The organism is Gordonia sp. N1V (assembly GCF_029269935.1).
Taxonomy (GTDB): domain Bacteria; phylum Actinomycetota; class Actinomycetes; order Mycobacteriales; family Mycobacteriaceae; genus Gordonia; species Gordonia polyisoprenivorans.
Map to the genome: position 1 here is coordinate 1 of NZ_JARJDD010000031.1, position 57,097 is coordinate 57,097.

Sequence of the window (57,097 nt, forward strand, 5' to 3'; positions counted from 1 at the left end):
CTCGGTTGGGTTCCAGCGTCGGTTCGGCTCGGTCTCGAGGCTCGGCGCCTGGGGCACCTCGCACCTCGACCACCGATGGGGAAGCACGTCGACCATCGATGGGGAAGGACCTCGACCATCGATGGGGAAGCGTCTCGACCACCGATCGGGACGCACCTCGACCATCGATACAGGGGCTCGGCCACCGATGGGGTGCGTCGTGATCCCCGGTGGGTAAGTGTCCCGGCAGTGGCAGCGCCGAGGTAGTATTCGCCCATACGTTCGATGCGCATACGCGCCGGATAGAAGGGCTCGACCGATGCGCATCGACAGCGGGACGAGACGGGAGGCATCGATACTCCACGCCGACCTGGATTCCTTCTATGCCTCCGTCGAGCAGCGTGACGATCCGGCGCTGCGGGGTCGACCGGTCATCGTCGGTGGCGGGGTGGTGTTGGCCGCCAGCTACGAGGCGAAGGCGCGCGGTGTCCGCACGCCGATGCCCGGCCGGGAGGCACGAGCACTGTGTCCCGATGCGATCGAGGTACGCCCGCGGTTCGAGGCGTACATGGAGGCCAGTCGAGCGGTCTTCGAGATCTTCCGCGACACAACGCCTCTCGTCGAGGGGATCTCCGTGGATGAGGCATTCCTCGATGTGGCCGGTCTCCGGCGTCTCGTCGGCGATCCGGTCGCCATCGCCGAGACCCTGCGGTCCCGCGTACGCACCGAGGTCGGCCTACCGATCACGGTCGGCCTCGCGCGGACGAAGTTCCTCGCCAAGGTGGCAAGCGCCGTCGGCAAGCCGGACGGGCTCCTCGAGGTCGCGCCCGGCACCGAACTGACATTTCTGCACCCGCTCCCGGTCCGCCGACTCTGGGGTGTCGGCCCCGTGACGGAGGCCAAACTGGCCGACGCCGGTGTCACGACGGTCGGCGACATGGCGCGTCTGGGCCAGAAGGCGTTGTGCCACATCGTCGGTCCCGGCGCCGGCCGCCACCTGTTCGCGCTGTCGCTCGCGCAAGACCCGCGGCGTGTCGAGACCGGCAAGCGGCGTAGCTCGATCGGCTCACAGCGGGCCCTCGGCCGCAGGCCCCGGCCCGAGGCCGAGATCGAGGCGACGATCATCGCGATCGTCGAACGGCTCGGCAAGCGACTGCGCGGCGCCGATCGTGTCTGCCGAACCGTGGTGCTGCGCTTGCGTTTCGACGACTTCACCCGCGCCACGCGCTCACGCACACTGCCCGAGGTCACCGACCGCACCCAGGTACTGATGGGTTGTGCCCGGGCGTTGTTCGACGACGCCCTGCCCCTAATCCGGGAACGCGGGTGCACGCTGATCGGGCTGTCGCTGGCCAACCTCGACGACTCCGACTCGCTGCAGATGACCCTGCCCTTCGACGACGATCATCAGCCAGAACTCGACGCCACGATGGACGAACTCCGTAACCGCTTCGGCCGGGACTCCGTCACCCGCGCGGTGCTCGTCGGACGCGACCATGGTGACGACGCCCCGATGCTGCCCGACTGAACCGGACGACACGGTGCGCAAAATGCGCAAAACACGACTTACGAGCACAACAGTGACTGTGATCCGCATTACCCACAGACTCCTCGTGTAGCCGACGACACCGCAGAGTCGTCGGGAAGCACGGCAGAAAGTTCAGGCAATGTTGGTAGCACTCGGGTTGGCGATGGTCGCCACCTTCATGTTCCTCATCATCACCAAACGCGCGACACCGGTTGTCGCACTGATCCTGGTTCCCGTCGCCTTCGGCCTCTTCGCCGGCGCGGGCCTCGGGATCAGCGACATGATCAAGGACGGCATCAAGGAGCTCGCCCCCACCGCGGCGATGCTGTTCTTCGCGATCATCTTCTTCGGCATCATGATCGACGTCGGCCTCTTCGACCCGATCATCCGCTTCATCGTCCGCATGGTGCGCAACGATCCGGCCCGGCTCGTCGTCGGTACCGCGGTCCTCGCGGCCGTGGTGTCCCTCGACGGTGACGGATCGACCACCTTCATCATAACCACCGCGGCACTCCTGCCGCTGTACCTGAAACTCGGTGTCTCCCCGGTGGTTCTGACCGTCGTCGCCGGCCTGGCCAACGGCACCATGAACATCCTCCCGTGGGGTGGGCCGACAGCCCGCGCGGCCAGTGCGCTCAAGATCGACACCAACGACGTCTTCCTCCCGATGGTGCCCGCACTCGCGATCGGCATGCTCGTCGTCCTCGCCTTCGCCTACCACCTCGGCGTGCTCGAGCGTCGCCGCATCGGCCGCATGGAGATCAAGGAGTCGATGCTGGCCCCGAGTGAGGAACTCGTCCTCGCCGGCGCAGGCGGTGGCAGTGGGACCGATACGCCCACCGGTCGTCGCCGTCTCTTCGGTCGCGGAAATGGCAGTGGTGCAACCGGTTCGGGCACCGGGTCAACCGGCGCCGGTGGCGACCGTTCCGGCCCCGCCTCGACCGGCGACCTGCCTGCCCAACCCCACGACGATGCAGCCCACGACGACTCCGACGCCACGGCCTCCTTCACCGGTGTCCTCGACCCGAACCGGAAGTCGCTGCGGCCCAAACTGTTCTGGATCAACGCCGCTCTCACGGTGGCGCTGCTGGCGATCCTCGGCATGGACGTCGTCGCCATCCCCGTGCTGTTCATGATCTTCGCCGGAATCGCTCTCGCGGTGAACTTCCCGCACATCAAGGACCAGCAGGAGGCCATCACCCGGCACAGCTCGAGCATCGTCTCGGTGGTCGCGATGGTGCTCGCCGCCGCGGTGTTGACCGGCGTGTTCAGCGGAACCGGCATGGTCGATGCGATCGCGCACTGGATGGCCGACGGCATCCCGACCTGGATGGGCCCGCACATGGCCGTGGTCATCGGCGTGCTGTCGATCCCGCTGACCTTCCTGATGTCCAACGACGCCTTCTACTTCGGGGTGCTGCCGGTGCTCTCGGAGACCGCCACCCGCTACGGCATCGACCCGTCCGAGATGGCGCGCGCATCGATCACCGGCCAGACCTTCCACATGCAGAGTCCGCTGGTTCCGGCGATCCTGCTGCTCGTCGCGCTCGCCGGCGTCGGACTGGCCGATCACCACAAGAAGGTGCTGTGGCGTGCGGCGGTGGTCTCGCTGGTGATGCTCCTCGCCGGCTGCCTGTTCGGCGCCATCCCCTTTTGAGGAGTCCCCGACCGGGTCGCCGCAAACAGGATGATCTCCCTGTGGGCCGATCCCTCCCACGCCTAGGCTGACCGCATGCGATTGCGAACGCAGGTACTGCTCCTGCAACTCGCCGTCATCGCGGTCAGCCTCGGCGTGGGTTTCGGCGTCGTGGTCTACGGATCCGACGACCGGGTCCGCGACGAGTACGCCCAACGGGCCCTGGCCATCGCCCAGACCATGGCCGACGATCCCGACGTCGTCGCCTCCGTCGCCGCACATCAGGGCACCGACCTCGACCGAGCCGAACTCGTGAACTCGTCCCTGCAACGCCAGGCGACCGCCGTGGCCCGCAGTACCGGTGCGCTCTTCGTGGTCATCGCCAATGCCGACGGAATCCGGTTGGCCCACCCCGACATCGACGAGGTCGGCGTGCACGTCTCCACCGATCCGTCCCGGGCGCTGGCCGGCCAGATCGACATCACCACCGACCGGGGAACACTCGGCGACTCGGTCCGCGCAAAGGTGCCCATCCTCCAACCCGGGCTCACCCGTCCGATCGGCCTGGTCAGTGTCGGCGTCTCGACGCAGAAACTCACCCGCGACACCCGCCGCGACATCCTCGCCACCGGGCTCATCGCGCTCGTGGCCCTCGCCGTCGGTGCGGTGGGGTCGGTGCTGCTGGCCCGCCGATGGCGGCGCCTGACCCTCGGACTGGAGCCCGACGACCTCGCTGAACTCGTGCGTGAGCAACGGGCCGTGCTGCACTCGCTCGATGACGGTGTCCTCGCCGTCGACAGCGCGAACGTGCTGCGGGTCGCCAACGAACGCGCCCGCCGACTGCTGGAGGTCTCCGCGCCGGTGGGCACACCCGTCGACGCGCTCGGCCTGACGCCCAGGGTGCGTGGTGTGGTCGAAACGCCGACGCCCGAGCCGGTCGCCGCCACCGTCGGGGATCGGATCGTGCTCGTGTCGTCCCATCGGGTCACCGCCGACGGACGTGACCTGGGCAGGGTGCTGTCGGTGGTGGATCGCACCGACGTCGAGGAACTCACCCGCGAGGTCGACGCCGTGCGCGCGATGAGCGTGGCCCTGCGCGCGCAACGCCACGAGACCGCGAACCGCATGCATGTGCTCGCGGGATTGCTGCGGCACGACAACGTCGACGAGGCGCGCGCCTACCTCGACGACCTCACCGGACCACACGCCCGCACCGTCGACGGCATAGAGAATGTCGACGAACCGCACCTGCAGGCATTCCTCGAGGCCAAGGCCAGCCACGCGCGCGAGCGGGGTGTGACGCTGCGCCTCGGACCCCAGACGTGGGTGGCGGGCGCGCTCACCGATGCGGTCACGGTCACCGCGGTCGTCGGCAACCTCGTCGACAATGCCATCGACGCCGCGGCCGGCAGCGCCGATGCCGAGGTGGAGGTGGAGCTGTTGACCGATCCGGGCCCCACTGCGGACGACGGTACGACGCATTCGACACTGTTGGTGACGGTGGCCGATTCGGGACCGGGTATCGCCTTCGACGACCCTGCGGAGATCTTCACCGAGGGCGTCACCACCAAGACCGACCCGGCCGTCCCCGGCGGCCGCGGGATGGGCATGTCGATCGTCCGGCAACTCGCGCGGCGAATCGGAGGTGACGTGACCATCGCCGAGCCGGGCGGAACCGGCCGCGGCGGTGCGGTATTCGTGGCCCGTCTACCGGGCGTGATCGAGGAGGGAGGTCAATCATGACTGGCGAGACACCAAGCACCGACGGCCACGGCGTGCTGATCGTCGACGACGACTTCCGGGTTGCCGCATTGCATTCTGCGATCGTCACGGCGGTCCACGGATTCCGTGTGGTCGCCCGCGCCGGGACCCTGGCGCAGGCGCGTACGGCGCTTGCCGAGCACCCCGACATCGAGCTGGTGTTGCTCGATGTCTACCTGCCCGACGGTTCCGGCATCGACCTGCTTGCCGAATTGCGTTGTGACTGTTTCATCGTCGGCGCCGAGACCGACGCGCGGGCGGTTCGCGCGGCCACCCGCGGGGGTGCGTTGGCCTATCTGATCAAACCCTTCGCCGACACGGAGCTGGCGCGTCGCCTCGCCGGTTACGCGCACTATCGGCGGGTGCTCGACGCGCCTCGGGTCGACCAGGCCCAGGTCGATGCGGCGTTGTCGGGGTTGCGGTTCGGGACGGTGCCCGCCGAGCGGGCCTCGGGCGCCTCGCCGACCGAGCAGCGGATCCTCGAATTGTTCGACGACACCGACGAGGGTCTGTTCGCCGACCAGGTCTCCGACGCCATCGGCATCTCGGCGGCCACCGCCCGCCGGCACCTCGCGGCGCTGGTGTCGGCGGGACGGTTGGTCATGTCATTGCAGTACGGCGGCACCGGACGTCCACGGCAGGAGTATCGCACGCCGCGCACCTGATCAGCTCGTTTGCAACCTCACACACGCGATGATGGCTTCGTGCGAAGGTTTCGGGAGTCGAGTGCGTTGTCGGCGTTTCAGATGTCGGACGCCCCGCTGGACACGGCGGGTGCGCTACGAGCACTCGCGGCGGGCGGCACCCTCCTGATACTCGGTGTGGTGCTCGGCGACTGGGCCAGGGTGGGGGTCGCCTATCTCGGCGCCGCGTGTTCGGTGGCGTTCGTCCTCGGCAACAGTTACCGCGTCCGGTTCACCGTGCTCGTGGCGGCGTCTGCGGGTGCCGCGGTGGGGATCGTCGTCGGTGGCTCGACGACCGGCCACGGTGCGCTGCCGATCATCGTCGTCGCGGTGGCGGCCGCAGCGGTGTCGGGGCTGATCGGCGTGCTCGGGCCCGGCGGACCCGCCTTCGGGTGCTCAGTATCGGGGTCGCCTACGGCCAGTTCGGTGGTTCGAGTCTGGCCCCGGTGCATCAGGCGGTCTGGTATCTGGTCGGCGCACTGGTGGTCGGCGTGGCCCACTTCGCCGAGTGGCCGTTCCGGGCCGGCATCCGACGACGACCTCCGCTCGCCACGACGACCGATACACAGTCGCGCTCGATTCGGGACGATGCGGTACGGGTAAGCAACAGGATGCGCACCCCGGCAGCGGTCCACAACAGTGCTCGGACGGCGCTGTGCCTCGGTGTCGCCACCGCGATCACGGTCGCCGTACACGCACCTGAGCACGGGTTCTGGTTGCCACTGACAGTGGCCGTCATCGTCCGGCCCGAGTACGGATCGGTGGTCGGGCGAACGGTGAACCGGGTGGCGGGCACGGTGATCGGTGCCGCGGTGGCCGCCGGCGTGGTCGCGATCTGGCCCAGCGGCATCGTGGTCGCGGTGGCGGCGTCGGTCGGGTTGGCCTTCGCCGTGCTCACCGGACCCAAGTTGTACGGGCTCCGAGTCGTCGGCATCACCCTCTCGGCACTGCTGTCCGCGTCGGTGGGTGCCCCGGATGCCCTCGGCCCGGAGATCCGGCTGCTCGACACCCTCGCCGGCGCGGCGATCGCCGTCGTCTTCGGTTACGTGATCTGGGCAGGCAGCAAGGACGAGGCGTGACACGACGCCGCAGCCCCGGCCACGAAGACTTGACCTTGACACAGTGACAAGGTGTTGAGTCGATGGGGAAAGGAGGTGGTGTGCCATGTCGCACACAGTCGAATGGCAAGCACTCGAACATCCCGACCCGTCGGTGCGTCTGCGTGCCGCATTGGCGGTGGGAACGGCCGGAGCCGATCTCGACGCCGAGGAGGTGACCGACCGTCTGATCGAGCGTTGCGCGATCGAGCCGGACTTCTTCGTCCGCGACATGCTGACGTGGGCGGTGTGCCGCCAGCCCGCCGACGTCACGGTTCCGCAGCTGCTCAAGGAGCTCGACTCCGACGTCGTGCAGGCGAGAAGCCAAGCACTGCACACCCTTTCGAAGATCGGGGATGGCAGGGCATGGCCGTTCGTGTCGACCATGCTGCATGAGGACGACGACGAGGTGGCGCGAACCGCGTGGCGCGCGGCCGTCGCGCTCGTTCCCGCCGACGCCGTCGACAGCCTCGCCGCGGATCTGGCCACCGAGTTCGGACGGCGCACCGACGAGGTGCGACGGAGTCTGAGCCGGGCTCTCATCGGGCTCGGCCAGCCCGGGCGCGACGTCGCGCAAGCGCGGCTGACGCATCCGGTCGCCGCGGTCGCCGACCACGCGGCGGCGACGATCCGGTTGTTCGACGATCCCGACTCGGGGTTCGCCGATGCTCATCGGTGAACTCGCCCGCCGTTCGGGGGTCTCCACCCGCATGCTGCGTCACTACGACCGGCTCGGGCTGGTGACCCCCACCGGGCGGACATCGGGCGGCTACCGCGAGTACTCCGACGCCGACCTGCGCCGGTTGTTCGAGGTGGAGAGTCTGCGCACGCTGGGCCTCACGCTGCCGGAGGTCGGCGCCGCGCTCGACGAGGCGGCCTACGAGCCGATGCAGGTGGTGGAGGACCTCATCGACCGGACCCGGGACCGAATCGCCGCCGAGCAGGAACTGCTGGCCCGACTGCAGCGCGTCGCCGCCACCGCGCCCACGCAGTGGGCCGACGTGCTCGACGCGGTCGCGATGCTGCGCGCGTTGCAGTCACCATCAGGCGCGCAACGCATCCGGGCCGCACTCAGTGGCGACGACACCCGTCCACCCGTCGCAGAGTTGGCGAAAGCGGCTCTGGCCGAGCGTGATCCGAATGTGTTCGGGGCACTACGGTGGTCGTTGGCGCGTGCCGGTGACGCCGCACTCGACCACCTCGCCGACGGCCTGGCCGCAGCCGATCCGCGGGTACGGCTGCGCGCCGTCGAGGCCGTCACCGCCATCGACTCCGAGCGGACCGCCACGATCCTTCTGCCCGCACTCGCCGATGCCGACGACGACGTGCGCGATCGTGCCGCGACGGCGCTGGCCGCGCGTGGTTCGGCGGAGTCGATCGACCCGCTGGTCTCGATGATCGTCGCCGGGCGGCGCGACGTCGAGGCCGCCGAGTACCTTGGTGCCCTCGCCGAGCGAGGAGGCTCGGGCCGCGTCCTGGCCCGGCTCCGTCCTCATCTCGACGCCGCCGATCCGGCCGTGCGATTGCGAATTGTCCAGGCACTCGCCGAGATTCCCGGCGTGGACGGGCAGCGTCTGCTGGAAGAGATGACCGCCGATGACGACCCCACCGTCGTGGCCACGGCCACCGCGGTGCTGCGCGCCAGGGAGGTGGACACAAGGGTTATCGGTCGGTGACCACCCGGTGACCGAATGGGTCGCGTCTCGGCGTTTTGTCGTTTCCGGCTGACGCGGATCGCTCCCGGCACGTATGAATGGAAGAGGAACTGCGGAAATCACCCAACGCCCGTGAGAGGCCCCACGATGTCCCACAGCACCGGAATTGCCCACCGTCCCCAGGACGAAAGCAGCTACGACGACGCCGACATCGACGCAGACCTGCGCTGGTGGGCTGCCGCCAACTACCTCAACATCGCGCAGATCTACTTGCAGGACAACGTTTTACTGACCGAACCGCTGACCGTCGACCACATCAAACCGCGGTTGCTCGGCCATTGGGGCACCAGCCCGGGATTGTCGGCGATTTACACGGTGCTCAACCGAATCATCAACGACACCGGGTCGGAATGGTTGTATATCACCGGACCCGGGCATGGCGGTCCGGCATTGGTGGCCAATACCTATCTCGAGGGCACCTATACCGAGATCTATCCGCACATTTCCCTCGACGCCGCCGGCGTACGCGCGCTGTGCAGGCAGTTCTCGACACCCGGTGGCATCCCCAGTCACGTCAGCGTGCAGACGCCGGGCAGCATCCACGAGGGCGGAGAGCTCGGTTACGCGCTCGTGCACGCCGCAGGCGCGGCCTACGACCATCCCGACCTGATCGTCGCCGCGGTGGTCGGTGACGGTGAGGCCGAAACGGGTCCGTTGTCGGGGTCGTGGAAGATACCTGCCTTCCTCAACCCGGCCCGCGACGGTGCGGTCCTGCCGATCCTGCATCTCAACGGGGCGAAGATCGCCGGGCCCACCGTCCTCGGTCGCAGCACCGACGCCGAGATCAGCGATTATCTCAGTGGGCAGGGTTGGCGTCCGGTGTTCGTGGAGGGCGACGACCCGCGGGAGGTGTTCCCCGCCTTGCACACGGCGCTGGTGGACTCCTATCGCACGATCCGGGAGATCCAGGCCGCCGCGCGCGGCGACGGCCCGCGCCCGGACACCGCATGGCCGGCGATCGTGTTGCGGACGCCGAAGGGCTGGACCGGCCCGAAGTTCGTGGACGGCAAGAAGATCGAGGGCACGCACTGGGCGCATCAGGTGCCGCTGTCGGGGGTCCGGGAGAACCCGGAACATCTGGCGATCCTCTCCGACTGGCTACGGTCCTACAAGCCCGAGGAGCTGTTCGACGAGGACGGCGGCGTCGTCGACTCCATCCGCGCGCTCGCGCCGAAGGGTGATCTGCGGATGGGCGCCACCCCGTACGCCAACGGGGGCCGGCTGCTCCGCCCCCTGCGTCTGCCGCCGATCTCGTCCTACGCCCTCGACATCGAGTCGCCGGGCGTGGTCCTGCACGAGACCACGCGCGTGCTCGGCGAGTTCATGCGCGAAATCTACCGGGAGAACGGGACTCCCGACGACGGCGGCAACTTCCGGTTGTTCTGCCCGGACGAGACGTCGAGCAACCGCCTCGGTGCCGTCTTCGAGGCCACCGACCGGTGCTGGCAGCTCCCGACCACCGAGTTCGACGACGGGCTCTCGGCGTCCGGGCGGGTGATGGAGGTTCTCAGCGAGCACCTGTGCCAGGGCTGGCTCGAGGGCTACACGTTGTCGGGGCGGCACGGATTGTTCGCGACCTACGAGGCGTTCGCCATGGTGAGCGCGTCGATGGTCGTGCAACACACCAAGTGGCTCCAACACGCCGCCGAACTCCCGTGGCGCGAGCCGGTCGCCTCGCTCAACATCCTGCTGACGTCCACGTGCTGGCGCAACGACCACAACGGCTTCTCCCATCAGGGTCCCGGGCTCATCGACCTGGTGTTGCCGCTGTCGCCGGGGGTCGTGCGGGTGTGGTTGCCGCCGGACTCCAACTCGCTGTTGTCGATCGCCGATCACTGCTTCCGCAGCCGCGATCACGTCAACGTTCTCGTCGTCGACAAACAGCCGCATCTGCAATACCTGACCCTCGATGAGGCCAACGAGCAGGCCGCCGCGGGCGCCTCGATCTGGGAGTGGGCCGGCACCGAGTCCGCCGACGACGGGTTCGACGACGCCGCACCGCCCGACGTGGTGCTCGCCGCCGCCGGGGACGTCCCGACCCAGGAGATCCTCGCGGCCGCACAACTGCTCCGCGAGTGGGTGCCCTACCTGCGCACACGGGTGGTCAACGTGATGGACCTGATGGTGCTGCTGCCGCAGAACGATCATCCGCACGGTTTGTCCGAGGAGAAGTTCATCGACCTGTTCACCCGCGACACCGACGTCGTCTTCGCCTTCCACGGCTACCCGCGCGCGGTACATCAGCTCGTGCACGGCCGCACTCATCCCGGGCGGTTCCACGTCCGCGGATTCTCCGAACAGGGCACCACGACAACACCGTTCGACATGGTGGTGCTCAACAAGATGAGTCGCTATCACCTGGTTCTGGAGGCGCTGCGCCGCTCGCGACGCGCCCCGGAGAAGGGCGGCGAACTCGCCGAGTACTGCCGCACGCAACTGGCCCGGCACGCCGACTACGTGCGCGAGCACTTCGAAGACCTCCCCGAGGTCCGGGACTGGACCTGGAGCTGATCCGGGGCGTGCCCTCTTCGGAAACGGCAACGGCACCCGGCGAACGTCTCGCCGGGTGCCGTTGCCCGTCATTGGATCCGAGCGTCAGTGGATCAGAAAGTCACTCGATCAGATCGTCACTGGATCAGAACTCGGTCCACAAGGTCAGCGGCTTGGGCAGTGTCTTGTTGTACGACACCCAGACTCGGCCGTTGGGGTGGCTCGCCGCCTCCCTCACCATCGCCTGGGCGCTGGTGTAGACGACGTAGCCCTTACCCGGGACGTAGAACGTCTTGTACCGGGAGTCGCGGTCCGGGTTGGCGTACCAGTACGGGCGCAGCTGCGGGGTGTCGAAGATCGACTCGACGCCGCTGGCCGCGATCTGCTTGGTTTCGGCGGGGGTGAAGCCCACCCACACACGTGTCGGTGTGTCCTGAACGTCAGCCGCACTCGCGTGCCCGCCCCCGATGAGTAGCAGCCCGGTCACGGCAGCCAGTGCCACCAGTAGGCCCACAAGTTTCTTGTGCACGTCAACAACCTCCCCTTGTCGCCAGTACTCACGGCGTGAGTACAACTGATTGAAAATTGAACATAGCAAACTCTACGCAATCTCGCAGAGTTGCGCGTCCGACGACCCGGCAACTTGTCGTGCGCGGGCCCGCTACAGTTGTCAGCCATGACGACGCACGTGGATGCCACCAGCCCGGATCTGATCACCGTGGACGTGCCGACGCACTGGTACAACCTGGCAGCCGAGCTCGACGAGCCGATCCCGCCGCACCTGCACCCGGGCACCAAGGAGCCGGTCGGTCCCGACGATCTCGCCGCGCTCTTCCCGGCAGGGCTGATCGCTCAAGAGGTGTCGACCGAGCCCTACATCGAGATCCCCGAGCCGGTCCGGGAGATCTACCGGATGTGGCGGCCGTCGCCGCTGATTCGCGCGCGACGGTTCGAGGAGTCGCTGAACACCGGTGCGCGGATCTACGTCAAGTACGAGGGCGTCAGCCCGGTCGGCAGTCATAAGACCAATTCGGCTGTCGCGCAGGCCTATTACAACTCCGTCGACGGAGTGCGCAAACTGACGACAGAAACCGGGGCGGGCCAGTGGGGTAGCGCGCTGGCCTTCGCCGGAGCGCAGTTCGGCATCGACGTCGAGGTGTGGCAGGTGCGCGCGTCCTACGATTCCAAGCCGTACCGCGGATATCTGATGCGGACCTACGGAGGGACGGTGCACCCGAGTCCGTCCGACCTCACCGAGGCCGGCCGCGCGATGCTCGCCAAGGACCCGAACACCACCGGGAGCCTGGGGATGGCGGTCAGCGAGGCCGTCGAGGTCGCCGCGACCCACGACGACACCCGGTATGCGCTCGGCAGCGTCCTCAATCACGTTGTGCTCCACCAGAGTGTCATCGGCCAGGAGGCCGTCGAGCAGCTCGCCGGCGTCGAGCCGGGTGGCGCCGACGTCGTCTTCGGTTGCGCCGGAGGCGGATCGAACCTCGCCGGTCTCTCGTTCCCGTTCCTGCGGGAGAAGCTGGCCGGACGGTCGAATCCGCGGATCGTTGCCGCCGAACCAGCCGCCTGCCCGTCGATCACGCAGGGTGAGTACCGGTACGACCACGGTGACGTCGCCGGACTGACCCCGCTGCTCAAGATGCACACGCTCGGAATGGATTTCGTGCCGGACCCGATCCACGCCGGTGGCCTGCGCTACCACGGCATGGCGCCCGCGCTGAGCCACACCGTCGAACTTGGACTCGTGCAGGGCATCGCGATCGCCCAGCGCAAGGCCTTCGAGGCCGGCGTCCAGTTCGCGCGGACGCAGGGCATCGTGCCCGCGCCGGAGTCGACGCATGCCATCGCCGCAGCCGCGGCCCACGTCGCCGACGATCCCACCGAGCAGGTCGTCGTCATCGGATTGTCGGGCCACGGTCAGCTCGATCTGCCCGCCTACGCGGAGTTCCTCGACGGCTCGATGGCCTGAGTGCCGTTCGACCGGTCACACGTGTGACACGCACCGCTGGAGTCGATCTCGCGGCCGCACCGGCATCGACCGCGGTCGCGGTGATCGACTGGTCGGCAGACGTCGCGCGGCTTGTTGAGCTGGTGACCCCCGCCGACGATGCGACGATCCGGGCCCTGGTGGCCGGGTCGGCGCGGGTGGGGATCGATTCGCCGTTCGGGTGGCCCGAGGAGTTCGTCGACTTCGTCGTCGCCCACCACCGCGGCGCGACGCCGACCGGCAGCGGGCTCGACGCCATCGACCGCCGACGTCCCTTGGCATTTCGGCGTACCGACCGGTTTCTCGTCGAGCACGGACTGGGGCGACCGTTGAGCGTGTCCGCCGATCAGATCGCCCATGTCGCGTTCCGCTGTGCCGGGCTACTGGCCGACCTCGACGTCGTCGACCGTGTGGCCGGCTGGGCGGTGGAGGCGTATCCCGCAGGCGCTCTGCGGCATTGGGGCCTGCGCTCCCGCGGCTACAAGCGGGCGGCTAACCGGGAGTCGCTGGCCGATCTCGTGTCGGCGCTGCAGGACGCGGCCGGGTGGCTCGATCTCGGCGATCACCGCGCGCTCATGTGCCGTGACGACAACGCCTTCGATGCCGTCGTCACCGCACTCATCGCCCGTGCGGCGCAGCTGGGGCGCACTCGTATGCCGGACGACGCCGACCGATCGGTGGCGCTGCGGGAGGGCTGGATTCACGTCCCCGACTGCTCGCTGGATGCTCTTCGCTCGTCGGGGTGAGCTGGAACCAGCCACGGGGCAAGCAGTCTCGAGGCTCGCCGCACGCGGCTCGCACCTCGACCATCGGGAAAACGGGCCCGTGACCGACGGAACGGGTGGTCGTCTTCCCGGTGGTCGAGGTGCGTAGGAGCGATAGCGACGGAGCCTCGAGACCCCTTGCGCCGAAAAGTATCCGGGCCACGGCACACCCTCACCCCAGCGGCAATCGCATGATGATCCGCGGAAAGCCGTTGAGCACCGACGTCGTGTCGGAAGCCTTGACGAAACCGGCGGTCTCGAACATGGCGCGGGTGCCGACGTAGGCCATCGTGAGGTCGACGCGTGCGCCGCGGTTGTCCACGGGGTACGCCTCGACCGCGGGTGCGCCCCGATCCCGTGCGAACTCGACGGCACCGGCGATGAGGGGGTGCACAAGCCCGGTCTTGCGGTAACCCGGCCGGATTCGGACACACCACAGTGACCAGACGTCGAGGTCGTCGACGTGGGGGATCCTGCGGTTCGTCGCGAAGGTGGTCTCCGCGCGTGGGGCGATCGCAGCCCAGCCGACCACCTCGTCGTCGAGGTAGGCAAGAACACCCGGCGGGGGATCGGCAGCACAGAGTTTCCGGACGTAGTGTCCACGCTCCTGCTTCGCCAGGGTGCGGTTCAGGGCGTTGGGGATTCGATAGCTCAGGCACCAGCAGACGTTGGCGTCGGGACGCTTCGGCCCGACCATGGTGGCGACGTCGTCGAAATGCGTCGCAGGGCGTACCTGCACGGTCATGACAACCAGCCTCACCCACTCGGCGTGCAGGTGCAACGGCCTGCATACAAGCGCTTGTATATTTCTGAATCTGAATCTAGCATCAGAAAAGTCGAGCCGAACTCGCGCGCCCAATCCCCTCACCCCGAAAGAGGCCTCACATGGCGATGATGACCAGGGACTCCTACGTCGCGTCCCTCGACGACGGTCGCCGGATCTTCGCCGAGGGAGAGCAGGTCAAGGACCTTTCCCGGCACCCGCAATTCGCCACCGCCATCGAACTCGTGGGCCAGGGTTACGCCGACTACTACCGGCCGGGCGATGATGCGAGCGGTCCGTACTTCGACATCCCGCGCAGCCCTGCCCAACTCAAGGAATTGCTGTCGGACCTGCTGCACTGGGACATGGTCACCGTCACCACCAGCCAGGGCTTACTCGCGCTGCTGACCGCGGCCGCCCGCATGCGCGCCGATCACCCCGAGGCGTCCGCACGTATCGAGGACTATTTCGACTACTGCCGGCGCAACGACCTGCGCTGCGTGCAGGCCATCACCGACGCCAAGGGCGACCGTCGGCTGCCGCCGGGGGCGCAGGAGGATCCCGACGTCTACACGCGGATCGTCGAGCGCCGCCCCGACGGGGTCGTCATCCGTGGCGCCAAACTGCACATCTCGTCGGCGGCGGTCTGTCACGAACTCGTCGTCATGCCCACCAAGAACATGAAACCGGGCGAGGAGGATTACGCGATCGCGTGCGCGGTGCCGGTCAACGCGCCGGGCGTGCGCATCGTCAACACCAGCTACGCACCCCGTGAGCGCGAAGGCGACTTCCCGGTCAGCGCGAAACACAATATGCCCGAGGGCTTCATCATCTTCGACGACGTCTTCGTCCCCGCCGAGCGGGTCTTCCTCGACGGCCAGGTCGGCCATTCGGCGACCTTCGCCCACGCGCTCGGACTGTGGGAGCGTCTCGGCGGAACCGCCCACATGTCGGAGTTCGCCGATCAACTCGTCGGGCTGGCGCAGCTGATCGCCGAGGCCAACGGCACCGAACGCATCAACCACATTCGCGAGAAGATCGCCGAAATGGTCATCTACGCCACCATGGTCCGGTCCGGCCTCGAGGCGGCGATCGCCAACGCCGAGGAGAGCCCGGAGGGCTGGTACTTCCCGAGCGAGCTCTACACCAATGCCGCGAAGCATTACGCCGCAGCCGATTACAGCCTGATGGTGCGACATCTCCATGACATCGGCGGCGGCTCGATCCTCACCGCACCGTCGACCGCCGACCTCGACAACGACGAGGTGGGCCCGCTGATCAAGAAGTACATGCGCACCAAGGACGGCATCGACGGCGATTACCGCACCAGACTGTTCCACGCCATCCGCGACTTCACCGCCGACGCCTACGGTGGCTGGCAGCTGGTGACGATGCTGCAGTCCGGCGGCGGGCTGTACGCGCAACGTCTGGTGGCACGCAAACACTACGACATGGACAAGGCCAAGCGCGCGGCTCTGGAGCTCGCGGGATTGGCATGACGCTCACCGGGATTCCCACAGGGCTCGACGCCTTCGCCCGATATCTGCGACGTCGTCTTGCAGACCTGACCGGTGAGTTCTGCTCTGCCGCAGAAGATCCCGTCACCGATGATTTCGGAGGCGACCGGATCGCGGCGGTAGAAGAGCTTCGTGCGGGTCACGAGGAGGTGGTCGCGCGGATGCGCCGACTGCAGGGGGCGCTGTTCGACGCAGGTGTCGCATGGCCCGGCGGGCCGGTCGACCTCGGCGGCCTCGGGCTGTCCGCGGCACACGACGAGGTCTTGGAGAACGTCCTCGATGAGCTCGGATTCCCTTCCAGGGAAGCGCTTTTCGTCGGATTGAACATCGTCGCGCCGGCCCTGCTCCGACACGCGCCCGCGCACTTGCGCGACTCCGTGCTGCCCGCGCTGTTCCGGGGCGATCTGATCGGCTGCCAGCTGTTCAGCGAGCCCGGCGCCGGATCGGACCTCGCGTCGGTGACCACCCGTGGGGTGCGTGACGGTGACGACTGGGTGATCACCGGTCAGAAGGTGTGGACCTCGATGGGCCATCTCGCCGACGTCGGCGAGGCCCTGGTGCGCACCGATCCCGAGGCGCCCAAACATGCCGGCCTCACCATGTTCCTGCTCGACATGCACGCCCCAGGGATCACGGTGCGCCCGATCCGGCAGATGACCGGTGGAGCGGCGTTCAACGAGGTCTTTCTGGATGGGGTCCGGGTCTCCGACAGCCGCCGGATCGGGGGGATCGGTGAGGGCTGGGCGGTGGCCTCGACGAGCCTGGGTAGCGAGCGGTCGACGATGAGCGGACCCGGTGGACCGTTGACGCCGGTCGTGATGACGCGGCTCGTCGAGTTGGTGCGCCGCCTCGACGCCGAGGCGGATCCGGTCCATCGGCCGCAGATCGCGCGTACCGTGACCGCCGTGACCGCCATGCGTGCCGCGGCCGGGCTGAGCCCCGGATCGTGGAGCCACCGGATGGCGCCGGTCAGCGGATCGGTGCTCAAGTTGCTGATGGTCCGCGCCGCCGACGAGATCGCCCGCCTGGCAACCGAAGTGCTCGGGGAGCGGGCATTCGTCGACAACGCTGGCCCCGACACCTTCGCGTGGTCGGAATTCATCCTCGGCGTCCCCGCCCTGCACCTGGCCGGCGGCACCGACGAGATCCAGCTCTCCGTGATCGCCCAACGCGGACTCGGGTTGCCCCGCCGATAGTTTCCGGCACGACCGTGCCGCACCACCCACGAAGGAGTGTCGAGATGGAGTCGTTCATCACCCACCGCAAGGGCCGGACGCCTCGTCAGGTTCACCGCGACGTCGAGGACCTCAAGGACGACGAGCTCGGCCGCTACGGGTTCACCGGGCGAACCGCACACCTGTACCGCCGCAACGACCCGACGCAGTACCGTGCCGTCGGAGATCTCGCCGGGGTCGACCGCGCGACAACGGATCTGACGCCGACCGATCAGATCGATCCGGCCGGTGAGCCGCTGCTCATGTTCTACAACGCCGATTGTCGGATCTCGTTGTCGCGTCGAGACACCGTGGCGCCCTTCTACACCCGCAACGTCGATGGCGACGAGTTGATCTTCGTCCACGACGGCACCGGTCATTTCGAGACCGAATTCGGGCGACTGGCCTACCGCCCGGGCGACTGGGTCTACCTCCCGAAGGGCACCACCTTCCGGCAGATCCCCGACGATCGCTGCCACTTCCTGATCATCGAGGCCACCGAGGAGTACCGGGTCCCCGACGCCGGCGTGCTGGGACGTTTCTTCCCGTTCGACCCGTCGTTGGTGGTCGTGCCCGAGGCGGAGGTATTCCCCGACGACGGGCGCGAAGAGTACGAGGTGCGCTTCCGGCAGCGTGAGGGCGCCACGTCGCTCTTCTACCCGTTCAACCCGCTCGACGTCGAAGGCTGGCGCGGAGACAACTTCGCATTCACCTTCAACATCGAGGACTACGACGTGATCACCTCCGAGACGGTGCATCTGCCACCGACGGTGCATCTGTTCATGCAGGCCACCGGCGTGTACGTGATGAACTTCCTGCCCCGACCCGTCGAAGGCCGCCCGGGCACCGAACGGTTGCCCTGGTATCACCGCAACACCGACTTCGACGAGATCGCCTTTTATCACGGCGGCAGCGTCTTCGGCATCGACATGCCGCCTGGTCTGATTTCGCATGCGCCACAAGGAATCCACCACGGCATCCCCGAGCGTGCGCGCGAACGAGCCCGGCGCCGATTCGAGGTCGACCAACGCGTCGAATGGCAGGTCATCGCGATCGACACACGTCTTCGGCTCATCGCCACCCCGGTGATGACGGCCGCAGCTGCCGCCGAGGTCGCCGCGGAGGCACAGGTATGAGCCCCACGGATTCGACGGCGCGCAGATTCGACTACGACCGCATCCCCTATCTCGTCGTCTTCGACGACACCTCGGCCTACCGGGACACCTACGGCGGTGTCACCGAGAGCGTGGTACTCGAGAGTTATCTGTTGCAGCCCAAGGGAATCAGCTCGGACACCGTTATCGTGTTCATGCACCCCATCGGCGGTGGAGCCTATCTACCGATGACCAATGCGCTCGCTCGCGCCGGCCACCACGTCATCTACTGCAACAGCCGCTACCGGGGTGTCGACAGCGCGTTGATCATGGAGAAGGTCGTCCAGGATCTCGGCGCGTGCGTCGCCGATGCCCGCGATCGGCTCGGGTACCGCAATGTCGTTCTCGCCGGGTGGAGTGGCGGCGGAGCGTTGTCGCTGTACTACCAGCAGCAGGCGCAACATGCGACGGTCACCGCGACCCCCGCCGGCGAGCCGCCCGATCTGACGCAACTCGACCTGCCTGCGGCGGACGGGATGATGTTGCTCGCCGCGCACGTCAGCAGGCACGGCACGCTCACCGAATGGACGGACCCGTCGATCCTCGATGAGACCGATCCCGACAAGCGTGATCCCGAACTCGATCTCTACAACCCGAACAACCCGAATCAGCCGCCGTACACCGACGACTTCGTCACCCGATACCGTGCGGCCCAGATCGACCGGAACCGGCGCATCACGGCGTGGGTGCGTGAGCAGCTCGACGATCTGCGGGCCAAGGGAGAACCGTTGATGGAGCGGGGATTCGTCGTGCATGGCACGATGGCCGACCCCCGGTGGCTCGACCTCACCCAGGACCCCAACGATCGTGAACCGGGTTGCTACCTCGGCGACCCGAGGATCGTCAACATGGGTCCGGTGGGCCTGGCCCGCTTCACCACTTTGCGGAGTTGGTTGTCGCAGTGGAGTTTCGACGACGCCAATGGCGATGGGCCGCGGTGTGCCGCCGATTTGGCCGTGCCCACGCTGGTACTCGGCAACAGCGCCGACAACGCGTGCACGCCAAGCCACACTCAACGTCTCTACGACGCCGTCGGCCACCCGGACAAGCAGATGCACACCATTGTCGGTGCCACCCACTACTATTCGGGTCGTGCCCAGCTGCCGTACCTGAAGAAGGCGGTCGACACCATCACCGAGTGGCTGGGCGAGCGGTCATGGACGAGTCTCTGAACAGCTCCCGTCCGGCCGGCACCACACCCGACATCTCGCCGGACGAGGTGCGTGCCGCCCTGCGCGACTACTTCGCGACCCGACCCGGTCTCGACGAGGTCCGCCGCACCAGGGATGGCCGGCAGCCGAGTGGATTCGACGAGAGCGGCTGGCGGACGCTCGCCACGGACGTCGGGCTGTGCAGCTTGGGTATGCCGCTGCGGTGGGGTGGTCTGGGGTTGGGTCTGGATTGCTTGGTGGCCGCCGTCGAGGAGTGTGGAGCCGCCCTGTATCCCGGGCCGGTGCGGGCCGCCGTGCTCGCGACTTGGGCGCTGGGTGAGGGGGGCCTGGGTGAGAGCGCTCTGGGTGAGGGCGCTCTGGGTGAGGGCGCGCTCGGTGAGGGCGCGCTCGGTGGCCTCAATGATGCCGTCGACCTCACCGGAACAATCGAGGGTCTGCTCGCTGGTATGGTCGTCCCCGGGTCGACTCTCGACACCGAAGTCACAGAGCCACAATCTCTTCCGCTCTGGCGTGCCGGCGCGGCGACCGGTGTGCTCTCGGCAGTGTCGCACGGTGTTGTTGCCGGGCTCGCGGTCGCCGAGGTGCGCACCGACGACGGCGTTGCCGCCGCGCTGGTGATACTCGACGACTCCGCCGACCGGAGATCCCGAACCACCGTCGACTTCGCACTGCCGCGCGCCGATGTGACCGTCACAGGTGCGCCGGCCCTGCTCATCACCGAGCCGGGCGATGATGCTGCGCTGCAACGATTCCGCGATGCGTCGACGCTGCTGCGGGCCGCCGAGAAGGTCGGCGGGGCTCAAGGATGTGTGTCGTTGATGGTCGAATACGCCGGAGTGCGAGAGCAATTCGGCCACCCGATCGGCAGCTATCAGGCCATTGCGCACCGGTGCGCGCAGACCGCGGTCGACGTGGTCGGTGCCCGCGGACTGGTGACCGCGGGCGCCGCGGCGCTGGACCGTGCGACGTTTGCCGACCCCGATACCGCGGTGCACCTCGCATCACTGGCGCATGCCGCGGCCGGTGAGACCTATCTGGCGGCGTCGAGCTCACTCATCCAGGTCAGCGGAGGTATCGGATTCACCTGGGAACACGACGCGCACCTCCACTTTCGGCACGCTCGAACCCTCGCGGTGGCGGGCGGAACCCCGGCGGAGTACTACGACCGTGCGGTGTTGGACGGATGCCTGGACCTCGTGACCTCAGGAGTGGGAGGCAAAGAAGCCGTGAATCCAGTCGAGATGGCGAGCGGCTAAGCCGGGTGCTCCCAGACGGGCGTTGCGCCCGTGGAGAAGTGGCGAGTCATCGGGCAGGTGGAGCACGTCGGCGGTGGTGATCGAGGCGTACTGCACCCGCCGGGTGCGGTCTCGACGGAGGTCCTCGTAGTCGGCGCGCGCGGCGTCGAGATCGGTGCCCGCGGCGAGTTGGTCGGCGAGGACGATGGCATCCTCGATGGACTGGTTGGCGCCCTGACCGTGGTGCGGGACGAGGGCGTGCGCGGCGTCGCCGAGTAGCGTGATGCGGCCGTGGTTCCATCGCGCGAGCGGCGGGCGGTGGAACAACGCCCAGCGATCCCCGACAGGGGCCGCCTCGACCATCTCCGTCACCGCCGGATGCCAGCCCGAGAAGTGCTTCATCCGTTCGGAATCAGTGGCCGGCGCAGTCCAGGCAGGGTAGGGCCACGGTGCCGGGCCCCGTTCGACGAGCAGGAAATTGTGTGCGCCGGATCCGATCGGGTAGTGCAGCAGGTGTCCACCCGGCCCCATCCAGAACTGAATGGCCTCCGGGTCGGGTAGCGACCGTAGGTGCGACGGGTCGACGATGCCGCGAAAGCCGGAGCAGCCCGAGTAAAGGGCGTCGTCGTAGCCGAGCACGAGTCGTCGAACGGTGGAGTGGGCGCCGTCGGCACCGATGACGAGATCGGCTGCGGCGGTAGAGCCGTCGTCGAAGGTCAGAACCGCCTCGGTACCGCTGTCGTCGATGTCGGTGAGCGTGCGGGCGAGATGCAGGGTGTCGGGACCCACTGCCTCCGACAGGATGGCCTGGAGATCGGCCCGGTGCACGCCGGCGTAGGGCGCGCCGTAACGGCGGCGGTACTCCTCGCCGCCGTAGTGCCGGCCGATGACCTCGCCGGAGCGGCCGTCGCGGAAGATCAGTTCGGGAATCTCGGCCCACACCTTCGCGAATCGGTCACCGAGTTCGAGCCGACCCTCATAGAAGCGCGTCGCGTTCGCCGACAGCGCGACGGCTGCACCGACCTCCCGCAATTCCTCGGTGCGTTCGTAGATCTCGCTGGCGATGCCATGGCGACGAAGCGCGAGTGACAGCGTCAGGCCGCCGATTCCTGCGCCGATGATCGCGATGCGTGGGCTGTGCACGTCTGAATCCTCCGCCTCGGCTACCGCCGAGCAGAGGACACCTTCGGTTGCAGTGGCACCGTCGCCGCCTCGACAAAGCTCGCGGCGAGTGTGGCGGGCGACGACAGTTGTGCTTCGTGGCTACCGGGGGTCCGCAGCATCGGTGAGCCCTCGGGGAGGCGCCCGGCGAAGCGTTCCCAGCCGTATTCGCCTGGGGGCAGCGCCAAGTCGTCCTCAGCGAGCAGATACACCGAGGGAAGTGCCAGCCGCGCCCAGTCATCGAGGTCGAGCGAGTCATTCATGGTGTGGAACGGCTGGCGTTCGAGGAGCGGGTGGATCACCCGCTGAACCTCGGCGCCGACGTCCTGCATGAACGCTCCTGCGAATACCTCGAAGGGAAACATCACCGAGTTGTCCCGCGACGACTGGGCCGAGGCTCGGAACATGTCGCCGTAGGCGGGCGGGCACAGATCGATCAGTGATTCGCCCGTGAGCGGAACGAACGCGCTCCAGTAGACGAGTCGCTCGATCCGATCGGCGATCGCCGCGGCAGCGCCGGACAACGGGAACCCGCCCCAGCTGTGCCCCACGAGGACGATGTCGTGCAAGTCCCGAGTCTCGACGTAATCAACGAGCGCTGCAACGGAATCCGACAATCGAACGTCCGCGCGGGCGTCCTCGGCGCCGAGTCCCGGCAACGTCGGCGTGTAGACGGTGTGGCCCTGTTCGCGCAGGATCTCGGCGACCGGTCGCCAGGACCATCCGCCGTGGCAAGCACCGTGGACGAGAACGAATGTGGACATGTGCGACCTCTCAGCTGTGATCCACCCCATACCTCTGCCACGCTAGGTCTGCCATCCATGTAAGACAAGGACGGAATATCGCAGTATTCATACGATGTGGCGATCAATGCCGAAATGGTCGCGGTGACAACCGATCTGGTGTGACACTCGGTCGATCCCACACGCGGTTGATCACACACTCAATGCCGACCTCTTGACCTTCCCGGTCGCCGTGCGGGGCAGTTCGTCGAGGAACACCACCGACTTGGGTACCTGAAAACGCCCGAGACGCTCGGTGCACCAGGCGATCACGTCGGCTTCGCTGATCGGTTCCGTGGCGACCACCGCCGCGCACACCCGTTGGCCCCAATGCGGGTCGGGTGCGCCGAACACCGCACATTCCTCGACACCCGGCATCGCAGAGAGGACCTCCTCGACGACCGGCGGGTGGACGTTTTCCCCACCGGTGCAGATCATGTCGTCCGAACGGCCCTGCACATACAGGTAGCCGTCGTCGTCGAGAAAGCCGATGTCACGGGTGTTGAACCAGCCGTCGACGAGCACCCGCGCAGTGGCATCGGGATTGTCGAGATAGCCACGGGTCACACAGGGCGAGCGAAACCACAGTTCGCCGGACGCGCCGGCCGCGAGTACCGACCCGTCCGGATCGCGGACCTCGACATCGATACCGGCACCCGGTTTTCCGGCTGAGGACAGTCGCTCGGGGTGATCGCCCAGGTGATCCTCGACCTCCAGAAAGGCCACGCCGCCACCGGTTTCGGAGAGGCCGTAGACCTGTGCGAACTCGCAGCCGAGGAGTCCGATGGCGTCACCGAGCAGTTGCTGGGTGATCGACGAGGCGCCGTAGCCGACGTGTTGCAGCGACGGAAGCGCACGGGGGTGCTCGCGGAGTTCGCCGAGAAGCGAGTGGATCAGGGTGGGCACCATCAGCGTATGGGTGATGCCTTGCTCCTCAATGGCATCGGCGATGCCGGCCGGAGAGGTGTCGGCGATGTAGACCAGCCGCATCCCGATGTACATGCCGTAGTTGGCCCAGGTTGCCCCGGCAGCATGGAAGTTCGGTGGGATCACCAGCGCTCGGGAGTTCTCGTCGAAGCGATGGACGGCCGCATAGGGCAGCGTCGCCTCGATCGCGCCGCGGGTCAACGGCACCGCCTTCGGATGTCCGGTCGATCCCGAGGTGAAGTAGATCAGCGCCTCGTCGTCGGCGTCGGTATCCATCGCCGCACGGTCGACCCCGGCGCCACCCGCCGACACAACTGGTGGCCACGATACGTCGTCGGAGGCCACCCCGGTCCGGCTCGGAACATCCAGGGCGGCAGCAAGTTCCGAATAGTGCGCCTCGTAGACCAGATGGGCGGGACGCACCGCCCGCGTCATCGCGGCGAGATCCGATGTCGGCAGACGGAGATTGAGCCCGACGATGGACGCGCCACGGCGCCACGCGGCCAGCACGGTGATCGGATACGCGGCGACATTCGGTCCCAACCACGCCACCCGATCACCGCGCCCGACGCCCTGTGCCGACAGCGACGCGGCCAGCCGATCGGCGGCCGCATCGAGATCGCTCCACGTGAGGTGGCGATACGGGTCGACGACGGCGATGTCGTCGGCGTGCTCGCGGGCGCGCCGACGGACCGCGGCATCGATGCTGTCGTGGATGATGGCCTGTGCGGTCATGGCGGAACCTCCGAACATGTTGATTCTGAAACTGAGTCTAGATTTAGAAACAGTTCTGCGTTCGGTTACGGTCAGATCGGCCGGTCCCGTAATCTCCAATCCGGATTCACGCGCGGCGTGACCACCGGCATGAACGGACACAGAGAGAGCGGCGATGGCGACCAAGCGCAAGGGTGAGCGCACCGAGGGGGCGCTGCTCGACGCCGCCCGCGAGGTGTTTGCCGAGCAGGGCTATTTCAACGCCAAGATCGCCGACATCACGCGCGCGGCGGGCCGTTCGCCGGGATCGTTCTACAACTACTACGAGAACAAGGCGCAGTTACTCGACGCCCTCCTCGACCAGTTCACCGGTGAGGTGATGGAGCAGTCGATGGCCGCGATGTCCGACGACCCGTACCAGAGTGTGCGCGGTGCGGTCACCGCGTACTGGACGACGTCGCGCCAGCATCTGCCGGAGATGATCGGGCTGACGCAGATGGCGATGACCGACGAGAGGTACGCGCAACGGGCGCGCGAGATGCGCGCGGTCGGGATGCGCGGGGTCATGACGCATCTCAAGCGTGCCCGCAAGACCGGCCACCTGGCCGGGATCGACCTGCCGACGATGGCGTCGGCGATCATCTCGATGCTCGAATCCTTTTGCTGGACATGGCTGGCGGGCAAGGGCGATATCGGTGTCGAGGCGCCCGACGACGAGACGGCGATCGCCACCATGACCGCGCTGTGGTACGGCGCGATGTACGGCCCGACGGACTGACGTCACGCCGGATCGCGTGCGTCAGGCCAGATGCCGTGCCGCGTGCGGCACCGCATCGCGTGGGGTCTTGCCCTGGAATCCGTCACCGATTGCGCGCAGCTTCCACTCCCCGTTCTCACGGGAGATGACCGCCATCGTCACCCCGGTGAACGCCATCCCGCCGGCAAGCGTGAACCGGGCCAACTCGGCGCCCGTGGTCTCATCGACGAGGCGGCAGTAGGCGTTGTCGACCTCCTGGAAGGTCTGCCCCTGATACGAGGTGACGGTGAAGACGAGATTGTCGATGGCCGGGTGAATCGCGGTCAGATCGACGTTGATCACCTCGTCGTCGCCCTCGCCCTGACCGGTCAGATTGTCGCCGGAGTGCACGATCGAGTTGTCGTCGCTGCGCAGGCTGCCGTAATAGACGACGTCGGCGACCTGCCCGCGGCTGAACATGAGCACCGAGGCGTCGAGGTCGATGTCGCGTTGACGTCCGCCGAAGAACCCACCGCGCTTGATCGGGTCCCATCCGAGGCCCATCCGGATGCGGGTGAGTGCGACGCCACCGTCCTTGCGCAGCGACACCTTCTGGCCCTTGGACAGATCCACGCGCCGATTCTTGGTCAGGCTGACCTCGCCGGGCGCGCTGGGCGGCGCCGGTGCCGGGGGAGTCGGCGGCGGCGGAGGTGGCGGGGCGAATCCCTGCGGTGCGGGACCCTGCGGAGTGAATCCCGGTGGTGGCGGGGCATATCCGGATGTCGGCGCGGTTGGCGGTGGGGGTGGGGTCACCGGGGCGGCCGGCGTCGGGGCCGGCGCATCGTCGACCGAGACGCCGTGATCACGCACGAGGTCGGCGAATCCGCCCGCGTAACCCTGACCGACCGCGCGGACCTTCCAGCCGCCGCCGCGCCGATACAACTCGAGCGCCACCACCACCGATTCGGAGGAGAGCCCGTCGATCGTGTACGTGAACAGCTCGATGCCGCGGGCGTCGGTCACGTGGGCGACCGGAGCCCCGAGTCGGCCGAAGCTCGACGACGCGTCGTCGAGGGTGATCACCGCGCGTACGGCGTGGATGTCGGCGGGCACCGCGTCGGTCCGGACCCGCAGCACGGGTCGGTTCGTCGGATTCTGCAGGTCCACGCCCGGTCCGGTGGGCTGGTTGTAGAACACGAAGTCGGCGTCGGTGCGAACCCTCATCGTGTCGGTCACCAGCAGGGCCGACAGATCGGCGGGATCTCCCACGTCGACGGAGACGAAGGCCTCGCTTCCCGGCAGTGGTGCGTTCTGGCCCTTGGTCAGTACGGTCATGCCCCCATCCTGGCATCCGCGCCGACACGGGCGAGGAACCATTCGACGATCTGCTCCCCGCCCAGGGCACCGGGATCGGCAGTGATCGTCAGATCGGGGCGCATCCAGCCGATCTGGTCGAGTTCGCCGTGGCACGGTCGGACGGCCGCGTCGGCGTAGGTGAGCAGGTCGATGTCGAGGCGGCCGTCGCCGGCGGCGTAAACCTCGTTCCCGGCGGCCAGCGTGCCGTCGTCGACGAGCCGCTCACGGACGTGGGCGAGTGCCGCGGACTTGGTGACCTCGCGCGGCAGCGCATAGATCTTGCGGCCTTGCTGCGAGACCGTCCACTCGCGGGCCGCGCACCAGGCGCGCCAGTCGTCGAGGAAGGCCGTGGGCTGAGCATCGAGGTCGACGACGATGTAGCAGAAAAGATCGTCGGCGGTGCGCAGCGAGCGCACCCAACCGTCGTCGATGCGGGCCGCCAGCCCGGCGGTCACCTCGGCCAGCGGCGCCGACGTGGCGGCGACGCGCCGCTCGATCCGGGTCCGCCACGCCGCGTCGTCGGCGCCGTCGCACAGCACACGGCCGCCGCTGGAGACGACCGCATGGCGAAACGAACTGCCGGGCAACGTGATCCGCCCGAACTGCGCCGGGGTTCGGGTCGTCACCGGGATCACCGGCACCAACTCGGTGAGCTGTGCCAGCAGGCTGTGCGCCCGGCGGGTCATGTACGAGAGCGGCGCGTCTTGATAGATCTCCACGCACACCGGATCGACGTCGGCAAACTGGCTCTCGCCCATCGCCGTTCGGGAGTAGATCAGGGTGCGATCGAGATCGGTGGCCACCAGGCCGGTGGCGCACTGTCCCGGGGAAGCAGGGCCGCTCACGCATCCTCCTTGACGAGCCCGACGCAGGAGTAGGCCAGATCGGAGCGCACCTCGACGGGAACGCCACGTTCGGCGGCGAGCACCCGGATGTGGTGGTGTTCGGGCAGATTTGGTTCGCGGACGAGAACCATCCAGGGCACGCGCCGCAAGAGCACGCGGGTGGTCTCGCCGACTCCGGGTTTGACGAAGTTCACCGACGACACCCCGTACTCGTCGCGTAGGCGCTCCATCGACGCCCAGCCGGACCACCGCGGCTCTCGGGCACTGTCGAGGATGCGCTCGATACTCCTCCGGACATCGGGCTCCACATCTGCGAAACGCTCGGACACGGTATCCAGGAACAGGTTCGACACGTCGCACTCCCGGAGGTGTTGGTAGAACTTGGCGCCGTGGAACTCCCCGGGACCGATGTGGTCGGCGTTGAGCACCGTGCGCGACACCAATCCCGACACCGTCGAGTTCAGGCACGCCGAGGCGATGAGAAAATCGTCGCGGGTGCCGTAGGTGCGGGTGCACGACCCGGGATCGGCGAGGACGGCGAGTTCGTCGGCCAGCCGCGCGCCGCCGGCCCGGACGTAGGCGTCGAGGGCGTCGGTGAGCTCGCGCGCGATCGCGCCCTTACCGGTCCACCCGTCGACGAAGACCACCGACTCGGGTCGGTGCCGTGCGGTGATGTGGTCGAGGGCGACGGTGTCGATGCCCCGATCCCGCACGATGGAGATCGTGTAGTGCGGTGTGTCGAGGCCATGCGCGAAACGTATCCACCGCCGCATCAGGATGCCGACGGGGGTGCCCGCACGCGCCAGCGACACCAGCGTGGGCTGCCGATCACGTTCGGCGACAACCAGTTCGCTCACCACTGCGGTGGCGTGCGCGAGCCGGGCAGCGGACTCCCGCAGAGCGGTGTGGAACAGCTCCTGATACTGCGCGCCCGGCTGGTACTCGATCGGCAGGGACTCGGCGTAATGGGCGGCGCCGGACTGGATGCGACGCTCACGTTCGGCCAGCTCACCTTCGAGCGCCACGTGCGAGAGGTCCTTCAGCAGCCAGGTGACCTCGTCGGGGGCGTACGACCCGAACGCGGGCCCGCGCAGCGGCGGTGGTGCTGGTGTGGTCATCGGAGCCCCTTGCCGGTCGGGAGGATCGCCAGGCACACGTCGTGACCCGCGGCGGTCACCACGTCGAGCAGCCCGCCCGGCGCGCGCAGCAGGTCGGTGTCGGCGGGCGCGTCGATGACCATCACCACCGTTGCCCCCGGCACCAGGTTGTAGACGAAACGGGGTGTCCCCGGGTCGGATTCCGGTGCGGTGAAAGTGAACCCGCGACGCAGCGGGTAACCGTCGACGTCGCGGACGTGTGCCGGTGAGCGGGTGGTCGTCTGATATCGCGTCGGGATACCGCGCCGGTCGAGTTCCTCGGCGAGGCACAGCGGCAGGTACATGAGCTCTTCGTGACCGACGACCACCACCTCGAGCGCCGGATCGAGGTGGTCGGCCACTGCCGTGGTGGCGTCGGCGACCGCATGAGCGAAAGTCTCGGAATCGCTGTGCGCGAACCCATGTCGGCCACCATCGGGTACACCCGAGGGCCACGGCAGAGCGATCTCGGTGACGCGGCCACGTCGCTCGTCGACCGGGTTGAGCGGGTCGGCGACGCTGTCCCACACCGCGTCGACGATCCCCTCGGGCAGCTCGATGCTGCCGTCAGCGAGTGCGACGTGATCGATCCGGACACCGAGTTCGTCTGCGACGCGCGCGGATTCGGCACGGTGGGGATCGGTACGCATGTCCACCAGTGACGCCACTACATACCGGCCGCGCGGCGTGATCCGCTGCAGCGCGGTGATCGCGCGTAAGGCGGTCGAGCCCGTGGAGATCTCGTCGTCGACGAGTATCACGGGCGCCGCCGGGTCCAGTGACAACAGTTCGGGCGAACTCGGTTGCAGCAGATGAGTGGTGGCGTGCGAGTGGCCCTCCTCGAAGGTCCCCGACACCCGAACACCGGCGATGCGTCGCCGCGTGGAGTGCAGATACAGTCGCGCCGAACAGCGGTGAGCCACACAATGTCCGAGGCCGGTCGCGGTCTCGGCGAACCCGAGCACCGTGGCACGCGCCGCGAGGTCGGCACCGACAAGCTCGATCACGGCGTCGCCGAGGGCGTCGGCGGCACCACGAACCCGGGCGGGCGGGGTGGGGATGTGCTTGCCCAGCACCGTCGACACCAACAGGTGCGCCCGGCGACGGTTGCGCCGCAGCCCGAGGATCACCAGATCGTCGGTACCGGTCATCGACACCCCGAACTGCTCGGTCACCCAGTCCGCCGGCCGCGCGGCGGTACCCATGTGGCTCGGTGAACTCACGCGGCGTCCATCGCGGTGAGCAGGTCGACGAAGTTGACGCCCGGTGCGGTGACGCCGAATGCGGCGGCCCGGTCCATCACCCGCTCGGCCCACTTGCGGTGCGGTTTCATCTCATTCATCTTGTTGCGGTACGCAGACGCGGCCACCCCGCCGGTCGTGCCGGCCAGGATGTCGACGGCGTCGTGATACTCCTCGTGGGTCACCACGCTCAACGCGTGCACCGGTGCGACGTGTGCCGGGTGGATGACGGTCTTGCCGTGCATGCCGTTCGCGCGGTCGAGAGCGATCTCGCGGAGGAGGCCGTCGATGTCGCGGCTGACGAGCTGCTGGCGGAACCAGACCGCGTCGTGATCGCGGAACGGGGTCGTGCGCAGCTGCGGGGCGAAAAGGCGCTCGTGATCGGCGAAGTACTCCCACACCGGCCCGGTGATGACGTGACCGGTCCCGTCCGCGCGGCCGAGGATGTTGACGACGCAGGCGATCGCGTCGGCCGCCACCCGCACGTCGTAGATCGTCAGATCGCGGTCGCGACGAATGCCGAACAGCCCGCACATGTCGGTGGCGCCGATCCGCACCGCCAGCACCTGATCGCGGTGATCGTCGAGAGCTGTTGCAATGGTGGCTAATTCGTCATCACGCGATTCCCTGTGCACCAGCGCCGCCGATTCGAGTACCGGCATCGCCCACAGGTGACCGCCCAGACGTCGCGCGGACCGATTGATCTCCTGCAACGCCGTATCCGCCTCGCCGGCACTGAATTTCGGGATCACGAACCCGGAGAGCGCCCCGGCGGACTCGAGCTTGGAGGTGATGGAGGAGATCTGGGCGACCTCCCGGACCCGCACGAACAACAACATCTGTCCGGCCGAGGAGCCGTCGAGCTGGTGCAGGGCGGCGACGGTCGCGTCGATCGCCTTGTCGGAATGCTCATCGGCGACCGCGTCCTCGAGGTCGATGACCATGGAGATGACGCCCTCGCGATGACGTCGTGCGATGACCTCGGCCAGGTCGGGGCGGGTGGCCGGAACGTAGAGCGTCGCACCCAGGGCGACGGCGGTGCGTTGCGTCGACCACTGGGTCGTGATCGGCTCGGGCCGACGCAGGAACAGCCGGTCGAGGACGTCGGGAGCGAGCTGGTGAAAATGCCTCGGGCCGGTGACTTCGGTCGAGTCGGCGACTTCGTGCGTCGAGTCGACACCCCGCGGCGCGGTCGTGGTCATCGTGCGGCCACCTGTCCTCTCATGCGGTCGACGATCTCGACGATGCGCTGGTCCACGGCACGCAGCTGTGTCAGATACGACCAGTAATCGGGGTGAACCCGGTCGAGCACCCCCCGCGCCCTCGAGATCCGGTCGGCCTGAGCATCGAGCACCGAGCCCCATTCGTCAACCAGAGCGTTGTTGACCGCGAAGTGTTGTGCGTCTCGTAACCGGAACCGCACCCGCTGCTCGGTGGCCGCCGGATCGGCGCGCACCTCACGTAGCAGTCGTAGCCGATCACCGACGGCGTCGACAGCCTGCTCGGCGGCGTCGAGATCGTCGCGGGCGGCTTCCGCATCGTCAATGGCCTGGTCGGGCATAGTGCGCAAAGCGGTCCGGGCCGTTTCGAGGTGGGCGTCGGCGGCCCGCAGGTGCTCGCGGATGACGGCGTCGGAGTTTTGCAGATCCTGCGAGCAGTCCCCACTGAACTCGCGTCGCAGGGCCGAGAGTTGGTCGGGGATCTGAGCCTGGCGGGTCTCGATCGCGCTGCGTCGGGTGTCGACCGACCGGATGACGCGCAGGGCGCGATCGGCGAAGCCGGGAGCGTCCGACAACGCCGACCCGACGCGTTCGGCGGCAGCGAGCACCGCCGTCGCCGCCGACTTCCGGGAGCGGATGCCCTCGGCGTTGCCGAACGAGATCGTCGCGTCGCGCAAGGCGTCGGCGGCGCGGGAGACGATACGCAGCCCGATGAGCTCCGGTGGGGCCTGATCGAGTGCGGTCGCCGACGTCGTCGCCGCGACCCGCGCGCGTTGCTCGAGCACTCCGAGCTCGGTAACCGAATGTCGGGCACGGTCGAGTTCGGCGGCGTGGGTCTGCCCGAAGCGGCTCATCTCCTCGGTCATCGCTTCCAGCGCATCCGTGCAGCGTGAGAGCTCCTCGACGCCCGGGCGTGGTCCCTCCGGCGCGCTCGCCGCGGCCGAGAGGCGGAGATACTCGGCGGTCACTTCGGCGTAGCGCTCACGGACCGAGATCCACTGATCGCGGACGCGGGATCGGGGATCGAGATCGTGGGCGGTCTGTACCGCGGAGTCGATGTCGGAGAGTGCGGATTCGGAGGCGAGGAACGCCGACGTCATTCGAGTTGAGTACGCACCGAGATCGGCTTGTGCACGTGAGCTGGCCCCGAACCATCTCCTCGCAAACTTCCTGGGCACGCCACCGATGCTATCGACTAGGTTCTTCGGCAGGCGTGTCGTATCGGACGAACGGCACAATCGCGAAGGGGTGGCGTATGCAGCTCGTACAGCGTTCCAAACGGGTGGTGGAGGCCCGGCTCAACAACTCGGCGGTCCGGGCACTGTCGGGGTCGATGGTCGCCTATGAGGGACAGGTCAACTTCAAGTCCGCCGGATTCGGTGGTGGCGATGGACTTCTCGCCGGGATGAAGCAACGTGCCACCGGTGAGGGACTGTCGTTGATGGAGGCCTCCGGTAGTGGCGTGGTGTACTTCGCCCACAACGCCGCCGAGACCACCATCATCGAGATGAACGGTGAGACCCTGCAGGTCGAATCCCAACAGTTGATGGTGCTGAACGGGAATCTGCAGACCAACGTCACCTTCGCCGGGGTGCGCGGTGCGACGGCGGGTCAGGGGCTGTTCACCACCACCGTCACCGGCCACGGTCAGATCGCCTTGCTCTCGCAGGGCGGCCCACTGATCCATCTCGAGGTGAGCCCGCAGTATCCGCTCGTCGTGGACCCCGACGCCTTCGTCTGCGCACGCGGCGCATTGAGCCAGTCCTTCGTCACCGACGTCAGCTGGCGCAGTGCCCTGGGACAGGGTGGCGGAGAAGCGTTCTCGCTGCGCTGGGACGGTACCGGCGTGGTCTCCATCCAACCGGCCGAGCGATAGGGGAGCACCGACATGTTCCAGAAGGTCAACAGCAAGGTCGTCTCGGTCGACATCAGCCGCAGCGGGCCCGTCGTCGCGCGGCGCGGGGCGATGCTCTTCTACACCGGCAACGTCTTCTTTCAACCACACCAGGTCGCCGGTGCCCCCGGCGGGATGGGCGGCATGGGTGGAGTCGCGGGCATGGCCGGGCGGATGATGTCCGGTGAACACGAGTCGACGATGATCGCCCAGGGACAAGGCGTGGTGCACTACGGCTTTCGTGGGATCGAGGTCCAGGTCATCGACGTCGGCGCCGTCGGCGGGATGATCCGCGTGGAGGCCTCACGCACACTCGCCTACACCTCGAATCTGCAGGCGTCCATCGTGTCGGTGACTTCCCAGGGTGGCGGTGGTGGTGGTGGCGGTGGACTACTGCGCTCGATGCGGTCGGCAGCCGCCGGGGCGATGACCGGGCAGGGCATGTTCACCACACAGCTGTCGGGGCCCGGGCAGGTCGTGATCCTCGGTCACGGAGGGGTTTTCGAGCTTCCCGTGTCACCGGATCGGCCGCCGGTCACCGTCGACCCCCAGGCCTATGTCGGGGCGGCAGGGCAGGTCAACACCACTCTGCGATCCACCGTCAGCTGGCGCAACGTCGGCCGAACCGGTGGTGAGGCAATGCAACTGGAATGCGCCGGGCAAGGCGTCGTCTACGTACAGGCATCGGAGGAGAAGTTGTGAGCCAGCTCAACACCGTCTGGAATCCGGCGACCCTGCCGACCGACGACAACATCGCCGACAACGACTACTCGTTCTGTATCGACCTCAACCAGCCGTGGTTCATGTCCAAGGGCGCGATGATCGCCTACTACGGGCAGATGAACTTCACGGCACTGACCCACGGCCTCTCCGGGCAGCTCTTGCACATGGTGGCCCAACAGTTCTCGGCTCCGCTGCACCTGGGCGACTACGTGGTGGCCGAGGGTCAGGGCAAGCTCATCATCGGCGACCGCGGCTACAACATCAACGCCTACGACCTCGACGACGGCAACCTCACCATCCGGGCCGCCAATCTCCTTGCGTTCCAACCACAGTTGTCGCTGCAGCAGTCGATCGTGCCCGGCTTCCTGACGCTCATCGGTACCGGGAAGTTCCTCGCGTCGTCCAACGGGCCGGTGATGTTCGCCGAACCGCCGGTGCGCGTCGACCCCGAAGCCCTCGTCGGGTGGGCTGATTGCCCGTCGCCGAGCCATCACTTCGACGAGGCGTGGGTGAACTCCTTCATCGCCGCCGCCGGCCGGCGCTTCGGCATCAACTCCGGCGAGGAGCGCCAGTTCGACTTCACCGGCAGCGGAACGGTTCTCATCCAGTCGAGCGAGAAGGTTCGCAACGACACCTCCATCGTCCGGACCATCCAGGGCCACCTACCCGGGCTGTCGGTGCCCGGACTGCAGCAGATCAATCAGGAGATCACCCAGCAGCTGGGGCAGCAGCAGTAGGGAGGCCGCGGCGGGCGGTATATGGCGTACTCGTATAGCCACCCACGTCGACTTACTGAAGCAACGAGCTATTCACTGTCGTGAGGATCGGAATGAAGCGGGGGTGTTTGTGATCCCGCTTGGCGAGAGGTTGAAGGGGACAACTGCGTGGTTGCGAGGCGTTCAGTATCTGGTGTTGATGACCGACCTCTATCAAGCCGCGCAATCCGCAAGGATGCGTCGTCAGCTGTCAACGAATCGCGCGCAGCGCGAAGTGCGGCAGCGAATTCCTGAGCACTGTGAAATCGAGTTTCGTAATCCAATTGCGTTGCGCGGACAAGTGCTGGACGAATCGGTTCAGGGATTAGGTGAAGACGCTCCAGGGTGAGTGGCTGCATCAATTTGTTTACCATCAAGAACGCTGACGAGGCAGGAGGCCTTGCTTGTTCTCCGGTCAAGATTTCATAGAATAGAATTCCGGCACAGAATACTTCGGATTCTGGCCTCACACCCTCGTCCATTACGCTCTCCGGCGCCATATACGGAAGGGTTCCGATTACTGTTCCAATATCAGTAATCTGAGAATCTTTGAGGGGCTTGGCGATTCCAAGGTCGATGATTACCGGGTTGAGGCTTTCCTCTCGAACAATAATGTTGCTCGGCTTCAAATCTAAACGGTGTACATCTGCAGCAGCGCAGGCTTGTACACCTTCCAGGATCTGTAGAAACAGATCAAGCCCCTCGTCAACACTGAATCCGTTTCTCCTTTCACTTGCCTGCCGGAGCGTGTCCCCATTTATATACTCCATCACGAGATAAGGCGACTCGCCGTCATCTGAAAAGTGGAGGATTTGTACTACGTTAGGGTGGCGCACTCGCTCAAGCATCGCCGCCTCTCGCCGTAACCTCGCCACCGCGAGCGGATCATCCGTCACCCATTGCGGGAGCATTTTGATCGCAACATCATCATCGGTGTCCAGATCACTGCCTAGGTACACCGTTCCCATTCCGCCTTGCCCTATTACTCGACGAAGCTGGTACTTGCCGTCCAATATTTTGATAGGAGGTAGAGATACTTCAGCTAGATGAGGTGTCTGACTAGGATATCCGGGACTCGGAGAATTTCGAGTACTGCTAGGGGAGAGAACAGGCGGGACCTTATGATCAGGCTGTGGTTCGGCGGATTGTTCTTCCACATGCTTTGTACCCGGAGCCGTCAGGGCGACGCCGATATCGCGAAGCTGATAGCGCACCCAATCCTGGAGAACAAACACGGACTCTTCCCGTCTTCGAATGTCGCCATAAGCGGTGACAGTACTGCTCGATGGTTGTCTGACAACCCTCAATATTCTCTGATCGGTTAGATAAGAAAGGAACTCCAGAGCGAACAACTTAGATATCCTCAGGACATCGTCGAAAGAAACTCCGTCCTCCGAGGCGAGAATATCCGAAGCCGTGAAAGGCGATCCTCTTGTTTCAAGGACGCAGTCCATAAAGTAGAGAATTGATAGTTGACGCCGGTCGTACTCGAGAGCATCAAGGTCTTCAAAGTTCCGACGCTCATAGCGATCCATAAAGCGTCGAAGCTTAGCAAGGAGACTTGCAAAGAAGTCGATAGTGCTCCGGCTCCTCTGGGGAGAGTAGAAGTATGGAACTCCGTCCCTCCAGGTTATAAGCTGATTCACTTCTTGCCAGTATTTACGCGCAATTCCTCGGCAGCGATATTCCAGATAGCTTTGAAGGTTGTTCGGTATGGCCCAGGGCGACGAAGCAGGGGGGTTTCCGAGGAGACTCGATATCTGTGGGTTCCAGACACAGGGCACGTACATTCGGAAACCAAAAATTGTCTCGAATACTCCAATTCCGCGCTGGGACTCTTGGTTGACCCTGTCCAGTAGATCTACTCCGCCCACTAGGATAAAATGTGGCCCGTCGGCCGTCAGCAAGTTCTTCAAGCTTCCGAGCAGAGACTCCAGCGCGTCGGATCCCCCGTTATCCCCTGATTTGAGGGTTGTCAGCTTGTCAACTTCATCTAACACGATAATGGGGTGGAATTTCGTTACCGATGTTTGTTTACGCAATCCGAAATATCCGGATCTAATATTGACTACATGATCGCCTGCAAAAAGACGGAAGATCCGCATTAGGTCGTACTCCGCGTCAGTTTCGGAGTACGATAGATATGCGTCTTCGAGTCCAGTGCTTGACGTCCGCTTGCGACCACCTTCGGCCTTTGGGCCGGAGCCAACCGTCAAAGAAGCCGAAGCCTGGGACTCCGTTGATGAAGAAATGGTTGATTTACTAGCCATGTAGGTTCTCTTCGCCGCAAGAGATAGCGCGTCTCGAAGTGCTAAACTGCACAACTGAAACCGATTATCGATCTGCAATGATTCATGCAGCTGACGGAGAAGTATGAACAAGAGATCGGCTGCACTCGTGGGGCGGGCAAGAGTCAAGTAGATTGGGAGCGTATGTTCTTCTGGAGTGTTATCGAGCTGCTCGATTGCTCGACGGACGAGTGTCGTTTTTCCGGTGCCGCGGAAGCCTGCAACCAGAAACGTTCCTCCGCGAGAGTGTCTGATTCTATCCGCGAGATGCCTAGAGAGATCAACGCCCCCAAGCTGGGATGATGCGTCGATACTTGGCCCGTGAACATAGCGAAAGTTTGGGTCGACTCGAAATCGAAGGGGTAGGGTCTCGCAGTCCTCCTCCGCTACTGTTTTCGAGTTGTTATCATTTCTCACAACGTTCGCCTTCTTTGAGTGGCGCCCACATGGTGTGCTTGCAATATGGTAGCTGACGCAGGGGTCCTACGGCGAAGTTCAATCTAATAATGTTGAAATGCGGCCATCACATAGGTCCGGTCCATAGTCAGTTCCGTTTAAGATCGCCGTCGCTTTGCTACTAACTAATGGCGACGCCATCCTTGATCTCGATATTGGTATGTACTGAACCCCGTCGCTTCCCTCGCGGCACTTCGACGAGGCCTGGGTGAACTCCTTCATCGCCGCCGCCGGCCGGCGCTTCGGCATCAACTCCGGCGAGGAGCGCCAGTTCGACTTCACCGGCAGCGGAACGGTTCTCATCCAGTCGAGCGAGAAGGTTCGCAACGACACCTCCATCGTCCGGACCATCCAGGGCCACCTACCCGGGCTGTCGGTGCCCGGACTGCAGCAGATCAATCAGGAGATCACCCAGCAGCTGGGGCAGCAGCAGTAGGAGACAGGTAGAACGCCAACGCGGCACGAACTCGCGGACGCGCCCCGTGCAGAGGGGGCGCCCACGAGCTCGTGCCGCGTTGGTGTATCCGTGTGGTGTATCGGTGTCGGTCGAACTCAGATCTCGATGTGATCCTTGGCGTCGGCGGGCTCGTTGCGGCGCCGGACGACGCTGGAGATGAAGGCCGCCACGATCAGAACGACGCCGACGAGGCCGGTGACGACCTCGGGAACGTGGGTGCCGATCGAGTAGAACAGGATCAACGCGAGAGCGCCAATGGCCCAGTGGGCGCCGTGCTCGAGATAGACGTACTCGCTCAGGGTGCCCTGACGGACCAGGTAGACGGTCAGCGAACGGACGAACATCGCGCCGATCAGGCCGAGGCCCAGCGCGATGATGATCGGGTCCGCGGTGATCGCGAATGCCCCGATGACGCCGTCGAAGGAGAACGACGCGTCGAGCACCTCGAGGTAGAGGAACAAGAAGAAGCCGGCCTTGCCGGTCGCCTTGGCGAGATCGCTCGGCCCGGAACGGCGGCGTACCTCGGCGTCGGCAACGGCCGCGGCGTCGTCGACCCCTGGTGTGCGTTGCGCTTGTGCGCGTTCGTCATCGGACTCGTCGGGATCGTCGTCATCGGTGTTGAACAGCTCACCGAGACCGTTCACGGCGAGGTAGGTGATCATGCCGAGGATGCCGGCGAACAGAACCGTCGACCGTTCCTGATCGGGTGCGATGAACTCGGCGGTGATGATGAGCAGGATCGCCGCGACGACCACTTCGAGCTGATCGAGCTTGCCGATCTTCTCCAGCGGCCGTTCGATCCAGCTGAGCCAGGTGATCTCCTTCTCCTCGAAGATGAAGCCCAGGAACAACATCAGCAGGAACATGCCGCCGAACGCCGCGATCTGCGGGTGGGCGTCGGTGATGTAGGTTTCGTAGCTCGGCGAGCCGTCGGGGAAGTACGCGGCCCCGTCGGCCGGCGGGTTCAGCGCCAATCGCATCGCCTCGACCGGGTTCAGGCCCGAGGCCAGCCACACGATGACGAGCGGGAACACCAGTCGCATACCGAACACGGCGATGATCACGCCGATGGTGAGGAAGATCTTCTGCCAGAACTCGCTCATCCGCCGCAGCACGGTGGCGTTGATGACGGCGTTGTCGAAGGACAGCGAGACCTCGAGGATGCCGAGGATGAGGGTCAGGAACAGGGCCGTCGTGCCGCCATAGAAGAAGGCGGCGATCAGGGAGAGGACCGTGACGACGATGGAGAGACCGAATATTCGGAGTACCACGGGGATGTGGCCTTTCTACATGTGGACGAGCGGCAGATACAGGCGCGATATGCGTACGAAGAATGCCGCACCCGTCGCCATGAGCGGGTGCGGCATTCGCGCGATGTGTCGGTTTCTCAGACGTTGACGCCGTAGTCGCGGGCGATGCCCGCGAGGCCGGAGGCGTAGCCCTGGCCGACGGCACGGAACTTCCACTCCGCACCGTTGCGGTACAGCTCGCCGAACACCATGGCGGTTTCGGTGGAAGCGTCCTCGGACAGGTCGTAGCGGGCGATCTCGGCACCGCCGGCGCGGTTCACGACGCGGATGTAGGCGTTGCGGACCTGGCCGAACGACTGGCTGCGAGCGTCGGCGTCATAGATCGAGACGGGGAAGACGATGCTGTCGATCTCCGGGGGGACACCCGCGAGATCGACGTTGATGACCTCGTCGTCGCCTTCGCCCTCGCCGGTCAGGTTGTCACCGGTGTGCTCGATCGAGCCGTCCGGCGAGCGCAGGTTGTTGAAGAAGACGAAGTGCTGATCGGAGAGCACCTTCTTGTTGGTGCCCAGCGCGATGGCGCTGGCGTCGAGGTCGAAATCGGTACCGGTGGTGGTACGGGCATCCCAGCCGAGACCCACGGCGACCGCGGTCAGACCGGGGGCCTCCTTGGTCAGCGAGACGTTCCCACCCTTGCTCAGGCTCACGCCCATGTCCGTATGCCTTTCTTTCGTTGAACGGCCAACCGCAACTCTACGTGCGATGCCACACACCTTATGCGAAGAGTTTGGCATCGGACAGGGATGCGTCAGCCGACCGAACGAACTGTGGATGACAAGGAAACTACGTCAGGCGAGGCGACGGTCGGACGGCAATCGCTGCTCACCCCAACAGCTTCTTCTGCACCTTGCCCATTGCGTTGCGCGGCAACGACTCCACCCGACGGATCTCGCGCGGACGCTTGTGCGCCGAGAGTTCGGCGCTCACGAACGCGATGAGGTCCTCGTCGCTGCCGGACCCGTCGCTGCCGGAACCGTCGGCGGCCTGCTCACCGACGACGTAGGCGATGATGCGCTGACCGAGATCGTCGTCGGGGACGCCGATGACGGCCACCTCGGCGACCGACGGGTGGGCGAGCAGGACGGTTTCGATCTCGCCTGCGCCGATCCGGTATCCGCCGGACTTGATCAGATCGGTGGCGCGGCGTCCGACGATGCGGTGCATGCCGTCCCCGTCGATGACGGCGACGTCGCCGGTGGCGAACCAGCCGTCGTCGAGCCAGCTCTGTGCGGTCGCCTCGGGCCGGTTGAGATATCCCGATGCCAGCATGGGGCCGCGGACGTGAAGGTCGCCGACGGATTCGCCGTCGTGCGGCAGCACGGCATCGCCCTCGACCAGCCGCGTCTGCACGCCGTCGAGCGGGAGTCCGACCCAGCCCGGCCGGCGTTCGCCGTCGGCGCGGGTGCTCACGGTGATCATCGTCTCGGTCATGCCGTAGCGTTCGACGATCTCGTGGCCGGTGGCCGCGCGGATCCGGTCGAACACCGGCACGGGTAGGGGAGCGCTCCCCGACACCAGCAGCCGCGCCCCCGACAGCAGGCGGGCCGATTCCGGCTCGGCGCCGATCCTCGACCACACCGTCGGAACCCCGAAGAATATCGATGCACCCGCGTCGGCGGCGCGGGCGTAGTGGTCGGGAGTCGGCTTGACGGTGTGGATCAGCCGGCCGCCGTGCCGCAGCGGTCCCAGCACCCCCAGGATCAGGCCGTGCACGTGGAACAGCGGAAGGCCATGGGCGAGTGTGTCTTCCGATGTCCATGCCCAGGCGTCGGCGAGGGCGTCGAGGCCTGCCGCGATTGCGCGTCGGGTGATCGGGACGCCCTTGGGTAAACCGGTGGTGCCCGAGGTGTAGAGGATCAGTGCGGTGGCGTCGGCGGGTGGTTCGGGATGGGCATGCCACGACTTGGCGTAGCGGCGAACCGGGATGGCGGGCAGCGACGTGTCGGCGGGGGCCGCACCCAACCAGGCCTGGGCGCCGGAATCCTGCAGGATGTGGTCGAGTTCTCGGCGCCCCGAATCCGGCGGCACCGGCACGATCGCGACCCCGGCGATCAGGCCGCCGACGACGGCGAGGACCGTCGAGGCCGTCGGGCGGGCGAGGACGGCGAGCGTGTGTGCCCCGCGAATACGTTCGGCCACCGCGGTCGCGGCGCCGACGAGGTCTTCGCGTGACAGACGGTCGTCACCGACGATGACGGCATCGGACAGGTCGGGTGCGTGGGGGATCAGCGACGGCAGCAGCACAGTCCCATGCTGCCACCCGACCCTATGCTGCGAGCCGACTCACCCTGCCGCGTGCAGGATTTCCCGCGGACGCACCCATCCGTCACTCATCAGCCGCAGCAGCAGCTGTGCCTTGTTTCCGATGGGCTTGCCGGCGTCGGCGTATCGCTGGGTCACCCGGCGATAGTGTTCGCGCACGGTGCTTTCTGCGATGTGATGGCGCTTGGCCGTCTCGGGCATCGTCGCGCCCAGCGCGTAGGTCGTGAGGATCTGTCGTTCGCGATCGGTCAGCCGGACGCGGACCGACTGGTGGGGAAGGCGATCGGCGACGCTGGTCAGGAATGCCGCGAGCTCGGCCGGGGCGCGCCCGGTGTTCGCGAGATCGATACCGCGCGGATCGTCGGCGCGCACGCCGAGCCCGACGACGATCGCCTTGCGCAGACGCAGATGTTGCCGGACCTCCATCAGTCGACGCGTCGAGCGGACCACGATGACCGTCCCGGACTCGTCGGCGGGTCGCCCGGAGCGGGAGTGGTCGGCGTCGGGACGCAGAATGCCGGCCCGATGACCCCAGGCCTCCACGAGGGTGCACAGGGCGGTGTCGAGGATGTCGTCCTCGGCGGCGACCGCGACGAACAGGGGCGCAGCCTCCGTGACGGTGCCGTCGGAGTCGGGAACGACGGTCGGGACGGGGCGATCTGAGGGGTCGTGCGGCATGGAGTCAACGATGTCCGGTTTGCGAGGGCAGGTCACCATTTCGTGCGACACAAATGGTCGGGATTCAGGTGTAAAAGGCCCCCAAACCGCGATCGTCATGCGTGATTACGCATGAACGTCGTTAGCGATGCACAATAGAGGCCATGTCGGAGGGCTTACGTGTACTGGTGGCCTCCCCGTTGGGCGAGGTGGTCGCGGCGCCGCTGCGGTCGCGATTCGCCGACTGGACGGTGGAGGTGGCCACTGATGATTCCGAGTTCATTCGCCGGGTCGCCGGCCGGGTGCGGTTCGATGTGGTGACCGCCGACCTGGTGTGGAACCGGCCGGACACCGAGTGGGCGTTCGACGGTCTCGACGTAATCGAGTCATTGCGCAATCACGATCGGCTGGCGCCGGTCCTGCTGACCGCGCAGGGTCACAGCATGGAGACCGACCTCATCGAGGAGGCGCGTCGCCGCGAAGAGGTGGTCGGGGTGGTCGCCAAGTCCGATGGTTTCGCCGCATTCGCCGACGCCATCAGCGTGGCCGCGCTGGGCCGCCGGCTGCCCCAGACCCCCGCGGCCAATCGTCGGCCCAGCCTCTATGAGCTGTTCACCGGACGCCGCGGACAGACCGCCGGTCGGATGGCCGGCGCCATCGCCGCCGGCCACGTCTCCGACACCGCGACCCTGGCGCGGGTGGCCAAGGTGTCCCCCAACACCGCCAACAAGATCACCAGCCACTACATCGGGCCGATGATCATCCAGCGCGGCGAACACAACGAGGATCTGCCGATGACGCAGGCGTCGGTGTACCGCTGGTGCGGACTACACGCCCGTTACCTGATGAGCTGGTGTCGCCGTAACGATCACGCCGACGTGCTGGCGGCGTGACCGGCAGCCCGCGTCACGCCGCGAGCGCGCCGTCGACTGCGAAACGGTAACGGCCCGAGGGTAGTTCGCCTCCGCACACGATGGTGCGGGCGGCGAAGGCGCCGACCACCCCGGCTAGGCTCGCGGCGGTGCCCAACTGCGGCCACGACGGAATGGTCCGGCCCACCTCGGCGAGCGCCCGCGACAGTCGCGGCGCCACGTCGTCACCGACGATGGCCCCGGCCAGCCGGACCCGATTCGCCGGATCGCGCAGGGCCGCGGTGTCGAGGTCGGTGACCTCCCCGGCGCTGCCGTGGAAGAGGGGATAGTCGGGGGTGAGGTCGTAACGCTCCACGTCGAGGATCACGTTGTCGCCGTCGTCGGTGACCATGATCAGCGGCAGCCCGGCCCGGCGGGTGTGTACGCGCAGCGCGACCTTCATGGCGAGGTCGTCCATCTCCTCGATCACGACGTCGACCGCGCAGCCGTCGGGTGACCGCAAGAACACCGGTGCCATGGCCTGCTCGAAACCCTGCGCCCAGGTGGTGACCTCCGCGTACGGATCGGCCTCGAGGAGGCGCCGAGCGGCCAGGGTCGTCTTCGCGACGCCGAGATCGCACACCGAACCCGACAGCCGGTTCAGGTTGGTCGGCCCGAGGGTGTCAGGGTCGGCGAGATGGAATCGACGGGCGCCGGTCAGTCCGGCGACGCCGACGACGGAGGCACCGACGCTCAGACCCGCCACCGCCAGTCGCGCGGTCGACCAGGCGGCCTGTTCGTCGTCGGTGATCAGAAAGCGATTGCGCGCGGTGCGCAGTCGGTGAAAGACCGGGTCGATGGGTGTGCGCACCACTGTGCGCCGCCAGGGGTAGACGACGTAGCGGCTCCACTCGTCGAGATCGCCGTCGTCGGGGTCACCGTCGCCGGGGACGGGTTCACCGGTGAAGGCGGCGAGCACGGTCAGCTCGGGCAGTGCGGTCGTCCAGGCGTCGACCAGCCGGTACTCACCCGCTGTGCACAGGGTGTCGATGTGGCTGCGGTCGCGGGTGGGGTGAAGAATCTCGATCATCGTGCTGCTCCTCGGATGTAGACGTCCTTTGCGCCGGAACCGAATCCCGCCGAGTGGTACTCGTACAGGGAGACGGTGGGGCGGGCGGCTTTCCCCAATGACGCACTCAGCGCCCGGAACTCGGAGTTGGTGCTCACCAACGACTCATGGCAGCGGTCACGCAGCGCGCGGGCCAGACCTGCATCGGCGGAGGTGTTCTTGGCCAGTTCGGCCCGGATGTGCAGGGTCTGATGATGCTGTTGGCTCTCGAGGACCTCGACGACGAATCGTCCGGTGAGGTCGGCGGCGAACGCGGGGTCCTCGAATGCCGGCCGCAGGTTGGCCGGATACACGTTGAGCGAGTGGAAGATTGCCGCGATGTCGGTGCGGCCGTGCAGCACGAGGAAGTGGTCGTGCGGCTCCACGTCGACGGCGAGGTCGTCGTGTCCGTGCGCGCGCAGGATCTCGTGGAGATGTACGCCGTCGAGGATCCGTCCGCGGTCGTTGATCCGGTAGCGGATCAACGGCATGGCCGAATCGACCGTGAACAGCAGATGCCCCTCGGCGTCGCACTCGGTGTAGCGGTATTCGGGGTGATAGCGGACGAACGTCGGCTGTGCGGTGATGCCGGGACCGAACAACTCCTCCGACAGAGCGGCGTCGGCGAGGGCGGCTCGCCGGACGGCGATACTCGCCGGGGTCTCGTAGCCCATCAGCCCGGCGTCGGCGGTGCCATACTTGAGGCAGATCCGCTCGGGTTCGGAGTGTCGATGCAGCAGATCGAGTACGTGGTCGCGCCACTTCTCGGTGATCGCCTCGCCGGCCAGCAGCAGCTTGATGTCCATCGCGAGCAGATTGGCCGGGGTGTTGTCGAGGAGGTCCTTGATCAGCGGCGGATATCCGGCGAGGACGACGTGGTCGTAGAACGGGCCGAGTTCGGCGAGGGTGGCGACGGCGACGTCGAGATCGATCCCCGGGGTGGCGACGCTGATTCGGTGACCGCGGTTGTTGAGTTCGCTCACGCCGGCCATCGTGTACGTGCCTCCGATCCAGGTGCCCATCGCAAAACAGTTGATCAGCAACGTGGTTCGCGGTTGTGAGGCGAAGGAGTCGGTGAAGATCCGGTCGTACATCGCGGCGCTCTGCTCGAGGGCCAGCGCTCCACGCCCGAACTGGGTGGGCACTCCGCTGGAGGAGCCCGACGTCGACGACCACACCATCGCCTCGGTGATCCGGCCGTCCCAGTAGCGGGCCGGCTGCGGATAACGGGTGATGTAGCCGGCCTTCGTCATCACGGGCAGCTGCGTGAAGGACTCGGCATCGACACGTTCGCCGGGATCGATGCCGTTGCGGCGCAGGAAGTCTGCGTAGGCAGGAACCCTGCGGCGGGCACGGTCGGTCATCGCCACGGCCAGGTCCAGATCGCTGATGGTGAGCACGGCGCTCCTCCTCGGGAAGAAGTGGCCGACGTGAGATCGGTTATCTCACTCGCGTTTCCGAGGAGTGAGACGGTTGTCGGCGCCCACTCAGTCTGACCCCGCACATGGTCATGACGCGAGCCTCACGCGTCCGATTCGACCGATCGCCCGACCGCTGAGCGAACAGTAGGACGGGTGAATGACTGAGAGCGAAAATCGCTGTTGTGCATCGCGTTACGGCGATTTGGTTACCGAGATTCGGCCGTGAAATGGCTTTCTGGCGGCTCGCTCGGCGCTCATTTCTGTCGTACCCCTGTGTTAGCTCGACGGGTCACCGGTCGGTGCGGAGGACGACCTTCCCGCCGGCATGCCCGTCGGAGACCAGGCGCAGAGCCTCCCGGGCCTGTTCGAAACCGAAGACTGCGCCGATCGGGACGACGAGATCACCGTCGGAGGCGAGGCGAATCAGGTTGGTGCGCACTGTATCCCGAAACTCTGCGCTCTCCGGTTGGCGGCCGCCGAGGGCTTGGAACCCGTCGGCGGCGGCGCGCCGGGGCGCGGCGATCGTGACGATCCGCGAGCGGTCGGCGACGAGTTCGAGTGAGGCGTCGACCGCCTCATCGGTGCCGACGGCGTCGAGCGCGGCGGCGATGGGTCGACTGTCGGCGGCGGCCCGGATGCGGTCGAGCACGCCGGGTCCGTACGTGACGGGCAGGCCGCCGAAGTCGCGTACGTGCTCGCACGATCGGGGGCCTACGGTGCCGATGATCCGGATTCCCCGCAGACGCGCCAGCTGCAGCACCGCCACCCCGACCGCTCCCGACGCACCGTGCAACACGATCAGCTCGTCGCGCGCGGTACTGGCCGCACGAAGCATGTCGGCGGCGGTCGTACCCGCCAGCAGGAGTCCGGCCGCCTCGTCGACACCCAGGGTCTCCGGCCGCGCGAACACCTTCTCCGCGGGCGCCGTGAGCGCTGTCGCGTACCCGCCTCTGACCCGGAAGGCGAGTACCTCGTCGCCGACTGCTGCGTCACCCGAACCGATCTCGGTGTCGGGGCCCAGGGCGACGATCCGGCCCGCGACCTCGTACCCGATCGGGAGCGGGAACTCCGTCGCGGCAAGCGCGTGCTTGAGGTCGGCCGGATTCACCCCGGCGGCGGTCACCTCGATCGTCACCTCACCACGTGTGGGCGCCGGCACATCGACGTCGGTGAGGGCGAAATCATCGAGGCCGCCGGGGCAGAGGGCGACCCAGCGGCGTGCGGGGGTCATGTGGGGATGCCGGTGCGAGGGCCCATGACGTCAAGGCTACGGCCCTCACGGTTACGGCCTCCGGACTGCGGGCCCCAGGCTCAAGGCTGAACGGAGCACGTACCGAGGATGCGCGCCAGCGCATCCCGCTCGGCCGGGGTCACCCACAGGTGGTAGGCGGTCTTGACGGCGATCTGCCGCGACGCATACGTGCATCGATACGTACGGTTCGGGGGTAGCCAGGTCGCGGCGTCGCCGTTGCGCTTCTTCTGATTGGTGGGCCCGTCGGTGGCCTGCAAATTGCGCGGGTCGTTGGCGAAGTCGATGCGCTGTTGCGGTGTCAGCTGTTGCGCGCCTTTCTGCCAGGCATCCGACAACGCCACGACATGGTCGATCTGTACGGCCGATGACGTCTCCGCGCCGCGCGTGAAACCGATGGTCTTGTCGGTGTAGGGATCGTGCAGCGTCCCCGACAAGACCACGCATCCGCGCGTGCCGGGCTTGAGGACGATGTCGATGAGATCGCGGCGCAGGATGTCGTTGCGGGTATCGCAGCCGTTGTGACCGTCGTCGACGTTCACATCGTCCGACCACGCCTGACCGAACTGTGCGCGGCTGTAACCCGTCTTGGGTGCGCGTCCCTTGACCGGCAGAGCCCGCAGCTGCGACCACGCCAGCGCCGCTTCGGGGGAGAGCGCGGTGGGCGCGGTTGTCCCGACCGAGGACGATGACGTCGCGGGGCTCGGTGGGATGTCATTCACCGCGGTCGCGCCGGGTGAGGTGACGGTCACCGGGTCCCCGGGTGCGGCACAGCCGGCGACTACGGCGATCGCAACCACGGACGCCCCGAGCGCCAGACGTCGTCGTCGCATGGGCCGATTGTGCCGGATCGTCCCGACGGTCCTTCTCACCGCGGGCGGCGGCCCAGGTCACCGTTGTTCCACGGGAAACACTCACGACCGCATCGTGCTCGCCATCGATGCTCCCGATGACTCGCCGAGACCGATCTGACTTCGTAGGCTCGAGACATGTCCGATGACATCCCCGCACAACGGCAACGCGAGGCGCGACGCGTAGAACTGGTCGACGAATACCGCCTGTGGGCGCTTGCCGAGGTGCCCGAGATCGACGTCGACGAGTCAATGCTGCTGAGCCGCTACCTTCTCGCCGCATTCCGGGTGGCGGACAAAGCGAACCCGGACTTCGACCCGATCGCCTGGACGTCTACCGACGCCGAGATTCTCACCGAGGTAGGGCTCGCCTTTCGGGCCGCACTCGACACCTTGGTGCCGGGCGAGAAACTCGGCTTCGCCCTGCACACGTACCTGATCTTCACCGAGTCCACCGGAAAGTGGAGCGGCACGCCCGCGGCGTTGCGGGCCGCGCGCACCGTGGTGGACTTCGCGATCGACGGCCTGCGTCTGGATGACTTCGACGCCGAACGGCAGGTCTTGCTGTCCGTCGAACCCATGCGCAGCCTGTTGGGAATCCTGAAGTGGATCGGGAAGGGAAAACCGACCGCTCCGGGCGGCCAGCTGCCGGCGGGCCTGGACACGTGCGCGACGAAGCTCGGCATCTCCGCAGGGCTCGCCTCGCGGCTCATCCAGTACGCAAGTAACCCCGAGCACGCCCTGATCTCCTACGGCGGCGACGGCGTGATCCACCGCGGCCCCGGCGCCAAGGACTGGCGTGACGGACGCCCGCCGATCGATCAGATACGGGACACCTTCTCGGAGTGGGTGGTTCGCCTCCTCGACGACCAACGATCGATGAGCAACCGCGGATCGGGCGAAGAGTTCTGCGCGTTCATCGATGCCGGGTCGTCCTCCACCCCGCGCGGCGTCGACTGGTTCGACTCCCTGTGGGACGACGAGGACGAGGATGACGACGAGATGGACAACGAGGCAGCCGAGGAACTCGTGCTCCGCATTCACGAGGATCCCTATTACGTGGACAAACCGGGGATCCGCGAGGCCCTCGACGAGATGATCACCTACGGGTGGATGCGTCTGGAGGATGGTAAATACGTTGTGCCCCAAGGGCTTGAGGGACCGCTCAGTGTTGGTATGAAGGAGTTCGAGCACCAGCAGTATCTTCGCCGGGAAGAGCATCGGCGGCGCAAGAGCAATTCGCGGAGGCGAGGGCGGGGGCGGTGAATGCGTGAGGTCTGTCGCGAGTGTCGCTCCCGATTCCAAGGCCGCGTATTGGACAATCCCTCGAGTTGAGTGTTACCGCACCAACCCGGTCAGTGTGTACGTCTCCGGCGATGCCGCGACCGAGTGATACAGCGACACCTTGGTGAACGCGCCGCGGACCGGGGCGAACAGCCAGATTCCGACGGGGTCGCTGGTGGATCGTCCAGCGGCGCATGAAGGTTGGCAGAGCTTGCGGTGCTCGGTGCCGTAGCCGACCGCCCAGCCATCGGTCCATCCGAGCCAGGTGACGTCGGTGACGATCACTCCGGCATCGCCGCAGAAGATGGACGAGATCGTCCTCGGCCGAATCTGCTTATCGCCGACGCAATCCCGAATTACCGTCGTTGCCGGGCTCGCGCCTGGCGCGGCGTGCGCAGGAGGCGCTTCGGTAGCCGCGCCGGCCAGGCCGGCGATGACGAGAGCTGCGACGAGAAACGAACAAACGGATGTGCGCATGACTCTCAGTCTGCGCCCCAACGACCGTGGCGGTCCTCCCCCTCGGGAGAACCGCCACGGAAACGCTGGGTCGGACGATCAGGCGTCAGCCCTCGATGAACTCCTCGAGCTGCTTGCGCGCGATGTCATCGGCGACCTGCTCCGGCGGGCTCTTCATGAGGTAGGCCGAGGCGGGCAGGATCGGGCCGCCGATGCCGCGGTCCTTGGCGATCTTGGCGGCGCGCACGGCGTCGATGATGATGCCGGCCGAGTTGGGGGAGTCCCAGACCTCGAGCTTGTACTCGAGGTTCAACGGTACGTCACCGAAGGCACGGCCCTCGAGGCGGACGTAGGCCCACTTGCGGTCGTCGAGCCACTCGACGTGATCCGACGGGCCGATGTGGACGTTCTTGTCCTCGACCTTGCCGGCGAGCGAGCCGGTCAGGTTGGAGGTCACGGCCTGGGTCTTGGAGACCTTCTTCGACTCCAGACGCTCACGCTCGAGCATGTTCTTGAAGTCCATGTTGCCGCCGACGTTGAGCTGGTAGGTGCGGTCGAGGGCGACGCCGCGGTCCTCGAACAGCTTGGCCATCACGCGGTGGGTGATGGTCGCGCCGACCTGGCTCTTGATGTCGTCGCCGACGATCGGGACACCGGCGTCGGTGAACTTCTTGGCCCACTCCGGGTCCGAGGCGATGAACACCGGCAGCGCGTTGACGAAGGCGACCTTCGCGTCGATCGCGCACTGGGCGTAGAACTTGTCGGCCTGATCCGATCCGACGGGCAGGTAGCTGACGAGGACGTCGACCTCGTTGTCCTTGAGTGTCTGCACCACGTCGACGCCGTCGCCGTCGGCCTCGGTGATGGTCTCGCGGTAGTACTTGCCGAGACCGTCGAGGGTGTGGCCGCGCTGCACGGTGACGCCGGTCGGCGCCACGTCGGCGATCTTGATGGTGTTGTTCTCGCTCGCGAAGATCGCGTCGGACAGATCGAAGCCGACCTTCTTGGCGTCGACGTCGAACGCGGCGACGAACTCGACGTCGCGCACGTGGTAGGGGCCGAACTTCACGTGCATCAGGCCGGGCACGGTCGCGTTCTCGTCGGCATCCTGGTAGTACTGCACGCCCTGGACCAGGGATGAAGCGCAGTTTCCTACGCCCACAATGGCCACGCGCACCTTATTGGGCTCACCCATGGTCGGGTTCTCCTTTTTCTTGTCGGGCCGCAGCACTGGGCTGCGACACGGGGGTTCTACCGAGCGGTTCGTCCTGCTCGGTTTCTTCCTGCTCCTCGGCACCGGTCGTCGGTGACGTACCTGACGTCGGTGACGTGGTGGCCGGGAAATCTGTGGGCGCTGCCGCCGATGACGACGCCTCCGAGGCCTCGGCGGCGATGAGCTCGTTGAGCCAACGGACCTCGCGCTCGCTCGATTCGAGGCTCAACTCGTGCATCTGTCGGGTGTAGCGGTCGGAGGCGCCGGTGGCGCGGCCGACGAGCTCGCGCAGGCCTTCACGGCGCTCCTCGACCTGACGACGCCGGCCCTCCAGGATGCGCATCCGAGCGATGGCCGGGGTGCGGCTGAAGAAGGCGAGGTGCACGCCGAATCCGTCGTCGGTGTAGTTCTGCGGCCCGGTGTCGGCGACGAGTTCGGTGAAGCGTTCGCGTCCGGCGTCAGTGAGCTGATAGACGCGACGTCCGCGACGCACCTTCACTCCCGACGGCGCGCTGGTCTCGTCGATGAGTCCGTCGGCCTGCATCCGACGCAGCGTCGGATACAGCGAACCGTAGGAGAACGCACGGAACGCGCCGAGCAGCCCGGTGAGCCGTTTACGCAGCTCATAGCCGTGCATGGGGGATTCGAGCAGGAGGCCGAGGATAGCCATTTCGAGCACTGCTGACCCCCTCTCCGATGGTTCGTCGTGCCGATGCTTTCGCCCAATGTATCGCACCGATATAAACGCTGTCGATATCGGCCTCGACTTGCGGGTGGCGATCGTGGTCTCGACAGGCCCGAATCGACGGGCAGGTCACACCGACAACGCCGATATCGACCACGTAGGCTGGTTCACGTGCAACGCCAGATCGTCGACTACGCCCTTCAGCGGCGATCGCGGCTGTCGCAGGTCCATTCCGGGCGGGTCGGTGTGGCCGAGGTCTGCGACGCGAGTCCTTATCTCCTGCGCGCCGCGAAGTTCCACGGTCGCCCCAGTTCGACGCTCTGCCCGATCTGCCGCAAAGAGCACGTGACGTTGGTCTCCTGGGTGTTCGGCGAGCGACTCGGCCAGGTGTCGGGGTCGGCGCGCACCACCGAGGAGATCTCCCGCCTGGACACGACCGCCGAGGAATTCTCCGTGCACGTCGTCGAGGTGTGCCGGACCTGCAGCTGGAACCATCTCGTGCAGTCATACGTTGCCGGTCTGCCTCCGCGCTCTGCCCGTCGTCGCCGGGTGGCCGAGTAAGCGGCCCGCGGCCGCCTCATCGATGTCCGGCTTTTGGCTGCGGCTCGTCGGTGCGTCAGAGTGGTGGGCGGCAAACATGCCGACAGGCGGCAATCATGCCGACAAGTAGTGTGAGGAACGTCGAGCCGATGGTGTATGCGGTTCATTGGGAGGTCCGACGATGAGCGAGTCACGCGATACGACGTCGCGGCGCACCACATCCACCGACTCCAAGACCGGTCAGGACCCGAAGCGTTCGCGGTTCCGGCTGGTCGCGTGGGTCGTGGGTGCGCTCGGTCTGATCGTCCCGGTTGTCGCGTTGGTCGCGATCGTGGGTTTCCTGATCGCCTACGCGACCGTCACCGTGCCGCGCCCCGGCGACATCAAGCAGAACCAGGTGGCCACGATCGTCGACACCAAGGGTGGCACCTTGGCCAAGATCGTGCCGCCGGAAGGCAACCGCACCGACGTCAGCATCAACGACATCCCCAAGTCGATGCAGGACGCCGTCATCGCCGCCGAGGACCGCGAGTTCCGCACCAACGACGGCTTCTCCATCCGTGGCCTGTCCCGCGCGGTGTGGGGTCGCATCACCGACAACGATCTCGCGGGCGGTGGATCGACCATCACTCAGCAGTACGTGAAGAATGCGCTGGTCGGCGATGAACACAGCTACGAGCGCAAACTGCGTGAGCTGGTGATCGCGACCAAGATGTCGAGCGAGTGGTCCAAGGACGACATCATGGCGGCCTACCTCAACACCATCTACTTCGGTCGGGGCGCCTACGGAGTCGGGGCCGCTGCGCAGGCCTACTTCCGCAAGGACGTCAAGGATCTGACACCCGCCGAGTCGGCGGTGCTTGCCGCGGCGATCCGCTCACCCTCCTATTACGACCCGGCGGTCAATCAGGAGGCGGCGACGGCCCGATGGAACTACGTGCTCGACGGCATGGTGCAGATCGGTTCGATCACCCAGGCCGACCGTGCGGCGATCCGCTATCCCAAGGTGTCGCCGCCGCCGACGGCGACCGGTGAGACCGTCGGCCCCAATGGCCTCATCAAGCGGCAGGTACTCGCCGAACTAGCCGATCTCGGCATTTCCGAGCAGCAGGTCCGCACCGAGGGCCTGAAGATCACCACGACGATCGATCCGCAGGTGCAGAACGGCCTCGTCCAGGCGGCGTGCCGCGACAACGACATCTACAAGTGCCCCAACGGGATTCTCGTCGGCGAGCCGGCGCAGATCCGCGACGCCGCCGTGTCGATCGATCCCCGTACCGGTGGGGTCGCCGGCTATTACGGTGGCGACGACGCCCAGGGCTGGGACTATGCGCAGGCGGGTCTGCAGACCGGATCGTCCTTCAAGGTGTTCGCCCTCGCGGCCGCACTCGAGCAGGACATCCCACTGTCGAAGGTGTACAGCTCGGCGCCGTACACCACCTCGAGCGGGCTCACCATCGAGAACTCCGACGGTGAGAGCTGCGGCTCGTGCAACCTCGCGACCGCGATGAAGATGTCGCTGAACACCGTGTACTACCGGCTGATGATGGACCTCAAGAACCAGGCACAGGACGTGGCCGATGCCGCGCATGCCGCCGGTATCGCGGAGTCCTTCGGCGACATCGCGAAGACGTTGCAGGAGTCCAACGGCAGCGTGCAGGGCGGTGTGGTGCTCGGGCAGTACCCGTCGCGCGTCATCGACATGGCCTCGGCGTACGCCACCTTCGCGGCATCCGGTATCTATCGCGCCCCGCACTTCGTGCAGAAGGTGGAGACCTCCACCGGCGATGTGCTCTACGAGCGTCAGCCCGACCCGGGCAAGCGGGTGTTCCCGGCCAAGGTCGCCGACAACGTGACCGCGGCGCTCGAGCCGATCGCAGCGTACTCCAACAACAACAACCTCTACGACGACGAGCTGGGATCGCGCCCGTCGGCGGCCAAGACCGGCACCGCGCAGCTGGGTAACACCGGCCAGAACAAGGACGCGTGGATGGTCGGTTACACCCCGCAGCTCTCGACCGCGGTGTGGGTGGGTACCGACAAGGGCACCGCCCTGGTCAACGCCAGTGGGTCGATGGTCTACGGCAGCGGTCTGTCGGCGCAGATCTGGAAGCGCGGCATGGACGACGCGCTCGAGGGCCAGCCCATCGAGCAATTCCCCGAGCCCGCAGCGGTCGGTGGCCAGGCCGGCGTCCCGTACGAGCCGCCACCCACCTCGTACAACAACAACTATCCGTCGACGCGGCCGAACCGGACGCCGACCCCGGACTACCCGGGTGGGGGAGCGATCACCATCGCACCAGGCATCACCATCCCGGTCCCGGGTGGCGCGGAGCGCGGTGACGGCGGTACCGGAGGCGGCACCCGCGGCGAGGGCGGTACCGGCGACGAAGGAGCGGTCCCTGCGCCCGGTGGCTGACGGGACTCCGTCGCCGACCTACGAGGTCGCCGACGACAGTCCCGCGCCGCTGGCCGCCGACCTTCGTACCGACACGCGTCGGCTGATCCCGAGCCACCACGATCCGGTGGTCGCCGAGGCCTCGCGGGCCGTCGGCGGCCCCCTCGGTGCGCACGCAGCGGTGGGGCGCAGCCGTCATTGGACGCCGATCCGGGTGTTGTTCCTGCTCGCGCTGTGCACGTTGGCGCTGAGCTGGTTCGGCAAGGCCGGGTGCCTGCAGCAGGAAGTGGTCGTGAACCCGGGCCAGGGACAGCCCGCGGTGAAACTCGACCGCGACGATCAGCGTCAGTTCACCCACCTCTGCTACTCCGACGTCATCTCGCTGTTCGGTGCCGAGCAGCTCGACAGGGGCGAATTCCCGTACCGGACATTCTGGTTCGAGAAGAATGGTGACGGCCAGGAGATCAAGCGGTACATGGAATATCCGGTGATCACCGGGATGTACATGTACGCCACGGCCTGGATGGGTCGCGAATGGGCGTCGGCGTCGGACCGCTGGGGTCTCCCGGGCGCGTTGCCCGCGGTGCTCTATTTCGACCTCGCCGCACTGGGTTTGGCACTGTTCTGGTTGGTCACGGTCTGGGCCACCGCGCTGACCGCCAGGACGCGCATCTGGGCGGCGTGGCTCGCGGCCGTCTCCCCACTGGTGATCGTGCATGCCTTCACCAACTTCGACGCCATCGCCACCGCCGCCCTGGCCGTGGCCCTGCTGTGCTGGGCGCGCAAGAAGCCTTGGCTTGCAGGCATGTTCATCGGTCTGGGGACCGCCGCCAAGTTCTATCCCCTGCTGTTGCTGGTGGTGCTGTTCTTCCTGTGCCTGCGTTCGGGCAAGCTGCGCGACTGGTGCGCGGCGGCCGCGGCTGCGGTCATCGCGTGGACCGCGGTGAATCTGCCGATTCTCATCCTGTATCCGCACGGCTGGTACGAGTTCTTCCGGCTCAACTCCGATCGCGGCGCCGACGCCGACACCCTGCTGCGTCTGGCCGCCAAGGCGGTCGGTGCCACGTGGAAGGTCGACGTCCTCAACGTCGTCTCGTTGGGGCTGATGATCCTCGTCGTCCTCGGCATTGGGTGGCTGTGCTTGGCCGCGCCACGCCGACCCCGCGTCGCGCAGGTCGCCTTCCTGGTCGTCGCCGGGTTCCTACTGGTCAACAAGGTGTGGAGCCCCCAGTACTCGCTGTGGCTGGTGCCGCTGGCGGTACTGGCCATCCCGCACACACGCCTGCTGCTCGTGTGGATGACCATCGACGCACTCGTGTGGATTCCGCGGATGTCGCTGTTCATCGATCCCAGCCGAAAGTGGTTGCCGCAGGAGTGGTTCACCACGATCATCGTGATCCGGGCACTGTTCGTGATCGCGCTCTGCATCATCGTCATCTGGCAGATCCTGCGGCCCGAGAACGACCTGATGCGCCGCGACAACGAGGGCAACGAACTCGAGGACCCGGCGGGTGGGGTGCTCGACGGTGCGGCGGATCGGCTATTGCTGGGGCGGACGCGACGCACCTGGGGGGCTGCGGACGAGGAGACCGTGATTGAGGAGGTCGGGGCGTACCCCTAGCCCCGAATCCGCTCCCGCAGAGCAGCTTTCGCGGCCGGCCAGTCCTCGTCGATCATCGCGAACTGCGCGGTGGTGCGCCAGCCGTCACCGAAGCGTCGGTGTTTGCGGAGCAGCCCCTCGAAGGTGGCGCCCAATTTGGCGATGGCGGCACGGGATTGGGTGTTGCTCTCGTGGGTGTGCCAAACCAGCCGGACGGCGCCGCACTGCTCGAAGGCGTGGTGCATCAACAGGTATTTGGCTGTCGGGTTCACCGCGGTGCCCTGAACGTCCTCGGCGTAGAACGTGTAGCCGATCGCGGCCGACAGGTTGGCCGGGTCGATGTCATAGAAACTCGTCGAGCCGACGAGCCGGCCGTCGGTGTTGTCGATGACGGCGAAGGCCACGCGGCGCTGGGGATCGGCGAGCGCCGCCGAGATCCATCGGGCTGCGGAGCCGGCGTCGGTCGGGACGCCGGGCACCCAACGGAACCTGGCCGGATCGCCGACGACCCGTGCGAGTGCGTCGGCGTCGTCGATGGTGAACGGCCGCAACGTCACCCGGTCCCCGACGAGCGGGCCGGTGCCGAGCCAGTCGCTCATGCCCCGGCGGGCACGCGCTGCCCGGGTGGTGCGTCGTCGGGTTCGGACGAGGCCGCGTCGGTGGGGTCTGGGCGTCGGCCGATCGAGGCGAGCGGTTCGCGCAGACCCGCGCTGACGAAGGCGCCGATGAGATAGACCAGCAACACCGCGTGCACCCACACGCCGACGTTGACCCCGGCCATCACCCACCACTTCATCGGCTCGCCCGACACATAGATGCCGAACAACCGGAAGATGGTGGTGTCGAGGATGAAATCGGCGATCAGATACGCCACGATGACCGGCCAGCGCACTCGCAGCAGCACGAAGAACGGCAGAATCCACAGCGTGTACTGCGGCGAATGCACCTTGTGGAACACCATGAAACCGGCGAGCATCGCCGCGCTGACGCCGATCCACGGATACAGCCCGGTCCGGTTGTACTGCCGCCAGCCGAAATACACCGCGACGACGAAGGCGCACACGATGAGCGTCGGGGACAACACGCCGACGATCGAGTTGTAGGTGCCGTCCTGGCCGCCGGTGAGATGGCGTAGGCCCCAGTACCAGATGGAGTTGGTGTCCACGTCGGCGCGACGTTTGCCCTGGAAGGTCAGCGCCGCGCGCCACCCGTCGTATCCCAGCACCATGAAGGGCAACTGGATGACGACGACGGTGAGCGCAGCCGTGACGGCCACCCACGCCGCGCCGATCCAGTCGAGCGCTCGGCGCCCGCCGGCTCCTCCGGTCAGCACGTAGATCGTCAGGGGCAGCACGAAGAATCCGGGGTAGAGCTTCAGACAGAATCCGATGGCCAGCAGGATCGACGCCAGGATTGCGCTGGTACGCAAACTCATTCGGCGTTCGCCCGTCGACGGCTTGATGCTCGCCCCCCAGGCCATGACGGCGACGGCACCGACGGCGGTCGCCACCACCGGCAGTTCCCAGTTGTGGAAGGCGTAGAGGATCAGCGGCGGGGTCATTGCCCACCACAACACATTCCAGCGGGTGAGCACGGCGAGCATCGCGGTGATCACCACACCGAACGGCGCGAGCAGCGCCGCCGAATGGCGGAAGAAGTCGACGTCGGTGTGCGCGCCGATCGCACCGAGCCACATCAGGATTCCCGAGAGCACCGGGTACTCGACCGAACCACCGAAGAGCTGGCCGTTGGTGCCGATACCGCCGTGGATGTACGGGAAGACATGGTTGTTGATGTCGCGGCCCACCCACAGG

51 protein-coding genes and 1 pseudogene (1 of these 52 cut by a window edge) are annotated in these 57,097 nt (G+C 66.6%); 27 read left to right on the forward strand and 25 right to left on the reverse strand.

The window, feature by feature from the left end; genetic code table 11:
• Positions 1-298: 298 nt before the first annotated feature.
• The 9 genes from dinB (at position 299) to P3L18_RS25885 (ending at position 10,910) form a co-directional block, all read left to right on the forward strand.
• Positions 299-1,507 (forward strand): DNA polymerase IV, encoded by a 1,209-nt coding sequence (gene dinB / locus P3L18_RS25845; RefSeq protein ID WP_276115727.1) that lies wholly within the window; start codon positions 299-301, stop codon positions 1,505-1,507.
• A 139-nt stretch (positions 1,508-1,646) separates the two neighbouring features.
• A complete protein-coding gene (locus P3L18_RS25850) occupies positions 1,647-3,164 on the forward strand; it encodes an SLC13 family permease (RefSeq protein ID WP_276115728.1) in 1,518 nt (505 codons plus the stop codon).
• A gap of 75 nt (positions 3,165-3,239) precedes the next feature.
• Positions 3,240-4,886 (forward strand): sensor histidine kinase, encoded by a 1,647-nt coding sequence (locus P3L18_RS25855; RefSeq protein ID WP_276115729.1) that lies wholly within the window; start codon positions 3,240-3,242, stop codon positions 4,884-4,886.
• Positions 4,883-5,569 carry a response regulator gene (locus P3L18_RS25860; protein ID WP_276115730.1) on the forward strand — a complete coding sequence of 229 codons (687 nt, stop codon included), beginning with the start codon at positions 4,883-4,885 and terminating at the stop codon, positions 5,567-5,569. Before P3L18_RS25855 ends, P3L18_RS25860 begins: the two co-directional genes overlap by 4 nt.
• A gap of 39 nt (positions 5,570-5,608) precedes the next feature.
• A complete protein-coding gene (locus P3L18_RS25865) occupies positions 5,609-6,190 on the forward strand; it encodes a hypothetical protein (RefSeq protein WP_276115731.1) in 582 nt (193 codons plus the stop codon).
• A gap of 8 nt (positions 6,191-6,198) precedes the next feature.
• The gene (locus P3L18_RS25870) at positions 6,199-6,666 is read left to right on the forward strand and encodes an FUSC family protein (protein ID WP_276115732.1); all 468 of its coding nucleotides are present in this window, start codon (positions 6,199-6,201) and stop codon (positions 6,664-6,666) included.
• Between the two features lie 85 nt (positions 6,667-6,751).
• A complete protein-coding gene (locus tag P3L18_RS25875) occupies positions 6,752-7,363 on the forward strand; it encodes a HEAT repeat domain-containing protein (protein ID WP_276115733.1) in 612 nt (203 codons plus the stop codon).
• Positions 7,350-8,360 (forward strand): MerR family transcriptional regulator, encoded by a 1,011-nt coding sequence (locus P3L18_RS25880; RefSeq protein WP_276115734.1) that lies wholly within the window; start codon positions 7,350-7,352, stop codon positions 8,358-8,360. Before P3L18_RS25875 ends, P3L18_RS25880 begins: the two co-directional genes overlap by 14 nt.
• A 126-nt stretch (positions 8,361-8,486) precedes the next feature.
• On the forward strand, positions 8,487-10,910 hold the full coding sequence (locus P3L18_RS25885; protein WP_276115735.1) for a phosphoketolase family protein: 2,424 nt from the start codon (positions 8,487-8,489) through the stop codon (positions 10,908-10,910).
• Positions 10,911-11,034: 124 nt separating this feature from the next.
• Here P3L18_RS25885 and P3L18_RS25890 read toward each other — a convergent pair whose 3' ends face one another.
• Positions 11,035-11,418, reverse strand: a complete 384-nt coding sequence (locus P3L18_RS25890) for a hypothetical protein (RefSeq protein ID WP_079931893.1) — start codon at positions 11,416-11,418, stop codon at positions 11,035-11,037.
• A 147-nt stretch (positions 11,419-11,565) separates the two neighbouring features.
• Here P3L18_RS25890 and P3L18_RS25895 point away from each other — a divergent pair, with 147 nt between their 5' ends.
• Together P3L18_RS25895 and P3L18_RS25900 are read left to right on the forward strand one after the other, a co-directional pair.
• Entirely contained in the window at positions 11,566-12,870 is a 1,305-nt protein-coding gene (locus P3L18_RS25895; RefSeq protein ID WP_276115736.1) for a TrpB-like pyridoxal phosphate-dependent enzyme, read from the forward strand.
• 23 nt (positions 12,871-12,893) lie between these two features.
• Positions 12,894-13,634: a DUF429 domain-containing protein gene (locus tag P3L18_RS25900; protein ID WP_276115737.1), complete on the forward strand. Its 741-nt coding sequence runs from the start codon at positions 12,894-12,896 to the stop codon at positions 13,632-13,634.
• Between the two features lie 190 nt (positions 13,635-13,824).
• Here P3L18_RS25900 and P3L18_RS25905 read toward each other — a convergent pair whose 3' ends face one another.
• Positions 13,825-14,397 carry a GNAT family N-acetyltransferase gene (locus P3L18_RS25905; RefSeq protein ID WP_079931890.1) on the reverse strand — a complete coding sequence of 191 codons (573 nt, stop codon included), beginning with the start codon at positions 14,395-14,397 and terminating at the stop codon, positions 13,825-13,827.
• A 140-nt stretch (positions 14,398-14,537) separates the two neighbouring features.
• Between P3L18_RS25905 and P3L18_RS25910 the strand changes: the two genes are divergently transcribed.
• Genes P3L18_RS25910 through P3L18_RS25930 form a run of 5 tightly spaced genes read left to right on the forward strand, consistent with a single transcriptional unit; the run spans position 14,538 to position 20,728 of the window.
• Positions 14,538-15,914 carry a 4-hydroxyphenylacetate 3-hydroxylase N-terminal domain-containing protein gene (locus P3L18_RS25910; RefSeq protein ID WP_276115738.1) on the forward strand — a complete coding sequence of 459 codons (1,377 nt, stop codon included), beginning with the start codon at positions 14,538-14,540 and terminating at the stop codon, positions 15,912-15,914.
• A complete protein-coding gene (locus tag P3L18_RS25915) occupies positions 15,911-17,128 on the forward strand; it encodes an acyl-CoA dehydrogenase family protein (RefSeq protein ID WP_276115739.1) in 1,218 nt (405 codons plus the stop codon). The genes P3L18_RS25910 and P3L18_RS25915 overlap by 4 nt, the downstream gene beginning before the upstream one ends.
• Positions 17,129-17,172: 44 nt before the next feature.
• Positions 17,173-18,282 (forward strand): homogentisate 1,2-dioxygenase, encoded by a 1,110-nt coding sequence (locus P3L18_RS25920; RefSeq protein ID WP_079931887.1) that lies wholly within the window; start codon positions 17,173-17,175, stop codon positions 18,280-18,282.
• Complete coding sequence (locus tag P3L18_RS25925) at positions 18,279-19,472, forward strand: alpha/beta fold hydrolase (protein WP_079931886.1); 1,194 nt, start codon at positions 18,279-18,281, stop codon at positions 19,470-19,472. Before P3L18_RS25920 ends, P3L18_RS25925 begins: the two co-directional genes overlap by 4 nt.
• On the forward strand, positions 19,457-20,728 hold the full coding sequence (locus P3L18_RS25930; protein WP_276115740.1) for an acyl-CoA dehydrogenase family protein: 1,272 nt from the start codon (positions 19,457-19,459) through the stop codon (positions 20,726-20,728). The genes P3L18_RS25925 and P3L18_RS25930 overlap by 16 nt, the downstream gene beginning before the upstream one ends.
• Here the strand turns inward: P3L18_RS25930 and P3L18_RS25935 are convergent.
• The 3 genes from P3L18_RS25935 to P3L18_RS25945 all read right to left on the reverse strand — a co-directional run bounded on the left by P3L18_RS25935 (position 20,675) and on the right by P3L18_RS25945 (position 24,312).
• On the reverse strand, positions 20,675-21,850 hold the full coding sequence (locus P3L18_RS25935) for an FAD-dependent monooxygenase (RefSeq protein ID WP_276115741.1): 1,176 nt from the start codon (positions 21,848-21,850) through the stop codon (positions 20,675-20,677). The two genes, P3L18_RS25930 and P3L18_RS25935, sit on opposite strands and share 54 nt — an antisense overlap.
• A 20-nt stretch (positions 21,851-21,870) precedes the next feature.
• Positions 21,871-22,632 carry an alpha/beta fold hydrolase gene (locus P3L18_RS25940; protein ID WP_276115742.1) on the reverse strand — a complete coding sequence of 254 codons (762 nt, stop codon included), beginning with the start codon at positions 22,630-22,632 and terminating at the stop codon, positions 21,871-21,873.
• A 171-nt stretch (positions 22,633-22,803) separates the two neighbouring features.
• A complete protein-coding gene (locus P3L18_RS25945; protein WP_276115743.1) occupies positions 22,804-24,312 on the reverse strand; it encodes an AMP-binding protein in 1,509 nt (502 codons plus the stop codon).
• A gap of 154 nt (positions 24,313-24,466) precedes the next feature.
• Here P3L18_RS25945 and P3L18_RS25950 point away from each other — a divergent pair, with 154 nt between their 5' ends.
• Entirely contained in the window at positions 24,467-25,069 is a 603-nt protein-coding gene (locus P3L18_RS25950) for a TetR/AcrR family transcriptional regulator (RefSeq protein ID WP_079931881.1), read from the forward strand.
• Positions 25,070-25,090: 21 nt separating this feature from the next.
• Here P3L18_RS25950 and P3L18_RS25955 read toward each other — a convergent pair whose 3' ends face one another.
• The 6 genes from P3L18_RS25955 to P3L18_RS25980 are packed head-to-tail and all read right to left on the reverse strand — an operon-like array spanning position 25,091 to position 31,925.
• Positions 25,091-26,362, reverse strand: a complete 1,272-nt coding sequence (locus P3L18_RS25955) for a TerD family protein (RefSeq protein WP_079931880.1) — start codon at positions 26,360-26,362, stop codon at positions 25,091-25,093.
• A complete protein-coding gene (locus tag P3L18_RS25960; protein ID WP_276115744.1) occupies positions 26,359-27,228 on the reverse strand; it encodes an HAD family hydrolase in 870 nt (289 codons plus the stop codon). Before P3L18_RS25960 ends, P3L18_RS25955 begins: the two co-directional genes overlap by 4 nt.
• Positions 27,225-28,346, reverse strand: coding sequence for a cysteine protease StiP family protein (locus P3L18_RS25965; protein ID WP_276115745.1), 1,122 nt, complete (start codon positions 28,344-28,346; stop codon positions 27,225-27,227). The genes P3L18_RS25960 and P3L18_RS25965 overlap by 4 nt, the downstream gene beginning before the upstream one ends.
• Positions 28,343-29,587, reverse strand: coding sequence for a phosphoribosyltransferase family protein (locus P3L18_RS25970; protein WP_276115746.1), 1,245 nt, complete (start codon positions 29,585-29,587; stop codon positions 28,343-28,345). The genes P3L18_RS25965 and P3L18_RS25970 overlap by 4 nt, the downstream gene beginning before the upstream one ends.
• The gene (locus tag P3L18_RS25975) at positions 29,584-30,807 is read right to left on the reverse strand and encodes an HpcH/HpaI aldolase/citrate lyase family protein (RefSeq protein ID WP_276115747.1); all 1,224 of its coding nucleotides are present in this window, start codon (positions 30,805-30,807) and stop codon (positions 29,584-29,586) included. The genes P3L18_RS25970 and P3L18_RS25975 overlap by 4 nt, the downstream gene beginning before the upstream one ends.
• Positions 30,804-31,925, reverse strand: coding sequence for a hypothetical protein (locus P3L18_RS25980; protein WP_276115748.1), 1,122 nt, complete (start codon positions 31,923-31,925; stop codon positions 30,804-30,806). Before P3L18_RS25980 ends, P3L18_RS25975 begins: the two co-directional genes overlap by 4 nt.
• A 155-nt stretch (positions 31,926-32,080) precedes the next feature.
• Between P3L18_RS25980 and P3L18_RS25985 the strand changes: the two genes are divergently transcribed.
• From P3L18_RS25985 to P3L18_RS25995, 3 genes are read left to right on the forward strand one after another with little or no spacing between them, the layout of a single operon-like run.
• Positions 32,081-32,701: an AIM24 family protein gene (locus P3L18_RS25985; RefSeq protein ID WP_123927137.1), complete on the forward strand. Its 621-nt coding sequence runs from the start codon at positions 32,081-32,083 to the stop codon at positions 32,699-32,701.
• Positions 32,702-32,713: 12 nt separating this feature from the next.
• Entirely contained in the window at positions 32,714-33,421 is a 708-nt protein-coding gene (locus tag P3L18_RS25990) for an AIM24 family protein (RefSeq protein ID WP_276115749.1), read from the forward strand.
• Complete coding sequence (locus P3L18_RS25995; protein WP_020172986.1) at positions 33,418-34,179, forward strand: AIM24 family protein; 762 nt, start codon at positions 33,418-33,420, stop codon at positions 34,177-34,179. Before P3L18_RS25990 ends, P3L18_RS25995 begins: the two co-directional genes overlap by 4 nt.
• A gap of 68 nt (positions 34,180-34,247) precedes the next feature.
• Here the strand turns inward: P3L18_RS25995 and P3L18_RS26000 are convergent, their stop codons facing one another.
• Entirely contained in the window at positions 34,248-36,467 is a 2,220-nt protein-coding gene (locus tag P3L18_RS26000; protein ID WP_276115750.1) for a serine/threonine-protein kinase, read from the reverse strand.
• Between the two features lie 84 nt (positions 36,468-36,551).
• Here P3L18_RS26000 and P3L18_RS26005 point away from each other — a divergent pair, with 84 nt between their 5' ends.
• Both P3L18_RS26005 and P3L18_RS26010 read left to right on the forward strand, forming a co-directional pair.
• On the forward strand, positions 36,552-36,788 hold the full coding sequence (locus P3L18_RS26005) for a hypothetical protein (RefSeq protein ID WP_276115751.1): 237 nt from the start codon (positions 36,552-36,554) through the stop codon (positions 36,786-36,788).
• Positions 36,789-37,113: 325 nt separating this feature from the next.
• Positions 37,114-37,377: pseudogene (locus P3L18_RS26010) on the forward strand (AIM24 family protein); the annotation flags it as partial.
• A gap of 116 nt (positions 37,378-37,493) precedes the next feature.
• Here P3L18_RS26010 and P3L18_RS26015 read toward each other — a convergent pair.
• The 4 genes from P3L18_RS26015 to P3L18_RS26030 form a co-directional block, all read right to left on the reverse strand.
• Positions 37,494-38,669 (reverse strand): DUF475 domain-containing protein, encoded by a 1,176-nt coding sequence (locus P3L18_RS26015; RefSeq protein ID WP_276115752.1) that lies wholly within the window; start codon positions 38,667-38,669, stop codon positions 37,494-37,496.
• A gap of 116 nt (positions 38,670-38,785) precedes the next feature.
• Positions 38,786-39,361, reverse strand: a complete 576-nt coding sequence (locus tag P3L18_RS26020; RefSeq protein ID WP_006373182.1) for a TerD family protein — start codon at positions 39,359-39,361, stop codon at positions 38,786-38,788.
• 169 nt (positions 39,362-39,530) lie between these two features.
• Complete coding sequence (locus P3L18_RS26025; protein ID WP_276115753.1) at positions 39,531-40,952, reverse strand: acyl-CoA synthetase; 1,422 nt, start codon at positions 40,950-40,952, stop codon at positions 39,531-39,533.
• A gap of 39 nt (positions 40,953-40,991) precedes the next feature.
• Positions 40,992-41,648: a LuxR C-terminal-related transcriptional regulator gene (locus P3L18_RS26030; RefSeq protein WP_276115754.1), complete on the reverse strand. Its 657-nt coding sequence runs from the start codon at positions 41,646-41,648 to the stop codon at positions 40,992-40,994.
• 143 nt (positions 41,649-41,791) lie between these two features.
• On the opposite strand from P3L18_RS26030, the gene P3L18_RS26035 reads away from it, so the two are divergent.
• Positions 41,792-42,520: a response regulator gene (locus P3L18_RS26035; protein ID WP_276115755.1), complete on the forward strand. Its 729-nt coding sequence runs from the start codon at positions 41,792-41,794 to the stop codon at positions 42,518-42,520.
• A 13-nt stretch (positions 42,521-42,533) separates the two neighbouring features.
• Here the strand turns inward: P3L18_RS26035 and P3L18_RS26040 are convergent, their stop codons facing one another.
• The 4 genes from P3L18_RS26040 to P3L18_RS26055 form a co-directional block, all read right to left on the reverse strand.
• Positions 42,534-43,568: a ThiF family adenylyltransferase gene (locus tag P3L18_RS26040; RefSeq protein WP_276115756.1), complete on the reverse strand. Its 1,035-nt coding sequence runs from the start codon at positions 43,566-43,568 to the stop codon at positions 42,534-42,536.
• Positions 43,565-44,986 (reverse strand): hypothetical protein, encoded by a 1,422-nt coding sequence (locus P3L18_RS26045; RefSeq protein ID WP_276115757.1) that lies wholly within the window; start codon positions 44,984-44,986, stop codon positions 43,565-43,567. Before P3L18_RS26045 ends, P3L18_RS26040 begins: the two co-directional genes overlap by 4 nt.
• Before the next feature lie 310 nt (positions 44,987-45,296).
• Positions 45,297-46,238 carry an NADP-dependent oxidoreductase gene (locus P3L18_RS26050; RefSeq protein WP_276115758.1) on the reverse strand — a complete coding sequence of 314 codons (942 nt, stop codon included), beginning with the start codon at positions 46,236-46,238 and terminating at the stop codon, positions 45,297-45,299.
• A gap of 80 nt (positions 46,239-46,318) precedes the next feature.
• Complete coding sequence (locus tag P3L18_RS26055; RefSeq protein ID WP_276115759.1) at positions 46,319-47,089, reverse strand: HNH endonuclease family protein; 771 nt, start codon at positions 47,087-47,089, stop codon at positions 46,319-46,321.
• A gap of 156 nt (positions 47,090-47,245) precedes the next feature.
• On the opposite strand from P3L18_RS26055, the gene P3L18_RS26060 reads away from it, so the two are divergent.
• A complete protein-coding gene (locus P3L18_RS26060; RefSeq protein ID WP_276115760.1) occupies positions 47,246-48,373 on the forward strand; it encodes a hypothetical protein in 1,128 nt (375 codons plus the stop codon).
• Positions 48,374-48,445: 72 nt separating this feature from the next.
• On the opposite strand, the gene P3L18_RS26065 is transcribed toward P3L18_RS26060, so the two are convergent.
• The 3 genes from P3L18_RS26065 to P3L18_RS26075 all read right to left on the reverse strand — a co-directional run bounded on the left by P3L18_RS26065 (position 48,446) and on the right by P3L18_RS26075 (position 50,739).
• A complete protein-coding gene (locus P3L18_RS26065) occupies positions 48,446-48,868 on the reverse strand; it encodes a hypothetical protein (protein WP_276115761.1) in 423 nt (140 codons plus the stop codon).
• A gap of 85 nt (positions 48,869-48,953) precedes the next feature.
• Positions 48,954-50,042, reverse strand: coding sequence for an inositol-3-phosphate synthase (locus P3L18_RS26070; RefSeq protein ID WP_006373172.1), 1,089 nt, complete (start codon positions 50,040-50,042; stop codon positions 48,954-48,956).
• Positions 50,035-50,739, reverse strand: coding sequence for a PadR family transcriptional regulator (locus P3L18_RS26075; protein WP_276115762.1), 705 nt, complete (start codon positions 50,737-50,739; stop codon positions 50,035-50,037). The genes P3L18_RS26070 and P3L18_RS26075 overlap by 8 nt, the downstream gene beginning before the upstream one ends.
• Positions 50,740-50,916: 177 nt before the next feature.
• Here P3L18_RS26075 and P3L18_RS26080 point away from each other — a divergent pair, with 177 nt between their 5' ends.
• The 3 genes from P3L18_RS26080 to P3L18_RS26090 all read left to right on the forward strand — a co-directional run bounded on the left by P3L18_RS26080 (position 50,917) and on the right by P3L18_RS26090 (position 55,304).
• Complete coding sequence (locus P3L18_RS26080; RefSeq protein ID WP_006373170.1) at positions 50,917-51,306, forward strand: DUF5318 family protein; 390 nt, start codon at positions 50,917-50,919, stop codon at positions 51,304-51,306.
• A 160-nt stretch (positions 51,307-51,466) separates the two neighbouring features.
• Positions 51,467-53,704, forward strand: a complete 2,238-nt coding sequence (locus tag P3L18_RS26085) for a transglycosylase domain-containing protein (protein ID WP_276115763.1) — start codon at positions 51,467-51,469, stop codon at positions 53,702-53,704.
• Positions 53,697-55,304: a glycosyltransferase 87 family protein gene (locus P3L18_RS26090; protein ID WP_276115764.1), complete on the forward strand. Its 1,608-nt coding sequence runs from the start codon at positions 53,697-53,699 to the stop codon at positions 55,302-55,304. The genes P3L18_RS26085 and P3L18_RS26090 overlap by 8 nt, the downstream gene beginning before the upstream one ends.
• On the opposite strand, the gene P3L18_RS26095 is transcribed toward P3L18_RS26090, so the two are convergent.
• Both P3L18_RS26095 and P3L18_RS26100 read right to left on the reverse strand, forming a co-directional pair.
• Positions 55,301-55,882: a GNAT family protein gene (locus P3L18_RS26095; RefSeq protein WP_276115765.1), complete on the reverse strand. Its 582-nt coding sequence runs from the start codon at positions 55,880-55,882 to the stop codon at positions 55,301-55,303. The two genes, P3L18_RS26090 and P3L18_RS26095, sit on opposite strands and share 4 nt — an antisense overlap.
• Positions 55,879-57,097: the 3' portion of a hypothetical protein gene (locus P3L18_RS26100; RefSeq protein ID WP_276115766.1), read on the reverse strand. 233 nt of this gene lie beyond the right edge of the window; the window shows 1,219 of its 1,452 coding nt (coding positions 234-1,452); its start codon lies beyond the right edge, outside the window — the gene reads right to left on this strand; its stop codon occupies positions 55,879-55,881. Before P3L18_RS26100 ends, P3L18_RS26095 begins: the two co-directional genes overlap by 4 nt.

Excerpts from the sequence above, each read along its gene's own strand:
- dinB (WP_276115727.1), top strand. The coding sequence starts at position 299 with ATGCGCATCGACAGCGGGACGAGACGGGAGGCATCGATACTCCACGCC.
- P3L18_RS25850 (WP_276115728.1), top strand. The coding sequence starts at position 1,647 with ATGTTGGTAGCACTCGGGTTGGCGATGGTCGCCACCTTCATGTTCCTC.
- P3L18_RS25855 (WP_276115729.1), top strand. The coding sequence starts at position 3,240 with ATGCGATTGCGAACGCAGGTACTGCTCCTGCAACTCGCCGTCATCGCG.
- P3L18_RS25860 (WP_276115730.1), top strand. The coding sequence starts at position 4,883 with ATGACTGGCGAGACACCAAGCACCGACGGCCACGGCGTGCTGATCGTC.
- P3L18_RS25870 (WP_276115732.1), top strand. The coding sequence starts at position 6,199 with ATGCGCACCCCGGCAGCGGTCCACAACAGTGCTCGGACGGCGCTGTGC.
- P3L18_RS25875 (WP_276115733.1), top strand. The coding sequence starts at position 6,752 with ATGTCGCACACAGTCGAATGGCAAGCACTCGAACATCCCGACCCGTCG.
- P3L18_RS25880 (WP_276115734.1), top strand. The coding sequence starts at position 7,350 with ATGCTCATCGGTGAACTCGCCCGCCGTTCGGGGGTCTCCACCCGCATG.
- P3L18_RS25885 (WP_276115735.1), top strand. The coding sequence starts at position 8,487 with ATGTCCCACAGCACCGGAATTGCCCACCGTCCCCAGGACGAAAGCAGC.
- P3L18_RS25895 (WP_276115736.1), top strand. The coding sequence starts at position 11,566 with ATGACGACGCACGTGGATGCCACCAGCCCGGATCTGATCACCGTGGAC.
- P3L18_RS25905 (WP_079931890.1), bottom strand. The coding sequence starts at position 14,397 with ATGACCGTGCAGGTACGCCCTGCGACGCATTTCGACGACGTCGCCACC.
- P3L18_RS25910 (WP_276115738.1), top strand. The coding sequence starts at position 14,538 with ATGGCGATGATGACCAGGGACTCCTACGTCGCGTCCCTCGACGACGGT.
- P3L18_RS25915 (WP_276115739.1), top strand. The coding sequence starts at position 15,911 with ATGACGCTCACCGGGATTCCCACAGGGCTCGACGCCTTCGCCCGATAT.
- P3L18_RS25920 (WP_079931887.1), top strand. The coding sequence starts at position 17,173 with ATGGAGTCGTTCATCACCCACCGCAAGGGCCGGACGCCTCGTCAGGTT.
- P3L18_RS25925 (WP_079931886.1), top strand. The coding sequence starts at position 18,279 with ATGAGCCCCACGGATTCGACGGCGCGCAGATTCGACTACGACCGCATC.
- P3L18_RS25930 (WP_276115740.1), top strand. The coding sequence starts at position 19,457 with ATGGACGAGTCTCTGAACAGCTCCCGTCCGGCCGGCACCACACCCGAC.
- P3L18_RS25940 (WP_276115742.1), bottom strand. The coding sequence starts at position 22,632 with ATGTCCACATTCGTTCTCGTCCACGGTGCTTGCCACGGCGGATGGTCC.
- P3L18_RS25945 (WP_276115743.1), bottom strand. The coding sequence starts at position 24,312 with ATGACCGCACAGGCCATCATCCACGACAGCATCGATGCCGCGGTCCGT.
- P3L18_RS25950 (WP_079931881.1), top strand. The coding sequence starts at position 24,467 with ATGGCGACCAAGCGCAAGGGTGAGCGCACCGAGGGGGCGCTGCTCGAC.
- P3L18_RS25955 (WP_079931880.1), bottom strand. The coding sequence starts at position 26,362 with ATGACCGTACTGACCAAGGGCCAGAACGCACCACTGCCGGGAAGCGAG.
- P3L18_RS25965 (WP_276115745.1), bottom strand. The coding sequence starts at position 28,346 with ATGACCACACCAGCACCACCGCCGCTGCGCGGGCCCGCGTTCGGGTCG.
- P3L18_RS25975 (WP_276115747.1), bottom strand. The coding sequence starts at position 30,807 with ATGACCACGACCGCGCCGCGGGGTGTCGACTCGACGCACGAAGTCGCC.
- P3L18_RS25980 (WP_276115748.1), bottom strand. The coding sequence starts at position 31,925 with ATGACGTCGGCGTTCCTCGCCTCCGAATCCGCACTCTCCGACATCGAC.
- P3L18_RS25985 (WP_123927137.1), top strand. The coding sequence starts at position 32,081 with ATGCAGCTCGTACAGCGTTCCAAACGGGTGGTGGAGGCCCGGCTCAAC.
- P3L18_RS25990 (WP_276115749.1), top strand. The coding sequence starts at position 32,714 with ATGTTCCAGAAGGTCAACAGCAAGGTCGTCTCGGTCGACATCAGCCGC.
- P3L18_RS26000 (WP_276115750.1), bottom strand. The coding sequence starts at position 36,467 with ATGGCTAGTAAATCAACCATTTCTTCATCAACGGAGTCCCAGGCTTCG.
- P3L18_RS26005 (WP_276115751.1), top strand. The coding sequence starts at position 36,552 with ATGCAGCTGACGGAGAAGTATGAACAAGAGATCGGCTGCACTCGTGGG.
- P3L18_RS26020 (WP_006373182.1), bottom strand. The coding sequence starts at position 39,361 with ATGGGCGTGAGCCTGAGCAAGGGTGGGAACGTCTCGCTGACCAAGGAG.
- P3L18_RS26030 (WP_276115754.1), bottom strand. The coding sequence starts at position 41,648 with ATGCCGCACGACCCCTCAGATCGCCCCGTCCCGACCGTCGTTCCCGAC.
- P3L18_RS26035 (WP_276115755.1), top strand. The coding sequence starts at position 41,792 with ATGTCGGAGGGCTTACGTGTACTGGTGGCCTCCCCGTTGGGCGAGGTG.
- P3L18_RS26040 (WP_276115756.1), bottom strand. The coding sequence starts at position 43,568 with ATGATCGAGATTCTTCACCCCACCCGCGACCGCAGCCACATCGACACC.
- P3L18_RS26050 (WP_276115758.1), bottom strand. The coding sequence starts at position 46,238 with ATGACCCCCGCACGCCGCTGGGTCGCCCTCTGCCCCGGCGGCCTCGAT.
- P3L18_RS26055 (WP_276115759.1), bottom strand. The coding sequence starts at position 47,089 with ATGCGACGACGACGTCTGGCGCTCGGGGCGTCCGTGGTTGCGATCGCC.
- P3L18_RS26060 (WP_276115760.1), top strand. The coding sequence starts at position 47,246 with ATGTCCGATGACATCCCCGCACAACGGCAACGCGAGGCGCGACGCGTA.
- P3L18_RS26065 (WP_276115761.1), bottom strand. The coding sequence starts at position 48,868 with ATGCGCACATCCGTTTGTTCGTTTCTCGTCGCAGCTCTCGTCATCGCC.
- P3L18_RS26070 (WP_006373172.1), bottom strand. The coding sequence starts at position 50,042 with ATGGGTGAGCCCAATAAGGTGCGCGTGGCCATTGTGGGCGTAGGAAAC.
- P3L18_RS26085 (WP_276115763.1), top strand. The coding sequence starts at position 51,467 with ATGAGCGAGTCACGCGATACGACGTCGCGGCGCACCACATCCACCGAC.
- P3L18_RS26095 (WP_276115765.1), bottom strand. The coding sequence starts at position 55,882 with ATGAGCGACTGGCTCGGCACCGGCCCGCTCGTCGGGGACCGGGTGACG.